Annotated in this window: 50 protein-coding genes and 1 pseudogene (1 of these 51 running past the window's edge); 15 read left to right on the top strand and 36 right to left on the bottom strand. The window is 72.2% G+C overall.

Annotation, left to right across the window (positions count from 1 at the left end; all coding sequences use genetic code 11):
* Both ACWCQK_RS34275 and ACWCQK_RS34270 read right to left on the bottom strand, forming a co-directional pair.
* Positions 1 to 1,317, bottom strand: partial view of an FAD/NAD(P)-binding protein gene (locus ACWCQK_RS34275; protein WP_451161812.1) — the 5' portion only. Its footprint begins 462 nt before the window's first position; the window shows 1,317 of its 1,779 coding nt (coding positions 1-1,317); it begins with the start codon at positions 1,315 to 1,317; the stop codon falls past the left edge of the window.
* Positions 1,314 to 2,171, bottom strand: a complete 858-nt coding sequence (locus ACWCQK_RS34270; protein WP_451161810.1) for an amino acid ABC transporter permease — start codon at positions 2,169 to 2,171, stop codon at positions 1,314 to 1,316. Before ACWCQK_RS34270 ends, ACWCQK_RS34275 begins: the two co-directional genes overlap by 4 nt.
* 417 nt (positions 2,172 to 2,588) lie before the next feature.
* On the opposite strand from ACWCQK_RS34270, the gene ACWCQK_RS34265 reads away from it, so the two are divergent.
* Entirely contained in the window at positions 2,589 to 3,551 is a 963-nt protein-coding gene (locus ACWCQK_RS34265) for an ABC transporter substrate-binding protein (protein ID WP_451161808.1), read from the top strand.
* Positions 3,552 to 3,592: 41 nt separating this feature from the next.
* Here the strand turns inward: ACWCQK_RS34265 and ACWCQK_RS34260 are convergent, their stop codons facing one another.
* Positions 3,593 to 4,879 carry a DUF5685 family protein gene (locus tag ACWCQK_RS34260; protein WP_451161806.1) on the bottom strand — a complete coding sequence of 429 codons (1,287 nt, stop codon included), beginning with the start codon at positions 4,877 to 4,879 and terminating at the stop codon, positions 3,593 to 3,595.
* A gap of 290 nt (positions 4,880 to 5,169) precedes the next feature.
* Between ACWCQK_RS34260 and ACWCQK_RS34255 the strand changes: the two genes are divergently transcribed.
* Entirely contained in the window at positions 5,170 to 5,607 is a 438-nt protein-coding gene (locus tag ACWCQK_RS34255) for a cell division protein SepF (RefSeq protein WP_451161804.1), read from the top strand.
* 35 nt (positions 5,608 to 5,642) lie between these two features.
* Here ACWCQK_RS34255 and ACWCQK_RS34250 read toward each other — a convergent pair whose 3' ends face one another.
* The gene (locus ACWCQK_RS34250; protein ID WP_451161802.1) at positions 5,643 to 6,833 is read right to left on the bottom strand and encodes an acyl-CoA dehydrogenase family protein; all 1,191 of its coding nucleotides are present in this window, start codon (positions 6,831 to 6,833) and stop codon (positions 5,643 to 5,645) included.
* Between the two features lie 139 nt (positions 6,834 to 6,972).
* Positions 6,973 to 8,670: an MFS transporter gene (locus ACWCQK_RS34245; protein ID WP_451161800.1), complete on the bottom strand. Its 1,698-nt coding sequence runs from the start codon at positions 8,668 to 8,670 to the stop codon at positions 6,973 to 6,975.
* Positions 8,671 to 8,936: 266 nt separating this feature from the next.
* On the opposite strand from ACWCQK_RS34245, the gene ACWCQK_RS34240 reads away from it, so the two are divergent.
* Together ACWCQK_RS34240 and ACWCQK_RS34235 are read left to right on the top strand one after the other, a co-directional pair.
* On the top strand, positions 8,937 to 10,124 hold the full coding sequence (locus ACWCQK_RS34240; protein ID WP_451161798.1) for a mannosyltransferase family protein: 1,188 nt from the start codon (positions 8,937 to 8,939) through the stop codon (positions 10,122 to 10,124).
* Between the two features lie 238 nt (positions 10,125 to 10,362).
* Complete coding sequence (locus ACWCQK_RS34235) at positions 10,363 to 11,400, top strand: phosphatase PAP2 family protein (RefSeq protein ID WP_451161796.1); 1,038 nt, start codon at positions 10,363 to 10,365, stop codon at positions 11,398 to 11,400.
* 111 nt (positions 11,401 to 11,511) lie between these two features.
* Here the strand turns inward: ACWCQK_RS34235 and ACWCQK_RS34230 are convergent, their stop codons facing one another.
* A complete protein-coding gene (locus ACWCQK_RS34230; RefSeq protein ID WP_451161794.1) occupies positions 11,512 to 11,727 on the bottom strand; it encodes an I78 family peptidase inhibitor in 216 nt (71 codons plus the stop codon).
* 420 nt (positions 11,728 to 12,147) lie between these two features.
* Here ACWCQK_RS34230 and ctaD point away from each other — a divergent pair.
* Positions 12,148 to 13,719 (top strand): annotated as a pseudogene (gene ctaD / locus ACWCQK_RS34225) (aa3-type cytochrome oxidase subunit I); the annotation flags it as partial.
* Here the strand turns inward: ctaD and ACWCQK_RS34220 are convergent.
* Entirely contained in the window at positions 13,718 to 14,758 is a 1,041-nt protein-coding gene (locus ACWCQK_RS34220; protein WP_451161792.1) for a helix-turn-helix transcriptional regulator, read from the bottom strand. The pseudogene ctaD and the gene ACWCQK_RS34220 overlap by 2 nt on opposite strands.
* Positions 14,759 to 14,889: 131 nt before the next feature.
* Positions 14,890 to 15,555, bottom strand: coding sequence for a LysM peptidoglycan-binding domain-containing protein (locus ACWCQK_RS34215; protein WP_451161790.1), 666 nt, complete (start codon positions 15,553 to 15,555; stop codon positions 14,890 to 14,892).
* A gap of 535 nt (positions 15,556 to 16,090) precedes the next feature.
* Here ACWCQK_RS34215 and ACWCQK_RS34210 point away from each other — a divergent pair.
* Together ACWCQK_RS34210 and ACWCQK_RS34205 are read left to right on the top strand one after the other, a co-directional pair.
* Positions 16,091 to 16,870, top strand: a complete 780-nt coding sequence (locus ACWCQK_RS34210; protein ID WP_451161788.1) for a hypothetical protein — start codon at positions 16,091 to 16,093, stop codon at positions 16,868 to 16,870.
* 82 nt (positions 16,871 to 16,952) lie between these two features.
* Positions 16,953 to 17,417 carry a hypothetical protein gene (locus tag ACWCQK_RS34205; RefSeq protein WP_451161786.1) on the top strand — a complete coding sequence of 155 codons (465 nt, stop codon included), beginning with the start codon at positions 16,953 to 16,955 and terminating at the stop codon, positions 17,415 to 17,417.
* A 71-nt stretch (positions 17,418 to 17,488) separates the two neighbouring features.
* Here the strand turns inward: ACWCQK_RS34205 and der are convergent, their stop codons facing one another.
* From der to ACWCQK_RS34175, 6 genes are all read right to left on the bottom strand, one after another.
* Positions 17,489 to 18,967 (bottom strand): ribosome biogenesis GTPase Der, encoded by a 1,479-nt coding sequence (gene der / locus ACWCQK_RS34200; RefSeq protein WP_451161784.1) that lies wholly within the window; start codon positions 18,965 to 18,967, stop codon positions 17,489 to 17,491.
* Positions 18,968 to 19,039: 72 nt separating this feature from the next.
* Positions 19,040 to 19,627: a lysophospholipid acyltransferase family protein gene (locus tag ACWCQK_RS34195; RefSeq protein ID WP_451161826.1), complete on the bottom strand. Its 588-nt coding sequence runs from the start codon at positions 19,625 to 19,627 to the stop codon at positions 19,040 to 19,042.
* Positions 19,628 to 19,689: 62 nt separating this feature from the next.
* Positions 19,690 to 20,352: a (d)CMP kinase gene (gene cmk / locus ACWCQK_RS34190; protein ID WP_451161782.1), complete on the bottom strand. Its 663-nt coding sequence runs from the start codon at positions 20,350 to 20,352 to the stop codon at positions 19,690 to 19,692.
* A 101-nt stretch (positions 20,353 to 20,453) separates the two neighbouring features.
* Positions 20,454 to 21,539, bottom strand: a complete 1,086-nt coding sequence (locus ACWCQK_RS34185) for a prephenate dehydrogenase (protein WP_451161780.1) — start codon at positions 21,537 to 21,539, stop codon at positions 20,454 to 20,456.
* The gene (gene aroH, locus ACWCQK_RS34180) at positions 21,536 to 21,898 is read right to left on the bottom strand and encodes a chorismate mutase (protein ID WP_451161778.1); all 363 of its coding nucleotides are present in this window, start codon (positions 21,896 to 21,898) and stop codon (positions 21,536 to 21,538) included. Before aroH ends, ACWCQK_RS34185 begins: the two co-directional genes overlap by 4 nt.
* A gap of 121 nt (positions 21,899 to 22,019) precedes the next feature.
* Positions 22,020 to 22,478: a YidB family protein gene (locus ACWCQK_RS34175; RefSeq protein ID WP_451161776.1), complete on the bottom strand. Its 459-nt coding sequence runs from the start codon at positions 22,476 to 22,478 to the stop codon at positions 22,020 to 22,022.
* A 186-nt stretch (positions 22,479 to 22,664) separates the two neighbouring features.
* On the opposite strand from ACWCQK_RS34175, the gene ACWCQK_RS34170 reads away from it, so the two are divergent.
* From ACWCQK_RS34170 to ACWCQK_RS34160, 3 genes are read left to right on the top strand one after another with little or no spacing between them, the layout of a single operon-like run.
* Positions 22,665 to 23,360: a hypothetical protein gene (locus ACWCQK_RS34170; protein ID WP_451161824.1), complete on the top strand. Its 696-nt coding sequence runs from the start codon at positions 22,665 to 22,667 to the stop codon at positions 23,358 to 23,360.
* A gap of 24 nt (positions 23,361 to 23,384) precedes the next feature.
* Positions 23,385 to 23,963 carry a DUF6529 family protein gene (locus ACWCQK_RS34165; protein WP_451161774.1) on the top strand — a complete coding sequence of 193 codons (579 nt, stop codon included), beginning with the start codon at positions 23,385 to 23,387 and terminating at the stop codon, positions 23,961 to 23,963.
* Positions 23,960 to 24,388, top strand: coding sequence for a Rieske (2Fe-2S) protein (locus ACWCQK_RS34160; protein WP_451161772.1), 429 nt, complete (start codon positions 23,960 to 23,962; stop codon positions 24,386 to 24,388). The genes ACWCQK_RS34165 and ACWCQK_RS34160 overlap by 4 nt, the downstream gene beginning before the upstream one ends.
* A gap of 15 nt (positions 24,389 to 24,403) precedes the next feature.
* Here ACWCQK_RS34160 and ACWCQK_RS34155 read toward each other — a convergent pair whose 3' ends face one another.
* The 11 genes from ACWCQK_RS34155 to ACWCQK_RS34105 all read right to left on the bottom strand — a co-directional run bounded on the left by ACWCQK_RS34155 (position 24,404) and on the right by ACWCQK_RS34105 (position 37,450).
* Positions 24,404 to 25,444, bottom strand: a complete 1,041-nt coding sequence (locus ACWCQK_RS34155) for an ADP-ribosylglycohydrolase family protein (RefSeq protein ID WP_451161770.1) — start codon at positions 25,442 to 25,444, stop codon at positions 24,404 to 24,406.
* Entirely contained in the window at positions 25,441 to 26,103 is a 663-nt protein-coding gene (locus ACWCQK_RS34150) for an NUDIX hydrolase (RefSeq protein ID WP_451161822.1), read from the bottom strand. Before ACWCQK_RS34150 ends, ACWCQK_RS34155 begins: the two co-directional genes overlap by 4 nt.
* 215 nt (positions 26,104 to 26,318) lie before the next feature.
* Positions 26,319 to 27,440, bottom strand: a complete 1,122-nt coding sequence (locus ACWCQK_RS34145) for a pseudouridine synthase (RefSeq protein WP_451161768.1) — start codon at positions 27,438 to 27,440, stop codon at positions 26,319 to 26,321.
* Positions 27,440 to 28,009, bottom strand: coding sequence for an SMC-Scp complex subunit ScpB (gene scpB, locus ACWCQK_RS34140; protein WP_451161820.1), 570 nt, complete (start codon positions 28,007 to 28,009; stop codon positions 27,440 to 27,442). Before scpB ends, ACWCQK_RS34145 begins: the two co-directional genes overlap by 1 nt.
* 80 nt (positions 28,010 to 28,089) lie before the next feature.
* Positions 28,090 to 29,259, bottom strand: coding sequence for a segregation/condensation protein A (locus tag ACWCQK_RS34135; protein WP_451161766.1), 1,170 nt, complete (start codon positions 29,257 to 29,259; stop codon positions 28,090 to 28,092).
* Between the two features lie 18 nt (positions 29,260 to 29,277).
* The gene (locus ACWCQK_RS34130; protein ID WP_451161764.1) at positions 29,278 to 29,850 is read right to left on the bottom strand and encodes a hypothetical protein; all 573 of its coding nucleotides are present in this window, start codon (positions 29,848 to 29,850) and stop codon (positions 29,278 to 29,280) included.
* The gene (locus ACWCQK_RS34125; RefSeq protein WP_451161762.1) at positions 29,835 to 30,971 is read right to left on the bottom strand and encodes a ParA family protein; all 1,137 of its coding nucleotides are present in this window, start codon (positions 30,969 to 30,971) and stop codon (positions 29,835 to 29,837) included. The genes ACWCQK_RS34130 and ACWCQK_RS34125 overlap by 16 nt, the downstream gene beginning before the upstream one ends.
* A gap of 386 nt (positions 30,972 to 31,357) precedes the next feature.
* Positions 31,358 to 32,482: an alanine dehydrogenase gene (ald, locus tag ACWCQK_RS34120; protein ID WP_451161760.1), complete on the bottom strand. Its 1,125-nt coding sequence runs from the start codon at positions 32,480 to 32,482 to the stop codon at positions 31,358 to 31,360.
* Between the two features lie 135 nt (positions 32,483 to 32,617).
* Positions 32,618 to 34,684: a tetratricopeptide repeat protein gene (locus ACWCQK_RS34115; RefSeq protein ID WP_451161758.1), complete on the bottom strand. Its 2,067-nt coding sequence runs from the start codon at positions 34,682 to 34,684 to the stop codon at positions 32,618 to 32,620.
* 355 nt (positions 34,685 to 35,039) lie between these two features.
* On the bottom strand, positions 35,040 to 35,666 hold the full coding sequence (locus ACWCQK_RS34110; protein ID WP_451161756.1) for an NUDIX domain-containing protein: 627 nt from the start codon (positions 35,664 to 35,666) through the stop codon (positions 35,040 to 35,042).
* A 119-nt stretch (positions 35,667 to 35,785) separates the two neighbouring features.
* The gene (locus ACWCQK_RS34105) at positions 35,786 to 37,450 is read right to left on the bottom strand and encodes a CTP synthase (protein ID WP_451161754.1); all 1,665 of its coding nucleotides are present in this window, start codon (positions 37,448 to 37,450) and stop codon (positions 35,786 to 35,788) included.
* Positions 37,451 to 37,969: 519 nt separating this feature from the next.
* On the opposite strand from ACWCQK_RS34105, the gene ACWCQK_RS34100 reads away from it, so the two are divergent.
* The 3 genes from ACWCQK_RS34100 to ACWCQK_RS34090 all read left to right on the top strand — a co-directional run bounded on the left by ACWCQK_RS34100 (position 37,970) and on the right by ACWCQK_RS34090 (position 42,934).
* Entirely contained in the window at positions 37,970 to 39,772 is a 1,803-nt protein-coding gene (locus tag ACWCQK_RS34100; RefSeq protein WP_451161818.1) for a glycoside hydrolase family 15 protein, read from the top strand.
* Between the two features lie 68 nt (positions 39,773 to 39,840).
* Entirely contained in the window at positions 39,841 to 41,223 is a 1,383-nt protein-coding gene (locus tag ACWCQK_RS34095) for an FAD-binding protein (protein ID WP_451161752.1), read from the top strand.
* Positions 41,224 to 41,284: 61 nt separating this feature from the next.
* Positions 41,285 to 42,934 (top strand): PucR family transcriptional regulator, encoded by a 1,650-nt coding sequence (locus tag ACWCQK_RS34090; RefSeq protein ID WP_451161750.1) that lies wholly within the window; start codon positions 41,285 to 41,287, stop codon positions 42,932 to 42,934.
* Between the two features lie 7 nt (positions 42,935 to 42,941).
* Here ACWCQK_RS34090 and ACWCQK_RS34085 read toward each other — a convergent pair whose 3' ends face one another.
* The 6 genes from ACWCQK_RS34085 to ACWCQK_RS34060 all read right to left on the bottom strand — a co-directional run bounded on the left by ACWCQK_RS34085 (position 42,942) and on the right by ACWCQK_RS34060 (position 49,137).
* Positions 42,942 to 44,078 (bottom strand): glycosyltransferase family 4 protein, encoded by a 1,137-nt coding sequence (locus ACWCQK_RS34085; RefSeq protein WP_451161748.1) that lies wholly within the window; start codon positions 44,076 to 44,078, stop codon positions 42,942 to 42,944.
* 179 nt (positions 44,079 to 44,257) lie between these two features.
* Positions 44,258 to 45,010, bottom strand: a complete 753-nt coding sequence (locus ACWCQK_RS34080) for a hypothetical protein (protein ID WP_451161746.1) — start codon at positions 45,008 to 45,010, stop codon at positions 44,258 to 44,260.
* Positions 45,011 to 45,113: 103 nt separating this feature from the next.
* Entirely contained in the window at positions 45,114 to 46,865 is a 1,752-nt protein-coding gene (gene recN / locus ACWCQK_RS34075) for a DNA repair protein RecN (protein WP_451161744.1), read from the bottom strand.
* Between the two features lie 208 nt (positions 46,866 to 47,073).
* Complete coding sequence (locus tag ACWCQK_RS34070) at positions 47,074 to 47,979, bottom strand: NAD kinase (protein ID WP_451161742.1); 906 nt, start codon at positions 47,977 to 47,979, stop codon at positions 47,074 to 47,076.
* On the bottom strand, positions 47,976 to 48,791 hold the full coding sequence (locus ACWCQK_RS34065; RefSeq protein WP_451161740.1) for a TlyA family RNA methyltransferase: 816 nt from the start codon (positions 48,789 to 48,791) through the stop codon (positions 47,976 to 47,978). Before ACWCQK_RS34065 ends, ACWCQK_RS34070 begins: the two co-directional genes overlap by 4 nt.
* Before the next feature lie 55 nt (positions 48,792 to 48,846).
* Positions 48,847 to 49,137: a hypothetical protein gene (locus ACWCQK_RS34060; protein WP_451161738.1), complete on the bottom strand. Its 291-nt coding sequence runs from the start codon at positions 49,135 to 49,137 to the stop codon at positions 48,847 to 48,849.
* A 42-nt stretch (positions 49,138 to 49,179) separates the two neighbouring features.
* Here ACWCQK_RS34060 and ACWCQK_RS34055 point away from each other — a divergent pair, with 42 nt between their 5' ends.
* Positions 49,180 to 49,527, top strand: a complete 348-nt coding sequence (locus tag ACWCQK_RS34055; protein WP_451161736.1) for an SCP2 sterol-binding domain-containing protein — start codon at positions 49,180 to 49,182, stop codon at positions 49,525 to 49,527.
* Here ACWCQK_RS34055 and ACWCQK_RS34050 read toward each other — a convergent pair.
* The 4 genes from ACWCQK_RS34050 to ACWCQK_RS34035 form a co-directional block, all read right to left on the bottom strand.
* Positions 49,511 to 50,395, bottom strand: a complete 885-nt coding sequence (locus ACWCQK_RS34050; RefSeq protein WP_451161734.1) for an ABC transporter ATP-binding protein — start codon at positions 50,393 to 50,395, stop codon at positions 49,511 to 49,513. The two genes, ACWCQK_RS34055 and ACWCQK_RS34050, sit on opposite strands and share 17 nt — an antisense overlap.
* A complete protein-coding gene (locus ACWCQK_RS34045; RefSeq protein WP_451161732.1) occupies positions 50,392 to 51,483 on the bottom strand; it encodes a FecCD family ABC transporter permease in 1,092 nt (363 codons plus the stop codon). Before ACWCQK_RS34045 ends, ACWCQK_RS34050 begins: the two co-directional genes overlap by 4 nt.
* Positions 51,480 to 52,523: a FecCD family ABC transporter permease gene (locus ACWCQK_RS34040; RefSeq protein WP_451161730.1), complete on the bottom strand. Its 1,044-nt coding sequence runs from the start codon at positions 52,521 to 52,523 to the stop codon at positions 51,480 to 51,482. The genes ACWCQK_RS34045 and ACWCQK_RS34040 overlap by 4 nt, the downstream gene beginning before the upstream one ends.
* Before the next feature lie 192 nt (positions 52,524 to 52,715).
* Positions 52,716 to 53,744: an HAD-IIA family hydrolase gene (locus tag ACWCQK_RS34035; protein ID WP_451161728.1), complete on the bottom strand. Its 1,029-nt coding sequence runs from the start codon at positions 53,742 to 53,744 to the stop codon at positions 52,716 to 52,718.
* Positions 53,745 to 53,815: 71 nt separating this feature from the next.
* On the opposite strand from ACWCQK_RS34035, the gene ACWCQK_RS34030 reads away from it, so the two are divergent.
* Positions 53,816 to 55,099: a DUF1015 domain-containing protein gene (locus ACWCQK_RS34030; protein WP_451161726.1), complete on the top strand. Its 1,284-nt coding sequence runs from the start codon at positions 53,816 to 53,818 to the stop codon at positions 55,097 to 55,099.
* A gap of 84 nt (positions 55,100 to 55,183) precedes the next feature.
* On the opposite strand, the gene ACWCQK_RS34025 is transcribed toward ACWCQK_RS34030, so the two are convergent.
* Positions 55,184 to 56,110, bottom strand: coding sequence for a hypothetical protein (locus ACWCQK_RS34025; RefSeq protein ID WP_451161816.1), 927 nt, complete (start codon positions 56,108 to 56,110; stop codon positions 55,184 to 55,186).
* Between the last annotated feature and the right edge of the window lie 1,197 nt (positions 56,111 to 57,307).

Here is a 57,307-nt window from a genome sequence, read left to right as displayed (position 1 = left end):
CCCGGAGGCGAGGTAGCTGAAGAAGCCGTGCCACCAGGGGCCGATGTCACCGAGTCGCACCAGCTGCCCGTAGACGGACAGCAGCCCGAGGAAGACGGACAGGTCGGCGCTGTGGGCCGGGTCGTGACGCCGTCCCAGGTCCGCCTCGATGTAGTCGCGCAGCCCTTCCTGGAGTTCCTCGTGCGTCGCGTACCGGGTGCCGGCCAGCGGACGGTCGAGCGCGTCGAGGTCGAGCCGGTCGCGCGGGTCGGGCACGGCGGACGCCACGAGCGCCTCGCGGGCCACGGCGTCGGCGGTCGCGTACTCCTCCTCGAAGTCGCTCCAGGCGACGGCCGTCCGCTCGGGGTGGGCCGTGAACAGCCGGTGGTAGTGCGCGAAGCCCAGCTCCTTGCCGACCAGCGGCCAGACGTCGCGCCGGAAGTCGAAGCGGTCCGGCCGGGCGAGCAGTTCGTCGATCTCGGCGGGCCCCAGGAACCGGGGCAGCGGCGGCCGCGCACCGCCGAGGTCGTAGCCGATCTTCGAGTGGTACGGCACTCCGCGCCGCGATCCGACGTGGAGCACCGGCTCGCGGCCCGACGGCACATACGTGTCCCCCTCGTACCGTCCGCCGCGCCCCTCGGTGAGCAGCACCATCAGGTCGACGAAGGCCAGCCCGAAGCCGCGTACGAGGACGGGCTCGCCGGGGCGGAGCACCGACAGGTCGCTGTCGGCCGTGAAGTCCGGCGGCAGGTGCACGAGTCCGTGCTTCTCGGCGTACGACGCCAACGCGCGCTGTTCGTCGTCGAGTTCGGCGTCGAGGTGGCCCAGGGCGAGGACGACGAGGTCGGCGGTGAGCGGCCGGGTGAGCCCCTCCAGCCACACCCGTTGGCGTCCTTCGCGCGGGCCGCCGACCCGCAGGGCCCGCCGCCTGTGGTGGCGGACGGTGATCTCCGGGGGCAGCGCGGCCACGGCCCGGTCGTGGAACCAGCTCAGGTACGCGCCCTGGAGCCGCCGGTCCGCGAAGGTACGGCCGTCGATGCCGGCCCACTCGTGCAGCGTGGGTCCCTCGCGCACGGGCCCGGCCATGGTCACCGTGTCGTCGGTGTACATGGTGACGTCCTCGGCGTGCGAGTTCATCCACAGCAGCGGCGACTGCGCCTGCCGCCAGATGCGTCCGGCGCCGGGCCGGTGCGGGTCGACGAGATGGATGTCGAGACCCGAACCGGCGTACAGCTCGGCCGCGTTGGCGGCGATCCGTTCGATGAGACCGGTCCCCCGCGGCCCGGCCCCGACGATCACCAGCGAGGGCCTGGACGGCGACACCCCGGACCCGGTCATCGGACGCGCTCCGCACCGCGCGCGTAGTGCCGCTCGACGTAGTACTGGCCGACGCCGAGCACCGAGGTGACCACGGTGTACCAGATCGTGGCCACCATCAGCAGCGGGATGACCTGGTAGGTGCGGTGGTAGACGAGCTGCACCGAGAAGAGCAGGTCCTGTACGGCGATGACGCTGACGATGGAGGTGCCCTTGAGGGTGCCGATCAGCATGTTCCCGGCCGGCGGCACGATGGAGCGCATCGCCTGCGGGAGCACGATCCGCCACCAGCGGCGCCACCGGCTCAGCCCGAGCGCCTGCGCCGCCTCGATCTGGCCCCGGTCGACGGAGAGGATGCCGCCGCGGACGACCTCGGCGGCGTAGGCGGCCTCGTGCAGGGTGAGGCCGATGACGGCGACGGTCACCGGGCCGAGCAGGTCGACGGTGCGCACGCCGAGGATCCGCGGGTACAGCGCCCCGATGTTGAACCACAGCAGCAGCTGCACCAGGATCGGGATCGACCGGAACAGCCAGACATACCCCCAACTGACCGCTCTCAGAACGGGGTTGGCGGACAGCCGGGCCGCGGCGAGCAGGGTGCCCAGCGCGAACCCGAGCGTCATCACGACCGCGGTCAGCCACAGCGTGAGCCACAGCCCGCGCAGTACGGCGGCCGAGGTGAAGTGGTCGGCCACCACGTCCCACTGGAACGCCTCGTTGCGCAGAACGGAGTTGACGGCCGCCCCGAGCAGTCCGAGGACGACGACGGCGGCCGTCCACTGTCCGAGACGGCGCTGCGGGAGGATCCGCGGGGTGTCCGCGTGCTCCGGTGTGCCGGGTGCGGAGGAGGCTTTGGCGAGGGTGTCGGAAGACATGGGGAAGGCTCCGTGACGTAGGGCGAACACGGGTGGATGCCTTCACACAGGAGCGCCCTGCGGCGCGCTACGGCCGAGCCCCTCAGCAGGACCGTTCCTCGAGAGTACGGGAGCGATTCCCTTCACTGTCAAGGTTGTCCACACTGTGAGCCCTGCGTCTCAGGGCAGTTGACGCGAAACCGGGGACCTGTTCCACTTGGCCCATGCATCCGCAGCAGTGGCTGGTCACCCGCTCCCACATCGACTTCGGTCGTGTGTGGTCCTGTTCCTGTTGAGCTGACCCACTGCGCGTCCTGATTACCGTCGGGCGCCTCTCCGCGTTCTCCCGCCTCGCCTTCACACGCGCGCCCTCCCCTCGCCCCGCGCCTCTTTCGCCGCCGCCGTCCGCTTCGGCCTGCCTTCAGGAGACCGCACACCATGCGCCGTGCGTCCACGCGTACCCGTAGAGCCCTCTTCGCTCCTTTCGCCGCCGTCGCCTCCGCGGCCCTGCTCCTGACCGCCTGCGGCTCGGGGGCCGGCCCCGACGGCTCCTCCGGCACGGCCGCGCGGGCCGCGGCGGACTCCGGCGAGGTCCCCACCACGGACGTCGTCTCCGGCGTCCGCAAGGACGCCACGGCCGCCGCGCTGCTGCCGTCCGGCGTGACCGGCCTGACCGTCGCCGTCGCCGTGGGCGGCACCCCGCCCGGCACCACGTACCTGGACGACGGCAGGACCCTGGCCGGCCAGGACATCGACTTCATCCACGCCGTGGCCAAGGTCCTCGGCCTCGACCTCACGACGGAACAGGCCGGTTTCGAGGCGATCCTGCCCGCCCTCGACAGCGGCAAGTACGACTTCGGTGTGAGCAACTTCGGGGTCACCGACGAGCGGCGCGCGTCGATCGACTTCGTCACCTACATCAACGACGGCCAGGGCTTCGCCACTCGGGCGGACAGCGGGCTCGCCGAGGTGACCGATCTCAGGCAGCTGTGTGGCCTGGACATCGCCACCGGCGCCGGCACCACCTTCGAGACCACGCTGGAGAAGAACGCGCATGTCTGCGCCGACGCCGGCAAGAAGGCGTACCACGTGCAGACCTACAGCGATCCCAGCGCGATCTGGTCCTCCGTCCAGCAGGGCCGCAGCGACGTCGTGATGTCCACCATCAACGGCCTCCGCTACGCCGTCGCCCACCAGCCGGGCCTGAAGTTCCTCGACGAGTACCACCGACTGGACGTCGGCTTCGCCTTCAAGAAGGGCACGAAGCTGGCCCCGGCCTTCCAGGCCGCGGTCGACAGGCTCATCGCGGACGGCACCTACGGCAGGATCCTGGAGAAGTGGGGCACGACCGGTTCGGCCATCACCAAGTCCGAGATCTCACCCCCGGAACTGAAGGACTAGACATCCCGCACCCCCGGCCCCAAGGCGTCGCGGCGTCACCGTCAGCAGTCGCAGCACGAGCAGCAATCGCAGCAGTCACAGGCGTCGCAGCAGGAGCAGTCGCAGTTTCCGCAGTCACTGCAGCAGCCTTCGCGCTTCTTCCGCGACCACGGCCCCTCGTAGCTGTCGGCGCAGCACACCTTGCAGGTGCAGCACAGCCCGATCGCGACCGCGCACCCGGCCCAGAAACCCCGCTTCCCGGGCCGCGGCGGCTCACCGCCGAAGGGATCGCCGCCGAAGGGATTCCCCGGCCCCTGCGGCGCGTACGGTCCTTGCGGTGCGTAGGGCCCCTGCGGCGCGTACGGCCCCTGCGGGTGGTGCGGCCCCTGCGGACCGTGCGACCCCCGCGGGTCGTGGGGGCCGTCCTGCCGGGCCGGCCCGAACGCCCCCTCGGGCGCGTGCCCGCAGGACTCCGTCCCGAACGCGCGGTCCACCGAGCGGCGCAACTCGTGCGCGAGCAGCAGATGGGTCAGCCTGCCGTCGGTGAACTCCACCTCGCGCAGGGCGAGCCGGATGCCGTGCAGCGCGTCGTCCGCGAGCCGCCGCGCCTCGGTGAGCGGGGTGCCGGTCGCGGTGAGCGGGTTCCAGGCCCCCGACGCGGCGTCGCTTTCGCGGTCCTCCACGGCGTCCAGCAGATGCGCGAGCCGCCCGAACAGCCGTCCGGCCTCGGCGAGCGGCCCGGCGTTGTCCGGCCGTCCGGCCAGCACCGCGGTGTGCGCGAAGGCCGCCGCGGTGGCCGTCTCGGTGGGTTCGGTGACCGTCAGGATCGGCGTCCCCGGTCCCGCGAGGGTCTCCAGACCGAGCTGCCGGTCCACCGCGTCGAGGAGCACGGCGGTGTCGAACCCGACGGCGGACCCGCCGCGGGCACCCGCCCGTCCCCAGCCGGCGGCGACCCGGCGGGCGGCGAGCGCCACCGGCCGCCGGGCCAGCAGCCCGTCCCCGTCGGCGACGTGGTCGCGCACCTTGGCCGCGGCGAGCACCAGCGAGACGGCGGCCGCGAGCCGGGCCCCCTCGCCGTCGGCGACGGAGGCGGTGCGCATCCCGCGCAGCGGACAGGGGCCCGCCGTACGGCGCCCGATGGCGCTCCCGGCCCGCTCGGACCCCTCGGAGGGCCCGGCCTGAGCCTCCGTCAGAACCGAGATGAGCAGCCCGTCATAGTTCGTCACGATCCGCGCGAACTGACCGTGATCCGAGCGCAGCGCGAGACAGAGCCCGCACAGATGAGCCATCCACTGGGCCCTGAGTCCCTCACCGAGTCGGTGACTGCATGGCCTGACGATTCCGAACACGACAACCCCCCGTGGGTGCGTACGGCGTTGAGCTGCCGCATCGTATCGGCCACTCCGTTCACCCGTACGCACCGACCGTCACCCGTACGCCGTGAAGAATCATATTTCACTCACAGTCAGCAGCCGCATACAGCACGACCCTTGGGGCACCCGGGCTCTCGACGGATCGGCTGTGCACCAGTACCGTCACAAACCCCCCGTGCGGCGTCTATCCACTTGGCGCGACATCCGCATCATGGACGACCATAGAGATGCGGAAGCAAGCAAGACCGCTGTGAGAGGAGGCGTCCATGGGATCGGTGCGCAAAGCGAGTGCCTGGCTTGGCCTCGTCGACGACAACGATGACGAGCGCTACTACGACGACGACTACTCCGAGGGGACCGACTCCGGGGACGCCTGGGTCACCGACCCGCGGGTCAAGGTGGCCACGGACACGGCCGAGGAGAAGGGCCGCCGGATCGGCACGGTCACCCCGGACAGCTTCCGGGACGCCCGCGCCATCGGCGAGATGTTCCGGGAGGGCGTCCCGGTCATCATGAACCTCACGGCCATGGAGGCCGGCGACGCCAAGCGCGTCGTCGACTTCGCGGCCGGTCTGATCTTCGGGCTGCGCGGCTCGATCGAGCGCGTGTCCACCCGGGTGTTCCTGCTGACCCCCGCCGACACGGAGATCGTGAGCGGCGAACCGGCCGCGCGCCGTTCGGACGGCTTCTTCAACCAGAGCTGAGGCAGGGCCGCTCACCGGCCCTGCCCCGGCGGGGTCTACCGGAAGGCGTCGAGCCCGGTGAGCGCCTTGCCCAGTACGAGCTGGTGCATCTCGACGGTTCCCTCGTACGTCAGCACCGACTCGAGATTGGTCGCGTGCCGCATCACGGGGTACTCCAGGGAGATCCCGTTGGCGCCGAGGATCGTCCGCGCCGTACGGCAGATCTCGATGGCCTCCCGTACGTTGTTCAGCTTGCCGAAACTGACCTGCTCGGGACGGAGCCGGCCGGCGTCCATGCGCCGCCCGAGATGGTGGGCGAGCAGAATCCCCTTGTGCAGTTCGACGGCCATGTCGGCGAGCTTGGCCTGGGTGAGCTGGAACCCCCCGATGGGCCGCCCGAACTGCTCCCGGGTCCGCGCGTACTCGACGGCGGACTCGAACGAGGCGCGCGCCGCCCCCATCGCGCCCCAGACGATGCCGTAGCGGGCATGGGAGAGACAGCTGAGGGGTCCGCGCAGCCCGACGACCTCGGGCAGCACGGCGTCGGCCGGGAGGCGTACGTCGTCGAGCACGAGTTCACTGGTGACGGAGGCACGCAGGGACCACTTGTGCTTGATCTCCGGGGCGGAGAACCCGGCGCTGTCGGTGGGCACGACGAACCCGCGGATCCCCTCGTCGGTCTGCGCCCACACGACGGCGACCCCGGCGACCGATCCGTTGGTGATCCACATCTTCCGGCCGTCGAGCACCCAGTCGGTGCCGTCGCGCTTGGCGTACGTGCGCATGCCGGCCGGGTCGGAGCCGTGGTCGGGTTCGGTGAGCCCGAAGCAGCCGATGACGTCGCCGGCGGCCATGGCGGGCAGCCAGCGCTGCTTCTGGTCCTCGCTGCCGAAGCGGTGGATCGCGTACATGGCCAGTGAGCCCTGTACGGAGACGAGGGACCGGATGCCGGAGTCGGCGGCCTCCAGCTCCAGACAGGCGAGCCCGTACTGCACGGCGGTGGCGCCCGCGCAGCCGTACCCGGTGAGGGACATCCCCAGCGCGCCGATGCCGCCGAGCTCCCGGGCGAGCTCCCGGATGCCGGGCAGCTCGCCCCGCTCGTACCACTCGGCGACGTGGGGCAGGACGCGGTCCGCGGCCCAGTCGCGCACGGTGGCCCGGATGGCCAGGTCCTCGGGGTCGAGCAGGTCGTCGATGCCGAGCGGGTCGGCGGGGTCGAACGGGGGCAACTTCGAGGACGCGGACATGGGACACCCTCCGACAACTGAAACTAGCACCGCTAGTCACGACTCGACCGCCGCAGACGTTACGACGCAGTCTCCCCCACGTCCACCCCGCACCTCGCACCCACGCGGTGACGCGTGGCGGGTGGGCGGGCGACGCCGGTCAGGCCGAGACGCGGGACTCCGCGACCTCCCGGGGCGCCGGCACCGCCACCGCCGCCATGTCCATGCCCGCGTCCGGGTGCGTGTCCGTGTGCGTGTCCGTGTCCGTGTCCGGATGCGTGTCCATGTCCGGGGGCGTGCCCGGGGGCGTGTCGTCCTCGCAGTGCATGACCCGCGGCAGCCGCAACGCCATCACCGCCCCCAGCAACAGCAACCCCGCGCTCACGAGCAGCGTCACATGCAGTCCGTGCACGAAGGACTCCCGAGCCGCCCGGCGCAGGGCGGCACCCGCCGGGCCCCCCAACCGCGCGGCCACGTCGTAGGCCTCGCCCAGCGAGTGCCCCGCCGACGCCGACGCGGACGCCGGAACTCCCGGCACGGACGCCAGCCCGGGCGTGTACGCCGCGTTCATCACACTGCCGAGGAGCGCGATCCCGATCCCGGCCCCCAGCTGGTAGGACGTCTCGCCGATCGCCGAGGCCCCGCCCGCCTGCGCCGGCGGCGCCTCGCTCAGCATGGACTCGTACGCCCCGAAGAGCGTCGCCTCCAGGCCGAAGCCGAGCAGCAGGAACCCGACCAGCAGCAGCCCCGTGTTGTCCGATTCACCCATCGCCGTCAGCGCCAGCACCGCGACCGCGGTGAGACAGAACCCGGCGCACACCATGCGTCGCGGCCCGAACCGCCGCAGCAGCCGCGCCCCCGCCAGCCCGGCCGCCATCGCCGCGAACGTCAGCGGCAGCAGCCGCAGTCCCGTCTGCAACGGAGAGAGCCCCAGCACCAGCTGGAGGTACTGCGCGGCGATCAGTTCGAGGCCGACCAGCGCCAGCATGGCCAGCACGATGCAGCCCACCGACGTACTGAACGCGGGCCGCGCGAACATCCGCAGGTCCACCAGGGGATGCTTACGGCGCCGTTGACGCCGTACGAACAGGACGATCAGCGCGGCACCCGCCAGGAGCGGCAGCAGGGTGAACACACTCGCCACCGGCTCCCCGCCGCCGAGCCGCTTCACGCCCAGCACCACACCGAACAGTCCGGCCGCGGCCATCAGCGCGCCCACGACGTCCCAGGGCCCGTGCCGGTCGCCCGTGGACTCGGGCAGCAGCAGCCGCCCGATCGGCAGACTCACCAGCATCAGCGGGATGTTGACCAGGAAGACCGAACCCCACCAGAAGTGCTCCAGCAGGAAGCCGCCGAGCAGCGGCCCGACCGCCGCGCCGACCGCGGCCACCGCGCTCCACACCCCGATCGCCATCGCGCGCTCACGCCGTTCGGGGAAGACCTGGCGGAGGATGGAGAGCGTCGCGGGCATGATCATCGCGCCGCCGACGCCCAGCAGCGCCCGCGCGGCGATCAGCGTCTGCGCGTCCTGGGCCAGCGCCGCGAGCCCCGAGGCGAGGCCGAACAGCGTGTAGCCGAGGAGGAGGATCTTCCGGCGGCCCACCTTGTCGCCGAGCGTGCCGAAGAGGATCAGCAGCGAGGCACAGACGAGGGGGTAGGTGTCGACGATCCAGAGCAGTTCGATACCGCTGGGCCGGAGATCCTCGGTGACGGCGGGCACCGCCACGTGCAGCACGGTCGCGTCGACGGCGACGAGGAGCAGGCTCACGCACAGGACGACGAGAACGACCCAGCGGTTGGCACCGGCCCCGGCCGCCCGACGGCGCAGCGCAGCGGCGGCCGTGGTCGTCCCGGACATGTACGTACCTCCAAGATGATCCCTCGCGGTGCGGCGGGCGCACGGGGTGGGGGACTCCCCCGCGTCTCGGCCGGAGCGGAGCGAGCGGTCTCCGGCCCGCACTGATCGCCCGCGAGTGACTCGTCAGCGTACGCGAGTTCGTTCGCACGCCGAGTGGCGGACCTCTCACACTCGACGCGGAACCCGTGTGGCGTACGCCACTGCCCGCACCTCTTCCCACGTCCGGGCGGGCCGTCCGGTTCCTGGGACCGTCGATAATCGAGCCCGTGATCGATCCAGAGACGCGTGCGGCGCCCCCGCGCTCCGCCGCCCCGCGCCGGGCGGCTCCGGCTCTCCTCGGGTACGCGGCCGTACGCGCCCTGGGCCTGCTCGTGCTGGCCCTGTGGAGCGGGGCGCGCGGCAAGAGCGCGTACACGCTGCTGACCGCCCGGTGGGACTCGCTGTGGTACACGCGGGTCGCCGAGCGGGGCTACGGCTACGAGGTACGCCTGCCGAACGGGGACGTCCACTCCAACCTCGCCTTCTTCCCGTTGCTGCCCTGGCTGGAGCGGTTGCTGCACGCGGCCACCCCGCTGTCGTACGCGGGCGCCGGCTTCGCCGTCGGCCTGCTCGCCTCGCTGGCCGCGGCCTGGGGGATCTTCGCGGTGGCGGACTTCGTGTACGGGCGCCGGGCCGGGGTGTGCGCCGTACTGCTGTGGGCCGTGCTGCCGGTGGGGATCGTGCAGTCGATGGCGTACAGCGAGTCGCTGTTCACCGCGCTCGCCGCCTGGTCGCTGTACGCGGTGCTGACCGGCCGCTGGCTCACCGCCGGATCGCTGGCCGCGCTGGCCGGGCTGACCCGGCCGGTCGGGCTGGCCGTGGTCGCCGCGGTGTGGACGGCGGGGATCGCCTCGTTCGTGCGAACGCGGAGCGACGCGTCCGCGCACGGCGCATATAAAGAGGAGTGCGCCCCCTCTTTCACGCGTCGCGCGCTCGCGATGTTCCTCGCGCCCCTCGGCGCCGCCGGCTACGTCCTGTGGGTCGGCCATCGCACCGGCAAGGGACCGCTCGGCTACCTCGACGTCCAGGCGGGCTGGCGCAACGGCTTCGACGGCGGCTGGGCCTTCGCGCGCTTCGTCGCCGACAAGTTCACGTCGTTCCCGGCGGCCCTGGCCGGTGTCGGGCTGATCGTCGGGGTGGGCCTGGTGATCTGGCTGTACGTCATCGGCGTACGGCAGCGGCAGCCGCTTCCCCTGCTGGTGTACACGGGTGTCGTCACCGCGCTCGCCCTGTGCGCGTCGAGCTACTTCGGCTCGAAACCGCGGCTGCTGCTGCCCGCCTTCCCGCTGCTGCTGCCGCTCGCCGTGGCCCTGGCGCGGCTGCGTACGTCGAGATCGGCGCTGGTGGTGGGCGGGGTCGCGGTGCTGTCGGCCGTGTACGGGGCGTTCTGGCTGAACGGCTCCGGTCCGCCCTGACCGGCACCTGACGGTCGGTGAGCACCGGGAGAATTCCACACAAGGATTCGGTGAACGAATTCATAAGTGACATAAAACTGCCCCCCGGAATGATCAAAGGAATTGCAGGGGGCGCTTGTTCGACATTGAGGAATCCCAGGAAATAAACATCTCCCTGAGAGGAATCCCACATCACATCGTCATCACAAACACGCTGAATCGACCGGGGACAGAGCTCACTCGCTGTAACGTCGATTGGGTGCGTACCGAACGAAACCTCACCCGTCTGGACCGGGTGTTCACCAGGCTGGACCGTGAGCCGGAACGACCGGCCCACATCGATGTGCCGAAAATGAGTCGGCACCGGGTCGTGCTGTTCGCCGCGACCCTGGCCTTCTACCTGGCGATCGTGTGGGCCGTGGTCATCACCTCGTGGCTGGTCCGGCTCGACTGGCAGGTCATGTTCTTCCGCCCCTACCAGCAATGGCCGGAGATCCACGCCTTCCTCGACTACTACGTCGTCCTCGGCCAGCGCGGCCCGACGGCCGTGATGGTCGCCTCCTGGCTGGGCTGGCGCTCCTGGCGGCAGCACACGCTGCGTCCGCTGCTGACCCTGGGCACCTCGCTGCTGCTGCTGAACATCACGGTCGGCGCGGCCAAGTTGGGCATGGGCCGCCTCGGACCGCACTACGCCACCACCATCGGCTCGAACGAGATGGGCCTGGGCGGCGATATATTTCCCAGCGGTCACACCGCCAACGCCGTGGTGACCTGGGGCATTCTGGCGTATCTGGCCTCCACTCCACGAGCGCGCCGCTGGCTGTCCGCCCTCTCCGCGGTCACCTCGCTCGGTGTCGGCCTCACCACGGTGTACCTCGGCACGCACTGGCTGAGCGACGTGGTCCTGGGCTGGGCCGCGGGTCTGCTGATCCTGCTGGCGCTGCCGTGGTTCGAGCCGCTGATCGCCGCGGCCGAGACCGCGCTGTTCGACCTGCGCGACCGCTTGCGTGCCCGTCGCGCCACCACGACGACCGTGCCGGTGCCCGCTCCGGCCGCCCCGATCGGCGCTCCGGTGCTGATCAAGCCGCGTACGCCCGCGCAGGACGACGTCGCGGCGGCCCGCGAGCCGGCCGCGCCCCGCCCGCCGCGAGCCCCCCTGCACCTGGCTCCCGGACCGCACACCGCCCGTTCCGAGCGCACTCCGGTCGCCCCGGTGGGCAGCCGCCGTCCGCCGCCGCACCCGGACCGGCTGCCGCGCGGCACGGCCGCCTCGGCGGCCCGCCCGACGGGCGGCTGATCACGACGCACGGCGGGGCCGCCGGTACGCACGACCCGGCCCCGCGCGGAGTATGACGAAGGCCCCGGCTCCTGTGGTCCAGGAGCCGGGGCCTTCGTCACGGCGCGTGCCTCAGCCCTTCCAGGCCCGCGTCACCCGGTCGTCCTCGACCTCGAAGTTCAGCCGCCCCACGCGGTATTCCATGGTGATGATCGATCCCGGCGGCAGCGAGCGCACCGTCGTCCATCCGCGCTCGCGGGCGAGCCGCTCGGCCCGGCCGGCCGCGAGGCCGACGTACCCGTCCGGACTGTCCTGGGGCTCCGCTGGCGGAGTGGGAATCGGTGACATACCGCCACGCTAGGCCGTGGACGGCGCTCCTGGAAGCCGGACCGGTGGCGTGAATCGCTCCGGTCACACTTCTGTCACAGGATCACGACATGCGTTTCGGTCGAACTGCATCACACGAAAGAGCGGTTGCGTACGCCTTCTGCGGGTATTCGAACGTAATTTCCGCGTGTCGGTCGGAGTCGGTGAATAGGACAGCGAAAAGTACCGGGAGAACCGTCCCTGGAGTGAAGTTCTCCCGCGATTCCGCACGGGCCGCGACAGCTGACGCCACATAAGTAATGCACGGCTTCACCACAGAACCCCCTTAGGCCCTCTGTCGGGCCGGCGGCCGCGCGAGCATCATGGCGTGGGCCCGTGGACACCTGTGCGGTACGGGCTTCGGCGGACCCGGGGAGCGACGAGCGAAGGGGCGAGCGAGCGATGGGGACCGAGATCGTCCAGGCGGGGGCACGGCCCGCGCGGGCCGACCGGCGGGGCCGGCTGATCGTCGACTGGCTGACCACCACCGACCACAAGAAGATCGGCCACCTGTACCTGATCACCTCGTTCGGGTTCTTCCTGGTCGGCGGGGTCATGGCGCTGCTGATGCGGGCCGAACTGGCCCGGCCGGGACTCCAGATCGTCGACAACGACCAGTACAACCAGCTGTTCACCCTGCACGGCACGATCATGCTGCTGCTCTTCGCGACACCGAGTTTCGCGGGCTTCGCCAACGAGCTGATGCCGTTGCAGATCGGCGCCCCCGACGTCGCCTTCCCCCGGCTGAACATGCTGTCGTACTGGCTGTTCCTGTTCGGCGGTCTGATCGTGCTCGGCTCGCTGCTGCTGCCCGAGGGGCCGGCCGCGTTCGGCTGGTTCGCCTACGCGCCGCTCAACAGCGCGGAGCACTCACCCGGGCTCGGCCCCGACTTGTGGATCATGGGCCTGGCGCTGGCCGGCTTCGGGACGATCCTCGGCGCGGTCAACTTCATCACCACCATCATCGGGATGCGCGCCCCCGGGATGACCATGTTCCGGATGCCGATCTTCACCTGGAACACGCTGTTCACGTCGATCCTGATCCTGATGGCGTTCCCGGTGCTGGCGGCGGCGCTGCTGGTGCTGGAGGCGGACCGCCGGTTCGGGGCGCAGGTGTTCGACGCGGCCAACGGCGGCGCGCTGCTGTGGCAGCACCTGTTCTGGTTCTTCGGGCATCCCGAGGTGTACATCATCGCGCTGCCGTTCTTCGGGATCATCACGGAGATCCTCCCGGTCTTCAGCCGGAAGCCGGTGTTCGGCTATCTGACGCTGGTCGGCGCGACGATGGCGATCACCGGCCTGTCGGTGGTGGTGTGGGCGCACCACATGTTCGCGACCGGCGCGGTGCTGCTGCCGTTCTTCTCCTTCATGTCGTTCCTGATCGCGGTGCCGACGGGCGTGAAGTTCTTCAACTGGACCGGGACCATGCTCAAGGGCTCGGTGTCCTTCGAGACGCCGATGCTCTGGGCGGTGGGCTTCCTGGTCACCTTCCTGTTCGGCGGTCTGACCGGGGTGATCCTGGCCTCGCCGCCGATGGACTTCCACGTCACGGACTCGTACTTCGTCGTCGCGCACTTCCACTACGTCGTCTTCGGCACCGTCGTCTTCGCGATCTTCGCCGGATTCTCGTTCTGGTGGCCCAAGTTCACCGGGAAGATGCTCGACGAACGGCTCGGGAAGATCCACTTCTGGACGCTGTTCGTGGGCTTCCACACCACGTTCCTGGTGCAGCACTGGCTGGGCGCGGAGGGAATGCCCCGCCGGTACGCCGACTACCTCGCCGCCGACGGCTTCACCGCCCTGAACACCGTCTCGACCATCGGCGCCTTCCTCCTCGGCCTGTCCACACTGCCGTTCCTCTACAACGTCTGGAAGACCGCCAGGTACAGCGAGAAGGTCGAGGTCGACGACCCCTGGGGGTTCGGCCGCTCGCTGGAGTGGGCGACCTCCTGTCCCCCGCCCCGGCACAACTTCACGACGCTGCCCCGGATCCGTTCGGAGTCCCCGGCGTTCGACCTGCACCACCCCGAATACGCGGACCCGGGCCCGCGGCCCGCGCCAGAGCCGCGTCCAGCCGGTCCCGGGCCGTCCTGATCGCCTCGACGAGTTCGACGGGCTCCAGCACCTCGAACGCGAAGCCCATCATCATGACGTGAACGACCATCACGTCGAGGCTCGCGGCCCCGGTCCGCAGGACACAGGCGTCGTCGCCGTCCGGCTCCAGCGTTCCGGCGGAGGGCGAGACCCGCTCGGCGGCCACGCCCAGCGGCACCAGCAGCCGGACGACGGCGTGCGAGGCGTACGCGCCCGTGGAGACCCCCCGGGAGACATAGGCCGCGAGGTCCGGCGCCGGCGGCTCACGGGGCGGGAAGCGCGGTCCGTGCGGGGGCCTGGGCGTGAGACGGTCGACGCGGAACGTACGCCAGTCCTCGCGGTCGAGGTCCCAGGCGACCAGGTACCAGCGGCGCTCGGTGCACACCAGACGGTGCGGTTCGACGCTGCGGCGGGTGGCCGAGCCGTCGTGCCCGCGGTAGTCGAAGCGCAGCCGCTCGGCGTCCCGGCAGAGGTGGGCCAGCTCGGTCAGCACGGCCGGGTCCACGGCGGAGGGCTGCGGGCCGCGCAGCATGGGCACCGTGAAGTCGTTGAGGGCGGCCACCCGGCGGCGCAGCCGGTGCGGCAGGACCTGCTCCAGTTTGGCGAGGGCGCGTACGGAGGTCTCACCGATGCCCTCGATGCCCTGCCCTGCGGCCGTGCGCAGCCCCACGGCGACGGCCACCGCCTCGTCGTCGTCGAGCAGCAGCGGCGGCAGTTCGGCGCCCACGCCCAACTGGTAGCCGCCGCCGGTGCCGCGGCCGGCGTTGACCGGGTAGCCGAGTTCGCGCAGCCGGTCGACGTCGCGCCGCACCGTGCGCGCGGTGACACCGAGCCGGTCGGCCAGCTCGGCCCCGGACCACTCGCGGTGGGCCTGGAGGAGCGAGAGCAGGCGCAGCAGTCGTGCGGAGGTCTCCAGCATGGTCGCAGTGTGTCGCACGGGGCGGGCGGCAGCCGGGCGGGGACCGCGGCGCGGCGGGGCCATGACGGCGGCGGGACCCCGCCCGGTCGGTGGTGGACCGGGCGGGGCCGTGAGCCGGGGCGGGCGGTCGCTCAGAGGTCGAGACGCTGCCCGGGCACGATCAGGTCGGGATCACCGCCGATGACGGCCTTGTTGGCGGCGTAGATCCGCTGCCAGGTGGTCCCGTGCCGGGCGGCGACGCCGCTGAGCGTGTCGCCCTCGCGGACGGTGTAGTCGCCCCGGGAGGCGCCGCGGGTCGGGTGCTGCGTCGCACGGGCCGGCTTCTTCGACGTCCCGGGCGACGCGGTGGGCGTCGACGACTTCGGCCTGGCCGGCGCCGACTTGGTGGTGGCGGAGCCGCTCGCGGGGGCCGCGGGGGCGCTCCCGGCCGCTCCGGCGCGCGCCGAACAGGTGGGCCAGGCGCCCCAGCCCTGGGCGCTCTGGACCTTCGTGGCCACGGCGATCTGCTGCGACCTGGAGGCCCCGTCGGCGGTCGGCGCGTAGGCACCGCCGCCGTAGGCGCGCCAGGTGCCGGCGGAGAACTGGAGTCCCCCGTAGTAGCCGTTGCCGGTGTTGATGTGCCAGTTGCCGCCGCTCTCGCACTGGGCGATGCGGTCCCACACCCCGCCGTCCGCCGCCGAGGCGTGACCGGTCGCGGCGAGCAGTCCGAGCGGGGCGAGCAGCGCCGCCCCGGCGAGGACCGCCGTCGTACGGGTCTTACGGGTGATGTCGCGGGTGGTATAGGCACATTCGGACATGTGGATCCCTCTCGAACAACCCGGGTTCCCCCTGGGCCGGTTCGCGACGCCGCGTACGGACGCGGTCGTCGCGCTCCGCCCGTCCGCCGGACGGTGGTGCTGCGCCCTGGCTTGGCGCGGCCGGCGGACTTCCCGAGCGGTGCTCTGTGCACACGGCGGAGGAATGTAGAGAGCGGACCGAGCCGGTATCAACCAACTGCCTTTCGTCCCAGGCCAGTTCATCGTTACCGTCGGTATCGGCGAAATCAGGCCACCCATTTAATTCCGCGATTTCCGTATTTGTCGACCAGTGTCCGGGACGATCTGTGACTCACTTCACCGAACGAACTCCCTTGCGTTTCACCACTCTTGACGTTGAGTGTCCGATTCCGCACCGGACGTGACCCTGTGCGGTGGATGGTTCGATTCCGTTCGCCCGACAGCGTGACCCCCGCCACAGATCTCCCGTTGTCTTCTGCATGAGCCCGGGACCCACCCGGACCACGGGCCGGGAGCCACCCGGTCCCGCCACGCACCGCATCCCGAGGGAGCCACCGTGCCGCGCATGCTCGACGTCAGCGACGAGGTACGCGCCGAGATCGGCGACGAAGAAGCCGACCGGCTGCTCGCCGGAGAGAACGCCCCGGGCAGTTACGACTGCACGTCCTGCCGCACCCCGGGCGACTCCGAGCACGAGCGCACCAGCACCGTCCTGTTCATCGGGGACGAGACCGCCGTACTCGCCTTCGCCCACTCCGGCTGCCTGCCCTCGCAGGTCGTCCAGGTCACGGAGGAGCAGTTGCAGGGCGCGGTCCGCTCCATCGGCGGCACCGCCGGCGGCGACCCGCACCAGGCCATGCCCGAGCAGGCGGTGCTCGGTGTGACCAGCGGACTCGTGCTGATCGCCGGGGAGTTGCACCCCGCGCTCGTCGTGGAGCCGACCGCGCCCATCGTGCGGCCCGGCTCCACCGACATCGGCGACGACTTCCTGCCGCTGCTCATCGAGCAGGGCTTCATGCCGCTCAGCGAGATCTCCGAGGTACCGCCCGTGCTGCACGGCTGGTCGGTGCTGCTCGCCGCGGGCCAGCTGCACGCCGTGCTGCAACCGGGCACCGGCGGCGGCGGGCCGGTCGCCTGGTGGCAGGCGCACCAGCCGCTCCAGGTCACGGACAGCTGGCGGGCGGCGGCGAACAAGCACCAGCAGGTGCTCATGTTCGCCGCGCCGGTCGGTTCGATCGGGCGCCAGCCGCGGGAGGACCTGCTGCGGGGCGCGCTCGACAAGGCGGCCGCCAACGGCAAGCTGGTCGCGTCCGCGCTGCCCCTCGCGGGGACCTGAGCACCCTTGCTCCAGGGACAGTTGACCTGCTGAATCAGCAGCTCAGCCGCATCCCCTGGGCGGCGGGGTCGTTTGGACATACGTGCACGCATACGACGTTCCCCGCCGCCAGGCCTTCCAGTCGGTCCCTCCCTCAGGTTCTCCGCTCCGTCCGGGCAGGGAGGTGCCCCCGCCGCGACCGGCTCAGGAACCTCATGGCGGTCCCTCGGCCACGCCGATCTACGACGCGCTCTACGCCGAGTACGTCAAGTCCTTCCGCACGCTGCCCGGGGACCGCACCGGCGAGGACGAACTGGGCTTCACCGCCTTCGGGAACATCCCGCACAGCACGGGCTCCTTCGGCGGCCACCGCTCGGGGACGTTCAGCAGTTCCTACAGCGCCTACAGCGCGGGAGCGAACATCGCGCGGCACAGTGGCGGCCAGCAGCCCTCGTGGCAGCGCGTCGGACACCTCGGCCAGCTCGGGCAGATCGGCCAGCAGCATCACGGCACGGAGATGCAGCACGTCCCGGCGGCCCTGCCGCCCGGCCCGCGCAGAGGCCTCTGAGCGGACGCGGAAGGACCACACGCGTGAAGGGCGGCCCCGGGGAACCGGGGCCGCCCTTCACGTCGTATGTGCTACTTCCGCTTCGCGCCGCGCTTCTCGCGCACTCGCACGGAGATGTGGATCGGCGTGCCCTCGAAGCCGAACTCCTCGCGCAGCCGGCGCTCGATGAAGCGCCGGTAACCCGCCTCGATGAAGCCGGAGGCGAAGAGCACGAACCGCGGCGGCTTGGTGCCCGCCTGGGTGCCGAAGAGGATGCGGGGCTGCTTGCCGCCCCGGACCGGGTGCGGGTGGGCGGCGACCAGCTCGCCGAGGAAGGCGTTCAGACGGCCCGTGGGAACCCGGGTCTCCCAGCCCGCCAGCGCCGTCTCGATCCCCGGGACCAGCTTCTCCATGTGCCGGCCGGTGCGCGCGGAGACGTTGACCCGCGGCGCCCAGGCGACCTGCGCGAGCTCGGTCTCGATCTCCCGCTCCAGGTAGTAGCGGCGCTCCTCGTCGAGCGTGTCCCACTTGTTGAAGGCCAGGACGATCGCGCGGCCCGCATCGACGGCCATCGTGACGATCCGCTGGTCCTGGACGGAGATGTTCTCCGACGCGTCGATCAGGATGACGGCGACCTCGGCCTTCTCCACGGCGGCCGCCGTGCGCAGCGAGGCGTAGTAGTCGGCGCCCTGCTGGAGGTGGACGCGCTTGCGGATGCCCGCCGTGTCCACGAACTTCCAGACGACACCGCCGAGTTCGATGAGCTCGTCGACCGGGTCACGGGTGGTGCCCGCGATCTCGTTCACCACCACGCGCTCCTCGCCCGCCACCTTGTTCAGCAGCGAGGACTTGCCGACGTTCGGGCGGCCGATGAGGGCGATGCGGCGCGGGCCGCCGACGGCGCCCCCGAAGGTCTGCGCGGGCGCCTCGGGCAACGCCTCCAGGACGGCGTCCAGCATGTCGCCGGTGCCCCGGCCGTGCAGCGCGGAGACGGGGTGCGGCTCGCCGAGCCCCAGGGACCACAGGTACGAGGCGTCGGCCTCACCGCTCTGCCCGTCCACCTTGTTGGCGCACAGCACCACGGGCTTGCCGGCCTTGCGCAGCAGTCGTACGACCGCCTCGTCCGTGTCGGTCGCGCCGACCTTGGCGTCCACCACGAACACGACGGCGTCGGCCGCCTCGATCGCGTACTCGGCCTGGGCGGCGACGGAGGCGTCGATCCCGAGGACGTCCTGCTCCCAGCCGCCGGTGTCGACGACCTTGAAGCGGCGGCCCGCCCACTCGGCCTCGTAGGTGACCCGGTCACGGGTGACGCCGGGCTTGTCCTCGACGACGGCCTCACGGCGGCCGATGATGCGGTTCACCAGCGTCGACTTGCCGACGTTGGGGCGGCCGACGACGGCGAGCACGGGCAGCGGGCCGTGCCCCGCCTCCTCGATGGCTCCCTCGACATCCTCGGGGTCGAAGCCCTCGACCGCGGCGAGCTCCATGAACTCCGCGTACTCCGCGTCGCCAAGTGCTCCGTGGTCGTGCTCCTCGCCCGAGCCCTCGGAGTGGATCTGGTCGTTCATGAAGTCCGTACCTCGTTCATCGTGGTGATCGGTGGACCGCCCGTACCGGGTGATCCACTACTCAAGTGTCTCTCAGCGCCCGGTCAGGCGCCTGGCGTTGTCCAGGTGCGCGGCGAGCTGCTTCTGGATGCGCTCGGTCGCCTCGTCCAGCGCCGTGCGGGTGCGCCGCCCGCTGCCGTCGCCCGCCTCGAAGGGGTCGCCGAAGACGACGTCGACGCGGGTGCGCAGCGGAGGCAGCGCCTTGGTCAGCCGGCTGCTCCTGCCGGAGCTTCCCAGGACCGCGACCGGGACGATCGGCGCCCCGCTGCGTACGGCGAAGTACGCGAGCCCGGCGCGCAGCGAGGCGAAGTCGCCCTCGCCTCGGGTGCCCTCGGGGAAGATACCGAGAACACCGCCGTGGTCGAGGATGTCCAGCGCCTGGGTGATCGCCGTGCGGTCGGCGCTCTGGCGGTCGACCTTCACCTGCCCGATGCCGAGCAGGAACGGGTCGAGCGGGCCGATGAACGCCTCCTTCTTGATCAGGAAGTGCGTCGGCCGGGGCGCCACGCCCATGACCATCGGTCCGTCGATGTTGTGCGAGTGGTTGACCGCGAAGATCACCGGGCCGGCGGCGGGCACCTTCCAGGCGCCCAGGACGCGCGGCTTCCACAGCCCGTACATCAGGCCGACGCCGATGCGCCGGCCGACCTCGGCGCCCCTGACGGAGGGGATGGAACGGTCGCTCACTTCGCGGCCCGCTTCTCCTCGACGAGGGTGACGACACACTCGATGACCTGCTCGAGCGTGAGGTCGGAGGTGTCCACCTCGACCGCGTCGTCCGCCTTGGCGAGCGGGGAGGTCTTGCGGCTGGAGTCGGCCGCGTCCCGCTTCAGCAGGGCCTCGCGGGTGGCCTGCACGTCGGCGCTCTGGAGCTCACCGCTGCGGCGGGCGGCGCGGGCCTCCGGGGAGGCGGTGAGGAAGATCTTCAGGTCGGCGTCGGGCAGCACGGTCGTACCGATGTCGCGGCCCTCGACGACGATGCCGTGCGCCGCCGAGGCGGCCAGGGAGCGCTGGAGTCCGGTGATCCGGGCCCGCACCTCGGGCACCGCGCTGACCGCGCTGACCTTGGAGGTGACCTCCTGGGTGCGGATCGGGCCGGCCACGTCGGTGCCGTCGACCGTGATCGTCGGGTTCGCCGGGTCGGTGCCGGAGACGATCTCCGCCTTGCCGGCCGCGTCGGCGATCGCGGCGGGGTCGGTGACGTCGATCCCGTTGCTCACCATCCACCAGGTGATCGCCCGGTACTGGGCGCCGGTGTCCAGGTAGCTCAGACCGAGCTGGGCGGCCACGGCCTTGGACGTGCTCGACTTGCCCGTGCCGGAGGGGCCGTCGATGGCGACAATCACTGCCGGGACGCTTTCCACAGTGGGGGACCTTCCTGGACCGGGGTGGTGGGGCGGGGCGCGACCGCGCCCCGCACAAGGTTACTGGCTCCCCGGACGCCGTCTTACTGCCGGATGGCCCAGCCCCGCTCGCGCAGCGCCGCCGTCAGAACCGGTGCCGACCTCGGCTCCACCATCAGCTGCACCAGACCGGCCTGCTGCCCGGTGGCGTGCTCTATGCGTACGTCCTCGACGTTGATCCCGGCCTGTCCCGCGTCGGCGAAGATGCGGGCCAGCTGGCCGGGCTGGTCGTCGATGAGGACCGCCACCGTCTCGTACGTCCGCGGCGCCGACCCGTGCTTGCCGGGGACGCGGACCTGGCCGGCGTTGCCGCGGCGCAGGACGTCCTCGATGCCGGTGGTGCCCTCGCGGCGCTTGTCCTCGTCGGAGGACTGCAGGGCGCGCAGCGACCGGACGGTCTCGTCGAGGTCGGCGGAGACGTCCGCGAGGAGGTCGGCGACCGGCCCCGGGTTCGCGGAGAGGATGTCGATCCACATCCGGGGGTCGGACGCGGCGATCCGGGTCACGTCGCGGATGCCTCCGCCGCACAGCCGTACGGCCGCCTCCTCGGCGTTCTCCAGACGCGCGGCGACCATGCTGGACACCAGGTGGGGCATGTGGGAGACGAGGGCCACGGCGCGGTCGTGCGCGTCGGCGTCCATCACCACCGGCACCGCGTGGCAGTGCGAGACCAGCTCCAGGGCGAGGTTCAGCACCTCGGTGTCGGTGTCCCGGGTCGGGGTGAGCACCCAGGGGCGCCCCTCGAAGAGGTCGGCGGTCGCGGCCAGCGGGCCTGACTTCTCCCGGCCCGACATCGGGTGGCTGCCGATGTACGTCGACAGGTCGAGGCCGAGCGCCTCAAGCTCGCGGCGCGGGCCGCCCTTGACGCTGGCCACGTCCAGGTAGCCGCGGGCCACGCCCCGGCGCATGGTGTCCGCCAGCACGGCGGCCACGTGGGCCGGCGGGGCCGCGACGATCGCGAGGTCGACGCGCCCTTCGGGCGTCTCGTCCGTGCCGGCCCCGAGCGCCGCGGCCGTCCGGGCCTGCTCCGGGTCGTGGTCGGCGAGGTGGACGACGACCCCGCGCCGGACGAGGGCGAGGGCGGCGGACGTACCGATGAGTCCGGTACCGATGACGAGCGCGGTCCTCACTGGGCGATGTCCTTGCGCAGGGCGGCGGCGGCACCGAGGTAGACGTGCGCGATGTCGGTCCGGGGCCGGTCGGACTCGACGTGCGCGAGGAGGCGGACCACGCGGGGCATGGCGCCCGCGATGTCGAGCTCCTGGGCGCAGATCAGCGGCACGTCGACGATGCCGAGCTTGCGGGCGGCGGCCGCCGGGAAGTCGCTGTGCAGGTCGGGTGTGGCCGTGAACCAGATGCTGATCAGGTCGTCCGCGTCCAGGCCGTTGCGCTCCAGCACGGCGGTCAGCAGGGCACCGACCTGCTCGCTCATGTGGCCGGCTTCGTCCCGCTCCAGTTGGACGGCCCCCCGGACCGCTCGTACCGCCACGGCGCTGCTCCTCGCTGATGTGCTGATGTACGGATCGCTCTCTCGTCCATCCAGCCTAGTCAGACCGGGCGCGAGCGGGGTGCGACGCCCGCCCGGTGAGACGGCGGGCGCCGCGCCGCGGTCAGTGCTGCATCTGCTGCCTGATGAGCTCCTCCAGGGAGGCGGCCTGGGGCACCTTGCCGCCGGGGGTGAGCCGGTCGACGGCCTTGGGCAGCGCCTTGGCCAGCTCGTCCGCGGCCTGGTCGGGCGTGGTGCCCGTCTGCTGGGCGACGTGCTGGAGGGTCTCGTCGGGCAGCGCCTGCTGTATCTCCGGGCCGGTGACGGGCTGGTTCTGGCCGGTGCCGACCCAGGAGTCCATCTGGCCGGCCAGGCCGGACTTGGTGAGCATGTCCATCAGGCCGCCGAGCGGGCTGCCGGAGGAACCGCCCTGACCGGCGGCGGCGCCGGCCTGACCGGCGCCGGCCTGACCGCCGCCGCCGAGGGCCGAGATCAGCGCCCCCAGGATGTTGCCGCCGGAGGAACCGCTCTGACCACCGCCGAGGAGGCCGCCGAGCAGACTGCCGAGATCGTTACCCGCCATGATGAGGCCTTTCTGAGGTACCGCCGTGCCCAGGTCACAGGGCCCGGCTCGGACCATGCCAATGTCACCCGAATCGCCCAGTTCCGCTACTTGGGGTGAGAACGCCCCCGTGCGCCCCTTTACGCCGGGGCGCGGGTCCGCTCTGATGGCAGGACACCTGCCTCGGGGGAGGCCGCCATGAAGCGCCTGAACCGCCCTGGACCGCTGTTCACCCTTCTCGCGGGGCTGCTGCTCGGCCTGTTCCTCCTGTCGCTCAACGCGACGACCGGGGCGAGGAACGCACCCTCGGCGAACCAGCGGGAGGCCCCGGCCCCGGCCGCCGCGGAGTCCGGCCTGCCGCCATCACCGTCCCCGTCACAGCCCCCGTCCCCGTCCCCGTCGCAGTCCCCGTCCCCCTCGGCCTCGCGCACGCCCGTGCCCGACGCCTCCTACGCGGGCCGCACCGACGACGACACGGCGGCCGTCGCCGTGACCGTGCGCGACGGCGAGGCGATCGCGTACTTCTGCGACGGACACGACAAGGAGTCCTGGCTGAAGGGCGACGTCCAGGACGACGGCACCCTGCGGCTCACCGGGAAACACGGCGCGCGGCTGGACGGCACGCTCGTGGCGAACCGGCGGATCCGCGGCACCGTCGACATCGGCGGCGGGCACCACGCCTTCACCGCCGACCGGGCGAAGAAGCCGTCCGGGCTGTACCGGGCGACCGCCACGGTCCGCGGCGCGAAGGTCGACGGCGGCTGGATCGTGCTGCCGGACGGCCGTCAGGTGGGTGTCCTCACCCGCGACGGCACCCCCGGGGCGGCACCCGCGATCGACCCGGAGACCGGCGCGGTGACGGTCGACGGAGAGCGGCTCACCGCCGGTCCAGCCATCCCCTGACCCCCTTCGAGCAGGGAGCCGATCATGACCGTGGACCCGAACGCCGCCACGCAGAACTTCCCCGCCCACGCCCACCGCCGTCCGCGTCCGGCCCGCTATCTCGTCCCGGCCCTGGTCGCGGGCTGCGTCGCGGTCGGGCTCGGGGTCTACGGCCGGCTCCACGACCCGGCGGGCACGGCCTTCAACCTCGCCGGATTCAGCAGCACCGGCGCGGTGAAGTCGTGGCTGGCGACGACGGCCGTCTTCTTCGCGGTGGTCCAGCTCGTCTCGGCGCTGATGGTGTACGGCAGGCTGCCGGGCCCCGGCTGGGCGCCGGCGCTGCACCGGTGGTCGGGCCGGGTGGCGTTCCTGGTGGCGGTGCCGGTCGCGGTGCACTGTTTGTACGCATTGGGCTATCAGACGTACGAAACACGCGTTTTGTGGCACTCCGCCCTGGGATGCTTCTTCTTCGGTGCTTTCAGTGCCAAGATGCTGCTGCTCCGCTCGGAGCGGCTTCCCGGCTGGCTACTGCCGATCGTCGGCGGACTCGTGTTCGTCGTCCTCACGGTCGTCTGGCTGACCTCCGCCTTCTGGTTCTTCGACACCTTCGGAGTGACGACATGATCGATGGCCCGACGCGGCGCACGGTACTCGCGACGGGCGCCGTCGCGTTCGTCGCCGGCTGCAGCAACTACGGTGACGAATCCGGCTCCGCGGACGCCGCCTCGACCGTCTCCGCCTCCGCCGCCGCCGACACCGCCGCCAAGACGCTGACGAAGACCGGCGACATCCCGGTCGGCGGCGGCAAGATCTTCGCGGACGACGAGGTCGTCGTCACGCAGCCGAAGGAGGGCGAGTTCAAGGCCTTCACGAACATCTGCACCCACCGGCAGTGCCCGGTCGCCAGCGTCTCCGACGGCACGATCAACTGCACCTGCCACGGCAGCAAGTTCCACATCGCCGACGGCTCGGTGGCCCACCCCCCGGCCACGCGGCCGCTGGCCGAGAAGAAGATCACGGTCAGCGGCGACACGATCAGCCTGGCCTGACCGCCGGCCGCCCGCTCAGGCGTCCCAGAGCGCGCCGAGCGTGACCAGTTCGCCCTGATACTCGATGCGGTCCGCCCACTCGGCGGGCCAGGCGCCGGCCCCCAGATACGCGCCCGCGAAGGCACCGGTCAGGCACGCTATCGAGTCGGAGTCGCCGGAACTGCACGCGGCGCGGCGCAGCGCCGTCAGCGGTTCGTCGACGAAGAGCAGGAAGCACAACAGCCCGGTCGCCAGGGCTTCTTCGGCGATCCAGCCCTCTCCCGTCGCCAGACACGGGTCCGTCTCGCGGGACCCGGCGCGCACGGCCTCCTGGAGGCGGTCCAAGGCCACCAGGCACTCGTCCCAGCCGCGCGCGACGAAGTGCTCGGGGCTGGGGTCCTGACTGCGCGTCCACAGGTCGCCGAGCCACCGCTCGTGGTAGCGGGTGCGGTGGTCGAGGGCGTACGAGCGCAGCAGCCCGACGAGCCCGGTCGGCTCCGCGCCCTGGGCGAGCAGCCGTACGGCGTGCGCGGTGAGGTCGGACGCGGCGAGCGCCGTCGGATGTCCGTGGGTGAGGGCGGACTGCAACTGGGCCGCGCCGGAGCGCTGTTCGTCGCTCAGCCCGGGGACCAGCCCGACGGGGGCGACCCGCATGTTGGCGCCGCAGCCCTTGGAGCCGATCTGGCTGGCGTCCTGCCAGGGCAGGCCCGGGGTCTTCAGCAGATCGCAGGCGACCAGGCAGGTCCGGCCCGGGGCCCGGTTGTTCTCCGGTGACTGGTACCAGTCCACGAACTCCTCGCGCACCGGCCGCTCCAGCCGCTTCGGGCCGAGCAGCCCCCGGTCCATCGCCGTGCGCAGGCCGCGTCCGAGCGCCAGGGTCATCTGCGTGTCGTCACTGACGATCGCGGGCTTGATCAGCGGCATCTCGCGCCAGGGGCCGAACTTCGCGAGGATCGACGGTACGTCGTTGAACTCGGTCGGGAAGCCCAGCGCGTCGCCGAGGGCGAGGCCCAGCAGGGCTCCGGTGGCGGCGCGTTTGTGGGCGGTGGCCGGGTGGGCCGTGGTCGAGGTGGTCATGCGGGACGTCCTTCCCGAGGCGCGCGAAGCAGCGGCGGATGGAGGGCGGCGGCGGTGCCGGACCGGTACAGCGCGGCCGGTTTGCCACGGCCGCCGGTCAGCCGGGCCGCACCCGGTACGGGCTCGACGAAGCCGGGCGTGGCGAGCACCTTGCGCCGGAAGTTGGGCCGGTCGAGAGCCGTGCCCCACACCGTCTCGTAGACCTGCTGCAACTCGCCGAGGGTGAACTCCGGCGGGCAGAAGGCGGTGGCGAGGCTGGTGTACTCCAGCTTGGCGCCGACGCGGTCGTGGGCGTCGGCGAGGATCCGGTCGTGGTCGAAGGCGAGCGGCGCGGCGGACTCGTACGGCAGCCAGCGGGCCTGCGCCGCGTCCCCGCCGCCGTGCGGTTCGGGGGCGTCCGGGAGCAGCGCGGCGAAAGCGACCGACACGACCCGCATCCGGGGGTCGCGGCCGGGCTCGCTGTAGGTGCGCAGTTGTTCCAGGTGGAGTCCGGAGACGTCCGACAGGCCGGTCTCCTCGGCGAGTTCGCGCCGGGCCGCCGTCTCCGCGGACTCCTGGGGCAGCACGAACCCGCCGGGCAGCGCCCAGTGTCCGGCGTACGGCTCCTGTCCGCGCTCCACGAGCAGCACGTGCAGGGCGCCGTCGAGGACGGTGAGCACGGCGAGATCGACGGTGACGGCAAAAGGTTCGAAGGCGTACTTGTCGTACCCCGCGGGGTCTACGGTCCCCCCGGATCCCGCGGTCCGCCCAGGTCCCGTCGGCCGCGCGGCGCCACGGCTGCCCGGTGCCGGCACGACGACCACCCCCTCTTAATAGTCATGACGACTATAAAAGGGGGTGGCGGTCCGTGACAAGGGCCTGTCGCCCGGCCGACCTAGAGGTCGACCTCCTGCATCAGCATGCCGACCTCGGTGTTGGACAGCCGACGCAGCCAGCCCGACTTCTGGTCGCCGAGCGTGATCGGACCGAAGGCGACACGCACCAGCTTGTCGACGGGGAAGCCGGCCTCGGCGAGCATGCGGCGCACGATGTGCTTGCGGCCCTCGTGCAGGGTGACCTCGACGAGGTAGTTCTTGCCGGTCTGCTCGACGACCCGGAAGTGGTCCGCGCGCGCGTACCCGTCCTCCAGCTGGATGCCGTCCTTGAGCTGCTTGCCCAGGTCGCGCGGGATCGGGCCCACGATGTGCGCGAGGTAGACCTTCTTCACGCCGTACTTGGGGTGGGTCAGCCGGTGGGCCAGCTCGCCGTGGTTGGTGAGCAGGATCACGCCCTCGGTCTCGGTGTCGAGCCGCCCCACGTGGAAGAGCCGCGTCTCGCGGTTGGTCACGTAGTCACCGAGGCACTGCCGGCCCTCGTTGTCCTCCATGGTGGAGACGACACCGGCGGGCTTGTTCAGCGAGAAGAACTGGTACGACTGGGTCGCGACCGTCAGGCCGTCGACCCTGACCTCGTCATGCTCCGGGTCGACCCGCTTGCCCTGCTCCAGCACGATCTCGCCGTTGACCTCGACCCGCGCCTGCTCGATCAGCTCCTCGCAGGCCCGCCGGGATCCGTAGCCCGCGCGCGCGAGGATCTTCTGCAGACGCTCGCCCTCCTGCTCGGCGCCCGGGAAGGTCTTCGGCGGCTTGACATCCTTCTTGCCCGCGTACCGCTCGCGGTTGCGCTCCTCGGCGCGGGCGTCGTACTCCCGGGAGGTGGCGGGCGCCCAGCGTCCCCGCCCGGTGCCCGGAGACTGCTTCGGGCCGCCCTTGGCCCCTCCGCGCGCGGAAGCGCCACGTCCGGACTTCGGACCCTCCGGGGAGGCGCCGGGACCCACGTCGTAGCGGCGCTCCTCGGGGCGGGGCTTGCTCGGCCGCCCGCCCGGGTTGTCGTCGCGGTTCTTGCCGGCGCCACGGGGGTTACCGCGGCCACCGCTGCTCCCGCCGCGGCCGCTGCTGTTGCCACCACGGCTCCCGCCGTTGTTTCCGCTGCTGTTCCTGCCGCTGCTGCTTCGCATCAAAGTTCCGTCTTGTCGTCTGCGTCCTCGGAATCCGGAGCGTCCGGATCGAACGACGGGACCGCTTCCAGCGTCTCGGCCTCGATCGCCGCCGCCTCCGGGAGGAAGGGCGCGAGTTCCGGGAGCTCGTCCAGGCCGCGCAGGCCCATCCGCTCCAGGAAGTAGTTCGTCGTCACGTACAGGATCGCACCTGTTTCGGGTTCCGCGCCCGCCTCCTCCACAAGACCGCGTTGCAGCAGGGTGCGCATGACCCCGTCGCAGTTGACTCCGCGGACCGCGGAGACCCTGCTGCGGCTGACCGGCTGGCGGTACGCGACCACCGCCAGGGTCTCCAGCGCGGCCTGGGTGAGCCGGGCCTGCTGGCCGTCCAGGACGAAGCCCTCCACGGCCGCCGCGTACTCGGGCCGGGTGTAGTAGCGCCAGCCGCCCGCGATGAGCCGCAGCTCGAAGCCGCGCCGCTGCACGGTGTACTCGTCGGCCAGCTCGCGCAGGGCGTCCGCGATCTGCCGCTTCGGCCGCTGGAGTATCTTCGCGAGGTGCTCCTCGGTCGCGGGCTCGTCCACGACCATGAGGACGGCCTCCAGGGCCGGCTTGAGGTCGAGGTCGGCGACGGCGCCCGGCCCGGCCGGGTGGTCGGTGCTCTGCTCGCTCACGCCTTCTTCTCCTCCTTGGGCACCTCGGGCGGCCGGTCGAACTCGTCGGTGACCGTCGGGGAGTCTCCCCCGTCCCCGCCGGTCCAGCGGACCAGGAGGTCCCCAAGGGCGTCCTCCTGGTCCAGGGCGACGGCCTTCTCCCGGTACAGCTCCAGCAGCGCCAGGAACCGCGCCACGACGGTGAGGGTGTCGTCGGTGTCCTCGACGAGCACGCGGAAGCTGGCCTCGCCGAGCTCCCGCAGCCGCGCGACCACGATCCCGGCCTGCTCCTGCACGCTCACCAGCGGGGCGTGGATGTGGTCGACGTACACCTGCGGCTTGGGCCGGGGCTGCATCGCCTTGACCGCGAGCCGGGCGAAGCCCTCCGGGCCGATGCTGATGACGACCTCGGGCAGCAGCTCGGCGTGGTGGGGTTCGAGGCCGACGGTACGGGGGTAGCGGCGGGCTTCCTGGAGCAGCCGGTGGTTGAAGATGTCGGCGATCTGCTTGTAGGCCCGGTACTGCAGCAACCGCGCGAAGAGCAGGTCGCGGGCCTCCAGCAGGGCCAGGTCGGCCTCGTCCTCCACCTCGGCGGCGGGCAGCAGCCGGGCCGCCTTCAGGTCGAGCAGGGTGGCGGCCACGACCAGGAACTCGGTCGTCTGGTCGAGGTCCCAGTCCGGGCCCATCGCCCGGATGTGCGCCATGAACTCGTCGGTCACCTTCGACAGGGCCACTTCGGTGACGTCGAGCTTGTGCTTGGAGATCAGCTGGAGGAGCAGATCGAAAGGGCCCTCGAAGTTCGCGAGCCGGACCTTGAAGACACCGTCCACGGGCTCGGGCACAGCCGCGGGCCCGGGCTCATACGCGGACTCCGGTTCCGGCTCCGGTACGACGGCCTCGGGGTCCGGGGTCGGTACGACGGTCTCGGGGTCCGCGGTCGGTACGTCGGCCTTGGGTTCCGGGGTCGGTACGTCGGCCTCGGGTTCCGGCTCCGGCCGCTCAGGTACGGCTGTCCCGGGCTCCGGGGCCGGTACGACGGCCTCGGGGTCCGGCTCGGGCTCGGATACGGCCGTCCCGGGTTCCGGGGCCGTCACGGGCGCCTGGGCGGCAGTCGCGCCCGGACCTCGTCCCAGCGCACGCCGACGGCCGGCGGGAGCGCCGGGCACGGGGGCGTCGTTCGAGGTCATGGCCCCCGCAGGCTACCGCTACCGCCCGCGCAGTCGTCGTACGAGGATGCTCGCGTCCCCGCGGGACTCCAGGTCGGCGAGGACCACGGCGACCGCCTCGCGGACGATCCGCCCGCGGTCGACGGCCAGTCCGTGCTCACCGCGGAGCACGAGACGCGCGTGCTCCAGGTCCATGAGCTCCTCGGCGGACACGTACACCGTGATCTTCTCGTCGTGGCGCTCGCGTCCGCTGGGCCGCCGGGCGGGCGACCGCCCCCGCTTGCGCGGCTGCGCGTCGGCAGAACCTTCCTGCGCCGCCCCACGCCGCGCGGTGCGCTCCGCGGCGGCGGCCCGGATCCGGGACTCCCCCGCGTCGACCGAGTCGGCGTCGACGGCCACGTGCTCGGCGCCCTCGCCGTCGCCGCCCTGGGCGGGCACCGACTGCGGCGCGTCCTCCGCCGGGGCGGCGGCCGTCTGGTCGCTCTCCCCCGCCGGAGCCGGCACCCGGGCCTCGCCGTTGGCCGGGCGCCGTGGAGTGGACGGCTGGAGTGCCATTCCCCCTGTCGTACGGAACAGTTCGTCGGCCCCCGGCAGACTCACTCGGCGTGACACCGGGCGAGCACCTCCCTGGCGAGCTGGCGATAGGCGGCGGCGCCGACGGAGTTGGAGGCGTACGTCGTGATCGGCTCACCGGCGACCGTGGTCTCCGGGAAGCGGACCGTGCGCCCGATGACCGTGTGGTAGACGTGATCGTCGAAGGCCTCGACGACACGCGCGAGCACCTCACGGCTGTGCACGGTGCGCGAGTCGTACATCGTGGCGAGGATGCCGTCGAGCTCCAGTTCCGGGTTGAGCCGTTCCTGGACCTTCTCGATGGTCTCCGTCAGCAGCGCGACACCGCGCAGGGCGAAGAACTCGCACTCGAGCGGCACGATCACCTTGTGCGCGGCCGTCAGGGCGTTGACCGTGAGCAGGCCGAGCGAGGGCTGACAGTCGATCACGATGTAGTCGTAGTCGGGCAGCAGCGGCTTCAGCGCCCGCTGGAGCGTCGACTCGCGCGCGACCTCGCTCACGAGCTGGACCTCGGCGGCCGACAGGTCGATGTTGCTGGGCAGCAGGTCCATGTTCGGGACCGCCGTCTTCAGGAGTACCTCGTCCGCCGACATGCCCCGCTCCATGAGCAGGTTGTAGACGGTGAGGTCGAGCTCCATCGGGTTGACGCCGAGACCGACCGACAGCGCGCCCTGCGGGTCGAAGTCCACGAGCAGCACCCGACGGCCGTACTCCGCGAGGGCGGCACCCAGGTTGATGGTCGACGTCGTCTTGCCCACGCCGCCCTTCTGGTTGCACATCGCGATGATCGTCGCGGGACCGTGGTCGGTCAGCGGGCCCGGGATCGGGAAGTAGGGCAGCGGCCGCCCGGTCGGGCCGACGCGCTCGCGGCGCTGACGGGCAGCGTCGGGCGCGAGCGTGGCCGCGTACTCGGGATCGGGCTCGTACTCGGCGTCGGGATCGTAGAAGTGCCCTTGGGGCAGTTCGTCGTAGTCGGCGAAGTGGTTGTGGGGCGCGCCACTTCCGTCGCCGGCCATGGCGTTCACGTGATGGCCATCCATGCTCTGGGGTGCTGGCTGAGTCACCCTCGGGGGCTGGTGACTCTGGTGGGCTGCGAAGGTGCGCACAGCAACAGAGCCGACAGCCTCGAACCCCGCGGGGCCTCGGCCCCGGACAGGCATTCCTGGTTGACCACCCCCGGGAGAAAATGTCGACTCATTCACAAGTCGTCTTACCTCCTTGGTGACCAGGAAACTTCTAGACAGGTCAGCGTGGCACCATGCCGACGGTTGGCGACTCTATGGCGTGTCGGGCGTCGGCAGCAACACAATCCGCCGGACCCGGCAGGATGTGTCGGCAATGAAACATCCCTCTGTCAAGGGCGTACGGCCGTCGCACAGCAGGTTTCACCGGTGTACGAATCGGTTCAAGGGTTACGTTCGAGGCGAGTTGGCCGAGAGCCGCAAAGTGACCATACACACACCCGGCCGGACCTCGTCGACAAGGTCCGGCCGGGTGTGCTGCGTTGACGATCCGTGTTGACGTATCGCCATTACCGTTTGGCGACTTAGCCGAGCAGGGCGTCGAGCTCGACGTGCGCCAGACCGTGCGCTTCGGCGACCTCGCGGTAAACGACCTGGCCCTCATGGGTGTTGAGACCCCTGGCGAGCGCGGCGTCGCGGCGCAGCGCCTCGACCCAGCCGTTGTCGGCGAGGGACACGATGTAGGGCAGCGTGGCGTTGGTGAGGGCGTTGGTGGAGGTGCTGGGCACCGCGCCCGGCATGTTGGCCACGCAGTAGAAGACCGAGTTGTGGACCTGGAAGGTCGGCTCGGCGTGCGTGGTGGGACGCGAGTCCTCGAAGCAGCCGCCCTGGTCGATCGCGATGTCGACAAGAACACTTCCCGGCTTCATGCGGGAGACCAGCTCGTTGGTGACGAGCTTCGGGGCCTTGGCACCCGGGATCAGCACCGCGCCGATCACGAGGTCCGCGTCGAGGACGGCCTTCTCCAGCTCGAAGGCGTTGGACATGATGGCCTTGACCTTGGTGCCGAAGATCTTGTCGGCCTCGCGCAGCTTGTTGATGTCGCGGTCCAGCAGGGTCACGTCGAAGCCCATGCCGACGGCGATCTGGACGGCGTTCCAGCCGGAGACGCCACCGCCGATGACGACGGCCTTGGCCGGGGTCACCCCCGGGACACCGCCCGGCAGCACACCGCGGCCGCCGTTGGCGCGCATCAGGTGGTAGGCGCCGACCTGCGGGGCCAGCCGGCCCGCGACCTCGGACATCGGGGCGAGCAGCGGCAGACCGCGGCCCGGCAGCTCGACGGTCTCGTACGCGATCGCCGTGGTGCCGGACTCCAGCAGGGCGTCGGTGCACTCCTTCGAAGCGGCCAGGTGCAGGTAGGTGAAGAGCGTCTGGTCCTTGCGGAGGCGGTGGTACTCCTCGGCGATGGGCTCCTTGACCTTCAACAGCAGGTCGGCGTCGGCCCACACCTCGTCGGCCGTCTCCAGGATCCGGGCACCGGCGGCGACGTACTCGTCGTCCGTGATCGACGAGCCGACGCCTGCGTTGCGCTCGATGACCACCTGGTGGCCATGGCGCACCAGCTCGTGCACGCCGGCGGGGGTGATGGCCACCCGGAACTCGTTGTTCTTGACCTCGCGGGGGATGCCGACCTTCACGTCGATCACGGTCCTTGGCTCAGAGGGTGTGGGGCAATGCAACACATACCCGTACGCATGAGGGCGCACAGGGATGCACCGCAGGAGAACGTGCGGCAGAGCCAGTTTAATGAAGGTGTTCCCGCTGTCTAGCCTTTCATTGCATCAACCTTCAGCGGATGCGCTGCGGATTTCGCAGGCGTTGGCGTCGTTTCCCGATGGCTCCGGCTCTCCGAGGCTCTCCGGGAGCTCATCACCCAGCATGCGCTCGGCCGTCCCCCGGTGCAGTCGGGCGGCCGCGGGGTCGCCGAGATGCTCCAGGGTGTCGGCCAGCCGCAGCTGGAGCGCGGCCTGGAGACGTACGTCCTCGGCCCGGCGCGCCCACTCCACCGCCTCCTGGCAGGTGCGCAGGGACTCCTCCGGCCGGCCCGCGTACTCCTGGACGCGCGCCAGCTCGCTCAACGCCCGCGCCTGGGCGGCCACATCACCGTTCTTGCGGTGTCCGGAGACCGCCGCCCGCCAGTGCCGCAGCGCCTCGCCGTAGCGGCCCGCGTAGGTGTGCGCGGTGGCGATACGCCCGTACAGCCGGGCGGCGTCGATGCGTTCGTCCCGGGCCAGGCGCTGGGCCAGGGCCCGGCCGAACCAGTCGGCGGCCCGGTCGAAGTCCGCGAGCTCCAGATGCGCGCCGCCTACGGATTCCATCGCGCGGCCGGTCGCGTACGGGTCGTTCGCCTCGCGCCCGGCGTCCAGCGCCGCCCGGTAGCGCACCAGCGCCTCCGCCGTACGTCCGGTCTGCGCGTCCACGTCGGCGAGGTTCAGCAGGGCGGCGGCCCTCTCGCGGGGCAGGTCGCGGCGCTCGGCCACGTCGAGCACGAGACGGTGGATGCCGTACAGGTCGGCGGCGGCCGCCTGGGTGCCGAAGTGCGCGACCATGGCCCTGACCAACTGGGACATCAGACGGCGGGCCAGTGTGTCCAGCTCGCCGTCGGCGACCGCGAGCCGGGCCGAGGCCAGCAGGGCGGATCGGCGCAAGGTCAGCCAGTCGGCGGCGGCGCGGGGGCTCGGGAAGCGCAGCGCCCGGGGCATGCCCTGGAGCTTCTCGCGCGCCTCGGGGTTGTCCGTCTCCGTGATCGCCCGGCAGGACTGCAGCAGCCGGACCGTCCGCTCCAGCATCCGGGCACGGGCGAGCTGGAGCTCGGCGGGGCGGTCCTGAGCCTCGCTGGCGGCCAGCAGGAGCGGTTGCAGGCAGCCGGGGACCTCGTACTGAGGCAGCGGCGACTCCACGACCCGCAGCAGGCCCAGGGCGACGAAGTCGTCGAGCGTGGTGTGGGCGCCGCTCACCGAGCAGCCGGCCAGCGCGGAGGCGGTGTGCGGGTCGACGAGACCGGCCGGGGCGAGGGAGAGCAGTCGCAGTATCCGGGCCGCGGGGGCGGGCAGGGAGGCGTGCACGAGCCGGAAGACACGGCTGAGGGGCGTGCTGTCGGTGCCGTCCGTGTGCAGTTGCTTGGCGAGGTCGGCGACGGCCGCCTTGGGGCGGGCCGCGAGCCAGCCGCCGGCCAGCCGCAGCGCGGCCGGCTGCGCCCGGCACTCCTCGACCAGACCCTCGGCGGCCCGCGGGTCGACGGTGATGCGGACCGAGCCGGTGTGCCGGGTCAGCAGCTCCAGGGCCGACTTCGTGTCGAGTCCGCCGATGGTGCACGGGCGGACGTCCGAGATCCCGGTCAGCGGGCCCCCGGCGACGGCGACGACCAGGCACTCGGGGGTGTCCGGGAGCAGCGCGTCGACCTGCTCGGCGCCGGCCGCGTCGTCCAGCAGCAGCAGCGCCCTGCGGTCGGCGAGGGCGGCCCGCAGGGCCTCGCTGAGGTCGTCCTCGGCGGCGCCCGGCGGGGCAGGCACGTCCAGCGCGGCGAGCAGTTCGCGCGCGGTGCGCTCGACCGGTACGGGCGTGCCGTCCGGCTCGCTGAGCCGGGCGCGCAGCACACCGCCGTCGTAACGGTCCGCAATCTCCCGCACGAGCTCCTCGGCGAGCGCCGTGCGTCCCGATCCGGGCCTGCCCGCGATGAGGAGCACCCTCGCGCGCGGCGCCTTCCTCCCGGCGAGGGTGTCGAGGCCCGTGCGCTCGATGTCCGCGCGCAGGTCCTTCAACTCCCTTGTACGGCCCAGGAAATGGCTGTCCACCGACGTGCGTCCCGACAGCTGCACGCCGTCTGTGTCCACCGCCTGATCCGTCACGGGCCACACTCCCGTCCCACCACACGCGCAAGCCCGCCGGGTCTCCGGATCGGGCGTTTCCAGAGCCTAGTTCACGCTCTGCGACGATCCTGGCGGAGCACGGCGGAGGGGTCCCCCGATCGGATCAGGCGATCGTCACACTGGAAGGGGGAGCCGCTGACGTGGAGGGACTCCGGACGGGGCACGAGGAGGACCCGGAGAGGCCGCGGGCAAGGCCTGGGAGGCCGCGGGCACGCCCCGGCGGGGGGCCCGTAGCGGGAACCTCGCACCGGGGCAGGAGAGGCCCCGGGCGGGGCTGAGGCGGGGCCCCAGGCGCGCCCTCAGTCGCGGTCTCAGTCGCGGTCTCAGTCGCGGCTCAGGCGTCGAAGGGGCGCGCCGGCCAGCGCGACTCGGCGGGGCGCAGGGCGTCGAGGCCGTCCCCGGCCCGCGCGGCGACCAGCGAGAGAACGCCGACCACGAGGCAGTTGTTGTGCAGCTCGCCCGCGAGCACCCCACGGACGAGTTCCTCGACCGGCACCCGCGCGTGCTCCATGTCGGCCTCCTCGTCCTCCACCTCGAACCGCTGCCCCTCGGCCTCGGACAGGTCCTGGGCGAGGAAGATGCGTACGGCCTCGTCGCAGCCGCCGGGCGTGGTGTAGACGTCGGTGAGGACCCGCCAGTCCTCGGCCTTGACGTGCGCCTCCTCGTACAGCTCCCGCTGGGCGGCGTGCAGCGGGTTCTCGCCGGGCACGTCCAGCAGCCCGGCCGGGATCTCCCACAGCTTCTGGCGCACGGGGTGGCGGTACTGCCGGATGACCAGGACCCGGCCCTCCTCGTCGAGGGCGAGGACGGCGACCGAGCCGGGGTGGACCTGGTAGTCGCGGTGGGCCACCGAGCCGTCGGGCATGACCACGGCGTCGGTACGGACGGAGGTCTTGTTGCCCACGAAGGGGGTCTCCGTCGCCCGGATCTCCCACTGCTCGGGGGTGTCCTTGATCGTCATGCCCTGTCCTTCCACACGTGCCGGAGCGACCGGCACACCACTGGAGGGACCGGCCCCGCGAAAAAACCGGGGTGCCCGCCTTTGAAGGTTTGCACCCCGGCCACCGTACAACCGGTGTGTTACTCGGAATTCTCCCGCGCCGCGACCTGGCGCTGCACGGCCGCCTTCACCAGGCCCGCGAACAGCGGGTGCGGACGGGTCGGCCGCGAGCGCAGCTCCGGGTGCGCCTGCGTGGCGACCAGGTAGGGGTGGACGTCCCGCGGGTACTCGACGTACTCGACGAGCTTGCCGTCCGGCGAGGTGCCCGAGAAGAGGATGCCCGCCTTCTTCTCCAGCTCCGCGCGGTAGGCGTTGTTCACCTCGTAGCGGTGACGGTGCCGCTCCTCGACGTACTCCTTGCCGTCGTACACCTCGCGCACGATGGAGCCCTCGGCCAGCTTGGCGGGGTACATGCCCAGCCGCATCGTGCCGCCCATGTCACCCTCACCGGCCACGATGTCGAGCTGCTCGGCCATGGTGGAGATGACCGGGTGGCCGGTGCCGGAGTCGAACTCGGTGGAGTTCGCGTCGGGGATGTCGGCGAGGTTGCGGGCCGCCTCGATCACGATGCACTGCAGGCCCAGGCAGAGGCCGAGCAGCGGGATCCGGTTCTCGCGGGCGTAGCGGATGGCGCCGACCTTGCCGAGCACGCCTCGGTCGCCGAAGCCGCCGGGGATGCAGATGCCGTCGACGTCGCCGAGCTGCTGCGCCGCGCCGGCCGGGGTCTTGCAGTCGTCGGACGTGACCCACTTGATCTTGACGCGGGCCTTGTTCGCGAAACCGCCCGCGCGCAGCGCCTCGGTGACCGAGAGGTAGGCGTCGGGCAGGTCGATGTACTTGCCGACCAGGGCCAGGGTGATCTCGTGGTCGGGGTTGTGGACGCGGTCGAGCAGGTCGTCCCAGGTCGTCCAGTCCACGTCACGGAACGGCAGGTCCAGCTTGCGGACGACGTAGGCGTCCAGGCCCTCGCCGTGCACGGTCTTCGGGATGTCGTAGATGGAGCGCGCGTCGGGGCACGCGACGACCGCGTCCTCGTCGACGTCGCACATCAGCGAGATCTTGCGCTTGATCGCGGTGGGCACCTCGCGGTCGCAGCGCAGGACGATCGCGTCCGGCTGGATACCGATGTTGCGCAGCGCCGCGACCGAGTGCTGGGTCGGCTTGGTCTTCAGCTCGCCGGAGGGGCCGATGTAGGGCAGGAGCGAGATGTGCACGACGAAGACGTTGTCCCGGCCGACCTCGTGCCGGACCTGGCGGACCGTCTCCAGGAACGGCAGCGACTCGATGTCGCCGACCGTGCCGCCGACCTCGGTGATCACGACGTCGACCGCGTCGGTCGCCATACGGCGGATCCGGTGCTTGATCTCGTTGGTGATGTGCGGGATGACCTGCACCGTGTCGCCCAGGTACTCGCCGCGCCGCTCCTTGGCGATGACCGTCGAGTACACCTGGCCCGTCGTGACGTTGGCGGAGCCGTCCAGGTCACGGTCGAGGAAGCGCTCGTAGTGTCCGATGTCCAGGTCGGTCTCGGCGCCGTCGTTGGTGACGAACACCTCACCGTGCTGGAAGGGGTTCATCGTGCCCGGGTCGACGTTCAGGTACGGGTCGAGCTTCTGCATCACGACGCGCAGGCCCCGCGCCTTCAGCAGCATGCCGAGGCTGGAGGCCGTCAGGCCCTTGCCGAGCGAGGAGGCGACACCCCCGGTGACGAAGATGTGCTTGGTCGTCGTGGATTTGGGCGTCATGGCCAAGAGGGGGCTCCCGTGGTCGCGGTCTGGGGGTGCGGTGCGGCGGTCCGGGCCGGAGATTTCCGGTTTTCGCGGAGGCGCCGTCGCTGCGGTTCGGGGGTTTCATGCCCACCGGTCCACGGGCTACCAGGGTATCAGCGCCTGAGAGGGATGGCTTCCGGCCACGCTCTGCGCCCGTGCCGACACGGACGCGCGTCCGTCACGTGGTTCTCACCGGTTACTCACCCGTTCAGCCCAGGCGCGTTACCCGGAGCGGCACGCAGATCATCTACGTGCGTCGTATCCTGCTCGGACACTCGCTGCCGAGCCCGGCCGGACAACACGGCACCACCCCCGTCCGTCATCACCGGAACAACGAGAGCTCGTCAGTTCGTTGACCAACAATCGGCGTTTTGCCTCAAGGCTGAGCGGCTGCTTTGCTTCATCGCTCAGCGACGCATGACCAACCACCCCTTGACCGCACCAGCGACAGCCCCATTTGTGTGGGGTGACGTGGCCGTTCGACTGGAGTTGCACGTGGCCGGGCGCATCGAAGACTACGCACTCATCGGAGACATGCAGACAGCGGCGCTGGTCTGCCGGGACGGCACGGTCGACTGGCTGTGCCTGCCCCGCTTCGACTCGCATGCCATCTTCGCCGGTCTGCTCGGCACCGAGGAACACGGGTTCTGGCGGCTGGGCCCCGCCCACGCCGCCGACGCCCAGCCGCCCACGGCGGCCCGCCGCAGCTACCGCGGCGACTCGCTGATCCTGGAATCCGAGTGGGACACCCCGCGCGGCACGGTCCGGGTCATCGATTTCATGCCCCCGCGCGACGGCGCCCCGCAGCTGATCCGGATCGTGGAGGGTGTCTCGGGCCGCGTCCCGATGCGCTCGGCGCTGCGGATGCGTTTCTCCTACGGCCGCGTCGTGCCGTGGGTGCACAAGCACGAGGGGCGCACGGTCGCCGTGGCGGGCCCGGACTCGGTGTGGTTCGACACCAGCGCCGAGACCTACGGCAAGGCGCTGACGACGTACGCGGACTTCACCGTGGCGCCGGGCGACCGGATCGCGTTCACCATCTCGTGGCAGCCCTCGCACAAGGAGCCGCCGGCGCTGCCGGAGCCGGAACAGTCGCTGGAGGCGACGGAGGAGTTCTGGCGCGAGTGGGTGGAGCACTGTACGTACCACGGGCCCTACCGGGAGGCCGTGGTCCGCTCCCTGATCACGCTCAAGGCCCTCACCTACGCCCCGACCGGCGGTATCGTCGCCGCGCCCACCACCTCCCTCCCGGAGGACATCGGCGGGGTGCGCAACTGGGACTACCGCTACACCTGGCTGCGGGACGCGGCCATCACGCTCTCCTCGCTGCTGCGCACCGGCTACCGCGAGGAGGCCCGCGCCTGGCGCGAGTGGCTGCTGCGGGCCGTGGCCGGCGACCCGGAGAACCTCCAGATCATGTACGGCATCGCGGGCGAGCGCGAGCTCGGCGAGGCCGAGCTGGACTGGCTGCCGGGCTACGAGCGGTCGGCGCCGGTCCGGGTCGGCAACGGCGCCGCGCACCAGCTCCAGCTGGACGTGTACGGCGAGGTCACCGAGGCCCTGCACCTGGCCCACATGACGGGCCTGGCCCGCAACGACTACGCCTCCGTGCTGCAGCTGAAGCTGATCCGCTATCTGGAGGACCACTGGGACGAGCCGGACGAGGGCATCTGGGAGGTGCGCGGCCCGCGCCGCCACTTCGTGCACTCCAAGGTGATGGCCTGGGTCGCCGTCGACCGCACGATCAAGCTCATCGAGTCCGGTGACGCGGACGGCCCGCTGGAGAAGTGGCGCGAACTGCGCGACGACATCCACCGCGACGTGTGCGAGCGGGGCTACGACAAGGAGCGCAACACCTTCACGCAGTCGTACGGCTCGAAGGAGCTGGACGCCTCGCTGCTGCTGATTCCGCAGATGGGCTTCCTGCCCCCGGACGACAAGCGCGTGATCGGCACGATCGAGGCGATCCAGCGGGAGCTGTCCACCTCGGACGGCTTCATCCTGCGCTACCCGACGGACGGCAGCAAGGAAGGCGTCGACGGGCTCCCCGGCGACGAGGGCGCCTTCCTGGCCTGTTCGTTCTGGATGGCGGACGACCTCGCGATGATCGGCCGGGTGGACGAGGCCCGCAAACTGTTCGAACGGCTGCTGGCGCTCCGCAACGACCTGGGCCTGCTCGCGGAGGAGTGGGATCCGCGCCTTCAGCGCCAGGTCGGCAACTTCCCGCAGGCCTTCAGCCACGTCCCGCTGATCGACACCGCGCTGCGACTGACGGCGTCCGGGGCCTACGGAGGCTGAACAGGACCGGCCGGCCGCTCCCTCCTACGCTGGAAGCGACGGATGTCCCTTCCGGGAAGGGGGCGGCCATGGCTCCCCTGTCGAAGGCGGGTGCGGCACTCGCGGCACTGCGCGAGGACCTGGCCGGCGAGGTGTTCGCCCCGGACGACGAGGGCTACGACGAGGCCCGGGCCGTGTACAACTCCATGATCGACCGGCGGCCGGCCGTGATCGCGCGGTGCGTGGACGAGGCCGACGTCGTCCGGGCGGTGCGCTTCGCGCGGGACCTGGACCTGCGGGTCGCGGTGCGCGGCGGCGGACACAGCGTGGCGGGCATGGCCCTCGGTGACGGCGCCCTCGTCGTCGATCTGCGCCGGATGCACGAGGTGACCGTCCATCCCGCGGCCGAGGCGGTACGCGTCGGGGGCGGGGCCACGATGAGCCACCTGGACCGCGCCACCCAGCCCTACGACCTGGCCACGACCGGCGGCCGGGTCTCCAGCACCGGTGTCGGCGGCTTCGTGCTCGGCGGCGGCACGGGCTGGCTGGACCGCTGGTGCGGGCTGGCCGTCGACAATCTGCTGGGCGTCGAACTGGTCACCGCCGACGGCGCCCGGATCCACGCGAACGCCGACGACCACCCGGACCTGTTCTGGGCCCTGCACGGCGGCGGCGGCAACTTCGGCGTCGCCACCGCGCTCACGCTGGAGCTGCACGAACTGCCGCGGTTCTCCGTCGCGCTGCTGACGCATCTGCCCGAGTTCGGCCCCGAGGTCGTCCGCACCTACCGCGAGCTCATCGGGTCCGGCCCGCAGGAGGCGGGCGGCGCCGTGCTGTACCTCACCGGGCCGCCCGCGGAGTTCGTGCCCGCGCGGCTGGTCGGGCGGCTGCTGTGCGTCTCGCTGCTGACCTACGCGGGTCCCGAGGAGGACATGCGCAAGCTCGCCCAGCCGCTGCTGGCGCTGCCGCACGAGTCGGAGGTCGTCACCGCGCTGCCGTACGCCGACTTCCAGTGCATGCTCGACACACCGCCGGGCCGGCGGAACCACTGGTCGGCGGAGTTCCTGGCGGGGCTGCCCGACGAGGCCGTGGACGTCTTCTGCGCCCTCGCCGACACCGAGCCGGTGCCCACCGGCACGCAGCACGCGCTGTTCCCGCAGGGCGGCGCGGTCGCCGCTGGTCCCGCGGAGTTCCCGGTCCCCTTCCGCGACGCGCCGTGGGTGGTGCACCCGTTCGGGGTCTGGACGGACCCGGCGGACGACGAGCGAGCCGTGCGGTGGGTACGGAGCGTCCGCGCGGGCGTCCGGCCGTGGAGCACCGGCGCGGCCTACCTCAACTTCATCGGCGACGAGGGCGCGGAGCGGGTCGAGGCCGGCCTCGGCGCCGCGAACACCCGGCGGCTGGCCGAGGTGAAGCGGCGGTACGACCCGGACAACGTCTTCCGGTTCAACCACAACATCAAGCCGTCCTGAGCGGCGGGCGCCGACCGGGCGGACATGTCGCCGCAACGTCCGCGCGGGTAGCGTCCGTCGCATGGACAGCCGCGCGGACCAGGACCACCGATTCGACAGCCAGGACACCGGGATCACCGTGCGGCGGGCGCTGGAACTGCCGGGGCTGCGCGGCGGGCTGCCGGAGGTCCTCGCGGGCGCCGACCGGCTGCACCGGACCGTGCGCTGGGTGCACGCCGGCGAGGTGCCGAACATCGCCTCCCTGCTCAAGGGCGGTGAGCTGCTGCTCACCACGGGATACGGGCTCGGCACCCGCCCCGCCGACCAGCGGGCGTTCGTGCGCACCCTGGCCGAACGCGGCATCGCGGCCCTGGTCGTCGAGCTCGGCCCGCGCTTCACCCGGCTGCCCGCCACGCTGGTCGAGACCGCGCGGGCGGCCGGGCTTCCGCTGGTCCAGCTGCACCGCGAGGTGCCGTTCGTGGCGGTGACCGAGGAGATCCACACCGAGATCGTCAACGGGCACTACGCGCTGGTGCGGCGGGCGGAGGAGGTGCACCGCCGGTGCACCGAGGCCCTGCTGTGCGGCGGCGGGATCCCCCAGGTCCTGGGCATCCTGGCCGGCTTCAGCGGCAACCCGGTCTTCCTCGAGACGGCGGACGGCCAACTGCTGTACGCCGCCGGGGCGGGACCCGAGGGCACGGATCCGCTCCAGGTGTGGGAGGGACTGCGCGGGCAGCACAAGGACGCGCCGCCGTCGTCGGGCTCGGTGCTCGTCGACGTGCCGGGCGGAGGGCCGGGCACGGGCGCGGTGCGGGCCCGGCTGGTGCTGCTGCCCGTCCTCGGCCCGCTCGCCCCCGTGCACCGCATCGCCGCCGAACGGGCCGCGGGCATCCTGGCCGTGGTGCTGATGCAGGCCCGCCAGGAGGAGGAGCTCGCGGCACGCGGCCGCGGCGACTTCCTGACCGACCTCGCCGAGGGCCGTGTCGCCGCGGTGGACGCCCCCGCGCAGGCCCGGGTGCTGGGCTTCAGGCCGGGCGACGGCCCGCTGCTGCCGATGGTCATGCGGCTGGGTGACGCGCTCTCCCCGGGCGGGGGGTGGGCGGTGCTGGCGCGCGCGGTCGGCGAGGAGCTGGCGTCCGTGGGAGTCCCGGCGCTGCTGGGCGTACGCCCGGTCGAGGGGCGTGTGCCGCTCCTGCTGGGCCTGCGCTCGGAGTCGGATCGCTCGGCGGTGGCCGACCGGGTCGCGGCGGCGCTGCGGGCCGGTGTCGAGCGGGCGGGGATCCAGCGGCCGGGGGCCCGGCCGCCGGTCGTGGTCGTCGGGGTGGCCGGCGGCTGGGCGGCCGCGTCGGCCGGGCTGCGGCACGCGGCGGAGACGGCGACCGCCGCGCAGGGGCTGTCCGACCTTCCCTGGTACGACGCCCGCCGCCTCGACATCGACCTGCTGCTGTGGCGGCTGCGTGACCATCCCGACCTGGCGGCCTTCGTGGACCGCGCGATCGGCCCGCTGCGCGAGCACGACCACCGTTCGAAGCCGCCACTGCTGCCGACCCTGGAGACGTATCTGGCGCACGCCGGCCGCAAGGCGGAGACGGCCCGCGAGCTCCATCTCAACCGTCAGACGCTGTACAACCGGCTCGCCCGTATCGGCGAGTTGCTCGGCACCGACCTGGACGACCCGCAGACGGTCCTGGCGTTGAGCCTGGCCCTGCGGGCGCGCCGGCACGCCCCCTAGACACCCCTCAGATCAGCGGCGTGGGCTGCGTCAACTCGTCGTAGACACACAGCACCTGGGCGACCGTCTCGTCCTCGGTCGGCCAGGTGGCCGTCTGCCGGGTGCCCTTCTCGGCCAGCAGCGCCCGGCGCCCGGGGTCGCCGAGCAGTCCGACGACGGCGTCGGCGAGGGCGCCCGCGTCGCGGTACGGCACGAGTTCGGCGGCGTCGCCGACGAGTTCGGGGATGCCGCCGGCCCGGGCCGCGACGAGCGGCACGCGCGCGTGCAGGGCCTCCTGGGCGAGCACGGAACGCGATTCCGCCCGGCCCGGCAGCAGCGCGAGATCCGCGGCGGCGATCAGGTCGCCCACGTCGTCGCGCCGCCCGACGAGCCGCACCGGCAGCCCCTCGTCCTCGATCCGGCGCTGGAGCACCGCCCGCAGCGGGCCCTCGCCCGCCACGACCACCAGCGGCACGGGGTCCAGCCCGCGCCACGCGCGCGCGGCGTCCAGCAGCACCTCGTACCCGCGGTGCGGGTCGAGGGAGCCGACGGCCATCAGCAACGGCCGGCCGATGGCGCCGAGCTCGGCCCGGATCTTGGGGTGGCGCCGGTCGGGATCGTCGGCCTCGGCCGGGCCGGCCGGCGCGGGCAGGGCCACGGCGGCGAGCCGCGCGTCCCGGGCGCCGGTGTGCCGGGCCCGGTCCACGAGGGCCGAGGTGGTGCCGAGCACCACGGTGGCGGCCCTCACCACCCGGCGCTCCAGCAGTCGCACGAGATGGGCGCGCGCGCCCTCGGCGTACGCGCGGTCGTGCCAGGTGACGACCAGCGGGGTGCTGCGCCCGCTGAGCGCGAGCACGGCCCGGAAGGAGGCGTGCAGCCCGTGCGCGTGCACCAGGTCGGCGTCCGCGCAGGCCGCCCGGAGCGCGGCGACCGAACCCGGGTCGCTGCTGCGCGGCACGTGCACGTGCTCGGCGCCGGCGCCCGTGAAGTCGTAGAGGTGATCGGCCTCGACGGGAGCGCACACGGTGACCCGCACGCCCCGGGCGGCGAGCCCCGCGGTCAGGGAGCGCACGTGCGCGCTGCTGCCGGCGTTGCCTCCGCCCAGCACCTGCACGGTGCGCAGCGGCGACTGGCCGTGCGGCGAGGGGCTGCTGACGGGGCTCACGTGGCCGGGGGCTCCTGGTTCGGCGTCGGAAGGTCACGACGAAACGTACAGAAGGAACGGGCACGGAGGGGGTACCGCGCGGGATCCCCCCCATGTCCTACGTCAAGGATGCCAGCACGTACGGGTGTTCCGGGAACCGGAGGCGGCCGGGCCCCTCCCGACACGACCGCGCGGGTCACTCACACGAGTGAACGCGCCGCCTCGCTGACCCGGTCGCCGCAGACCGCGGCGGCCACGACGGCGACGGCGTGGGCGATCAGCCCGGCCCGGCCGTTCGCGGCGACGACGGCGGTCCCGAGAACGGCGCCCAGCGCGTGCGCCCCGCAGTCCCCGATCATCGCGCGTTCCCCGAGATCGTCGGGCAGCACGGCCGCGGCGGCGCCCACCGCGACGGCGGCCAGGTCCGCCCCGGGACCCCGGCGCAGCAGTCCGGGCGCGGCGAGGAGCAGCACCGCGCCGGCGGCCCTCCCCGGCCGGACGTCCACGAGGTTGACGAAGTGCGCGGCACCGGCGATCACGATCCCCGCGAGCACCTTGTCCGCCGGCCGCTCTTCGAACAGCGCGCCGGCGACGAGCCCGGCGCCCGCGATGCCGCACAACTTGACCGTGCCGCTGGTGACTTCGCCGTCCCGCAGCGCCCGCAGATGCGCCCGGAAACCACGACGGTCGTCCCCGGCCACGTCGTCGTACGCCCCGCAGAGACCGGCGGCCGCCACGGCGAGTCCGGCGGCCGGCCGGACGCGCGCGGCCCCGACGGCGGCCGCCAGGGCGCTCGCGGGCCCGGCGTACAACTCCACGGTCCGCCCGGCGTGGTTCGTCCGCTCCCAGCGGACCCGCCCGCCCGGTGCCCGGGAGCGCAGCGCTGTCGCCGCGGCCCGGGTGAGCGCGGCGGCGAGGGCGAACGAGCTGGTCCTGCGCATGCCGTCGGTCATCCCGTCACTCTGAGGACCCGCCCCGCGCCCTTCGCGGGCGCGGGGGACCACACGACCGGCCGCGGCCGGTCCGCGCGGCGGCCGGGCTCGTCCGGCACGGCTCTCAGCCGTCCGCCCGGGCCGTCGCCAGCAGCTCCTCGGCATGGGCCCGCGCCGTCTCCGAGTCCTCCTGGCCGGCCAGCATCCGGGACAGCTCCCGGATCCGGTCCTCGCCTTCGAGCACCTTCACACCGGAGCGGGTCACCGACCCGTCGTTGGTCTTCTCGACCAGCAACTGCCGGTCGGCGAAGGCCGCCACCTGCGGCAGATGGGTCACGACCACGACCTGCGCGCTCTTCGCGAGCCGCGCCAGCCGCCGCCCGATCTCCACCGCCGCCTTGCCGCCGACACCGGCGTCGACCTCGTCGAAGAGGTACGTCGGCACGGGATCCGTCCCGGCGAACACCACCTCGACCGCCAGCATCACGCGCGAGAGCTCACCCCCGGACGCGCCCTTGGCGATGGGCCGCGGCGGGGCGCCCGGGTGCGGGGCCAGCAGCAGTTCCACCTCGTCGACACCGGACGGCCCGTAGGCGACGGCGCGGCCGCCGACCTCGACGCCCTCCGGGTCCTCCGTCTGCCGGAGCTCGAACGACACGCGCGCGTGGGGCATGGCCAGCGAGGCCAGCTCGGCGGTCACGGCGGCCGCGAACCGCTCGGCCGCCTCCGCCCGCGCGTCCGTCAACGCCTGCGCGAGTCCGCCCAGTTCGACCCGCAGAGCGTCCCGCTCGGCGGTCAGCTCGCCGATCCGGTCGTCGTCGCCGTCCAGCTCGATCAGCCGTGCGGCGCCCTGCTCGGCCCACGCGATCACGGACGCCGTGTCCTGGCCGTCGCGGCCGTACTTCCGGGTCAGCGCGGTGAGCGCCGCCCGGCGCTCCTCCACGGCCGACAGCCGCAGCGGATCGGCGTCCAGATCGTCCGCGTACCCCGCCAGTTCCCCGGCCACGTCGCCCAGCAGGATCCCGATCTCCCCGATCCGGTCGGCGAGCGCCGCCAGCGCCGGATCGTGCGACCGTACGGCCTCCAGGGCCCGCTGCGCGCCCGCCACGAGCGTCGCGGCGTCGATGCCCTCCGGGTCCTCCGGGTTGCCCGCGAGAGCGGCGTGGGCGGCCGTGGCGGCCGACGACAGCGCCTCCGCGTGCCCGAGCCGCTCCGCCTCCTCCGCCAGCTCCACGTCCTCACCGGCGCGCGGCTCGACGCCGGCGACCTCGTCGAGGCCGTAGCGCAGCATGTCGGCCTCCTGGGCCCGCTCGCGCGCACGGGTGACGATCTCGTCGAGCTCCACGGCCACCGCCCGCAGCCGCCGGTAGGCCTCCGTGTACTTGGCGAGCGGCCCCGCGACCGCGTCGCCCGCGTACCGGTCGAGCGCCTGCCGCTGCCGCGAGAGCTTCAGCAGCCCCTGCTGGTCGGTCTGCCCGTGCACCGCCACCAGCTCGTCGGCGAGCTCCGCGAGCACCCCGACGGGCACGCTGCGTCCGCCCAGATGGGCCCGTGACCGGCCCTCGGCGGAAACGGTACGGCTGATCAGCAGGGCCCCGTCGTCGAGCTCGGCCCCCGCCTCCTCCGCCCGGAGCATCGCGGCCCCGTGCTCGGGGACGGTGATCCGTCCCTCCACGACCGCGTTCTTCGCCCCGATCCGCACGAGCGCCGGGTCCGCGCGCCCGCCGAGCAGCAGTCCCAGACTGGTGACCACCATCGTCTTGCCCGCGCCCGTCTCACCGGTGACCGCGGTGAACCCGGGCGACAGCTCGACGACAGCGTCGTCGATGACTCCGAGCGACCGTATCCGCATCTCCTCCAACACGGACACGACCATACGAGGTCCGGGGGACGGTGTGCGACGGCACCCGCCCCCGTTGTGCGAAGCCGCAGGTGGAGGCGAGCGGATCGTGCGCTTTTGTCACCCGGCCGAGTGCACCGGCCCCGGGGCCGCGGGGAACCGGGCGGCGGGCCGCGGGGGACCCGGCGGCGCGCCGCCACACCCGCGCGGCCGCCGCCGGTACCCCGTCACCCTGCGCGAACCGCTACGGCCGGGCCCCGCGCCACCCGGAGACGGGCAGCGCGAACTTGGCCACCAGCCGGTCCGTGAACGAGGCGTGATGCAGCCGGGCCAGCCGCACCGGCACCGACCCGCGCCGCACCTCCACCCGCGCGCCCGGCGGCAGCTCCACGGTCCGCCGTCCGTCGCACCACAGCACGCCGGGCGGGACGTGCGGCAGCATCTCGACCGCCAGCACGGAGTCCGGCGAGGTCACCAACGGCTTCGCGAACAGCGCGTGCGCGCTGATCGGCACCATCAGCAGCGCCTCCACCTCCGGCCACACCACGGGGCCGCCCGCCGAGAAGGCGTACGCCGTCGACCCGGTCGGCGTCGACAGGACGATCCCGTCGCAGCCGAACCCGGTCACCGGCCGCCCGTCGATCTCCAGCACGACCTCGAGCAGTTTCTCGGCGGACACCTTCTGCACGGCGGCCTCGTTCAGGGCCCAGTCCGTGTGCACGATGTCGCCGTTGCGGTGCACGACGACGTCGACGGTCATCCGCTCCTCGACCTCGTACGCCTTGGTCACCACCCGGTCGACGACCTTGTCGAGGTCGTCGCGCTCGGCCTCCGCGAGGAAGCCGACGCTGCCGAGGTTCACGCCGAGCATCGGCACCCCGGACGCCCGCGCGAACTCGGCGCCGCGCAGCAGCGTGCCGTCACCGCCGAGGACGATGAGCAGTTCACACCCCTCCAGGCACTGCGGGGTGGCCTCCTTGACGAGCTCCACCTCCGCCGGCAGCGGCAGGTCGCGCGCCTCGGCCTCCAGGACGCGCACGCCGATACCTGACTGCAACAGCCCCTTGACCACGAGTTCGGCACTGCGGATGGCCGCGGGCCGCCCGGTGTGGGCGAGCAGGAAAACAGTACGCGCTCGGTTCTGTGTCAACGCGGCCCCTCCGCCACTGCACGGTCAACGTCGGCCGGGTCCAGTTCGGGAGCTCCGGCCCGCAGCCACAGAAAGTACTCGACGTTGCCCGAGGGCCCGGGCAGCGGGCTCGCGGTGACCCCCCGCACCCCGAGTCCGAGCTCCCACGCCTTCCCGGCCACGCCCCGCACGGCGTCCGCCCGCAGCTGCGGACTCCGTACGACACCCCCGCTCCCCAGCCGTTCCTTCCCCACCTCGAACTGCGGCTTGACCATCATCACCAGGTCGGCGTCCGGCTTCACGCACCGCGCCAGGGCCGGCAGCACCAGCCCCAGCGGGATGAAGGACAGATCGCCCACGACTAGATCCACAGGTTCCCCATCGATCGCTTCAAGCGTCAACTCGCGTACGTTCGTACGGTCCTTGACGGTGACGCGTTCATCACTCTGTAGAGACCACGCGAGTTGGCCGTACCCGACGTCGACGGCGACGACGTGCGCGGCTCCCGCCCGCAGCAGCACGTCGGTGAAGCCGCCCGTGGACGCGCCGGCGTCCAGCGCCCGCCGCCCCTCGACGGCCAGGCCCTGCGGCACGAAGGCGGCGAACGCCCCGGCGAGCTTGTGGCCGCCGCGCGAGACGTACTCGGGGTCGCCGTCGTCGGTCGCGACGACGATCGCCGCCGCGGTCTCCACCTGCGTGGCGGACTTGGTCGCGACGGTCTTGTCGACGGTCACCCGGCCCGCGGCGATCAGCTGGCTCGCGTGCTCGCGCGAGCGCGCCAGCTTCCTGCGGACCAGCTCCGCGTCCAGCCGGCGGCGTGCGACTCCTGCCACGTTCGGTTCAGCTCCTCGTCCCGTACGTCGATTGAAAGGTGCGACCCGAAGGATCTCATTGCGGGGCGGTCGGGCGGGGGGCGGGAGCCGGGGCTCCGGGGCGGGCGTCGAGCGCGGTGAGCGCGTCGCGCAACCCCCGGTGCACCTCCTCGTACACCTCGACATGTCCGTCGGTGGTGAGGTGATCGGCGTCACCGAGGCGCTCCAGCAGGGCGTCGACCTCGGGGTGGCCGGTGGCGGTGCGGGACACGTCCAGCGGAGCGGGAGCGGCGGGGTCGTACGCGGGCCCGTCCTGCGGAACCGTCGCTTCCGTCCGGGGTCCGGCCTCGGGCACTGAGTCGCTCATGCCCCGACGCTACCCCGAACCGCTGCGGTACCGTCGATCACCATGGCGACCATCGAGGAGTGCCGCACCGCGCTCGAGAAGCTCTCCGACAACATGGGAGGCGCCGAGGGCGACGTCCGCGCGGCCGTCGCCCTGGACCGTTCCGTGAGCTGCCGTATCACCGACCTGGACGTCACCTTCGCCGGCCGGCTCACCGACGGCCGGATCGAGGTGCTCGACACCTTTCCCGGCCCACCGCGCGAGAAGGCCGAGATCCGGCTGGCCATGACCGGCGACGACCTGGTGGCACTGGTCGCCGGCCGGCTGAACTTCGCCAAGGCGTGGGGCTCGGGCCGGGTGAAGCTGGAGGCGGGTCTGGTCGACCTGTTCCGGCTCAGGAAGCTGTTGTAGCCGAAGCCGCCCCGGAGACGGCGGCCTTCGCCCCGTTACGCGCCCTGCGGGCCGCCGGCACCACCAGCGGCGTCCCCGTCTCCGGATCGTCGATGACCTGGCAGCGCAGCCCGAAGACCTCCTCGACCAGCTCGGCCGTGACGACCTCGCCGGGCGCGCCCTGGGCGACGACCCGCCCGCCGCGCAGCGCGATGAGATGGGTGGCGTACCGGGCCGCGTGGTTGAGGTCGTGCAGCACGGCGACCAGCGTGCGCCCCTGCTCCTCGTGGAGTTCGGCGCACAGGTCGAGGACGTCGATCTGGTGCTGGATGTCCAGGTACGTCGTCGGCTCGTCGAGCAGCAGCAGCGGCGTCTGCTGGGCGAGGGCCATCGCGATCCACACGCGCTGGCGCTGGCCGCCGGACAGCTCGTCGACGTAGCGGTCGGCGAGTTCGGCGACGCCGGTGCGCGCCATGGACTCCTGTACGACCCGCTCGTCCTCGGTGGACCACTGGCGCAGGATGCCCTGGTGCGGGTAACGGCCGCGGCCGACCAGGTCGGCGACGGTGATCCCGTCCGGCGCGATCGACGACTGCGGCAGCAGGCCCAGGGTGCGGGCCACCTTCTTCGCGGGCATCGACTGGATCACCTGCCCGTCGAGCAGCACCCGGCCCTCGCTCGGCTTCAGCATCCGCGACAGCGCCCGCAGGAGCGTCGACTTGCCGCACGCGTTCGGGCCGACGATCACCGTGAAGGAGTTGTCGGGGATCTCCACCGACAGCTGTTCGGCGATGACACGCTGGTCGTAGGCGAGGGTGACGTTCTGTGCGGACAGGCGGTTCACGGTGCTCCTCGGGTTGTTCAGTCCGCTGACGGGGTGGGGGCTCATATCCGGCCCGCTCTGCGCTCGGTGACCAGCAGCCACAGCAGGTAGACACCGCCGAGCACACCGGTGACCACGCCCACGGGCAGTTGTTCGGCGCCGAAGGCCCGCTGCGAGGCCAGGTCGGCGGTGACCAGGAGGGCGGCGCCCATGCACAGGGACGGCACCAGGTTCGGGCCGGGCGAGCGGGTCAGCCGCCGGGCGAGCTGCGGCGCGGTGAGCGCCACGAAACTGACGGGGCCCGCCGCGGCGGTCGCGGTCGCGGTGAGCAGGACGGCGGCCACCATCAGCAGCAGCCGTACGCGCTCCACGCGCACGCCGAGGGCGTGGGAGACGTCGTCGCCCATCTCCGTCATCCGCAGTCCGCGGGCGTTGGCGAGGACGAGCGGGACGAGCACCGCGCACAGCGCGAGCAGCGGCCAGACCTGCTCCCAGTCACGGCCGTCGAGGGACCCGGTCATCCAGACGACGGCGCGGGCCGCGTCCACGATGTCGGACTTCGTGAGCAGATAGCCGTTGACCGCGGTCACCACGGCGGACACGCCGATGCCGACCAGCACCAGCCGGTAACCGTGGACGCCCTGCTTCCAGGACAGCAGGTAGATGGCCAGACCGGTCACCAGACCGCCCACGAGGGCGCCGACGGTGACCTGGGTGGCACTCCCGGACATCAGCACGATCACGACGAGCGCGCCGGCCGTCGCGCCCTGGCCGAGGCCGAGCACGTCCGGGCTGCCCAGCGGATTGCGGGAGATGGACTGGAACAGGGCACCGCCGAGCCCGAGCGAGGCGCCCACCAGGAGTCCGACCAGGACCCGGGGCAGCCGTAGCTCGTTGACGATGAACTCCTGCCCGGCGGTGCCGTCGCCCATCAGCGTCCTGAGCACGTCGCCGGCCGGGATGGGGAAGTCGCCGGTGCCGATCAGCACGACGCTCGCGGCGAGCGCGACCGCCAGCAGCAGCACGACGACGACACACGCGCGGACGTCCAGCCGGAGGGAGAACCCGCCCGCGGTACGCAGCGCACGGGTGGCCCGCTTCCCCCCGGGGGCCGTCGTCCTGTCGGCCTTGGTGGTCTTCGGTGCGGTTCTCACAGCTGCGCCGTCCTCCGCCGTCGTACGAGAAAGATGAAGACCGGCCCGCCGATGAGCGCGGTGACGATGCCGACCTGGAGCTCCGAGGGCCGCACGACGACCCGGCCGACGACATCCGCGCCGAGCAGCAGCACGGGCGAGAGGATCGTGGCGTACGGCATGATCCAGCGCATGTCGGGCCCGGTGAAGGACCGCACCACGTGCGGGACCATCAGTCCGACGAACACGATGGGGCCGCAGGCGGCGGTCGCCGCGCCGCACAGCACGGTGGCGGCCAGCATGGACAGCGCCCGGGTGCGGTTGAGATGGGCGCCCAGCGCCTTGGCGGTGTCGTCGCCCATGGCCATGGCGTTGAGCGGCCGGGCGAGCGCGAGAGCGAGGACCGTGCCGGCCGCGAAGAACGGCAGGACCTGGGTGATGGTCGAGTCGGTCGCCGACGACAGCGATCCGACCGTCCAGAACCGCATCCTGCCCAGCGCCGCGTCATCCATGATCATCACGGCCTGGACATAGCCGTAGAGCGCGGCGCTGATCGCGGTGCCGGCGAGCGCGAGCCGCACCGGCGTGGCGCCCCGGCTGCCGCCGAGGAACCAGACCAGCACGCCGACGGCGGCGGCGCCGCAGAAGGCGAACCACACATAGCCGCTGAGGCTGGTGACACCGAAGTAGGTGATGGCGGTGACGACCGCGGCGGACGCGCCCGCGTTGATGCCGAGCAGCCCGGGGTCGGCGAGCGGGTTGCGGGTGAGCGCCTGGAGGACGGCCCCCGACAGGCCGAGCCCCGCACCGGCGAGCAGCCCGAGGAGCGTCCGCGAGAGCCGCTCGTCGACCACGACGTCGCCGTACGTGCCCGTGTTCGCGAACAGGCCGTGCCAGACCTGCGCCAAGGAGAGCTCTTTCGCCCCGATCGCGATACTCGCCGACGCGACGAGCACCAGGACCGCCACGGAGACGGGGAGCCCGAGGCTGCGTATCGCCCGGCGGTTGGGGGGCGCGGGGGCGGTCTCCGCGCGCTGTTCAGGAGGACTGTCGACCAACACCTGGTTAGGTTAGCCTACCCTCGCATTCGCCAGGGAGGCTGGTCACGGCCCCCACCTGGGCCGTCGGCACCAGGCATGTCGAAACCGGGGTTGTCGGAAGGATCCCCGGCACCGGGGAAGCGTGTCACCCCGTCACCCGGAAGGCGCGACACGCCTCTTCTTCCCCACCGCGACGCGCGGCCCCGCCCCGGCTCACAACCCCAGCCGCGCCAGCGCCTTCCCGCCGTCCAGCCCGCACGAACCCTCACCGGCCGCCGTCCAGGCCGCCGCGCACAGCGCGCGCAGCCCGTCCAGGGCCACTCCGTCGCCCGTCAGTTCCAGCCGCTCCGGGCCGGCCGTGGCCGTCCAGCCGCCGCACCGGAACCCCTCACCCGCCTCGGCGACCTCCGGCTGCCCGGCCAGCAGCCCCCGCAGATCCGCGTCCACATACGTCGGCCGGTGCCGCGGCGGCGCGGCGAGCAACTGCGCGCCGTCCGTCACGCCGGTCAGTACGAGCAGCGAGTCGACGTCCCCGTTGAACGCGCCCTCGATGTCGGTGTCGAGCCGGTCCCCCACCACCAGCGGCCGCTCGGCGCCGGTCCGCAGGACCGTCTCCCGGTGCATCGGCGGCAGCGGCTTGCCCGCCACCTGCGGCTCGGCGCCCGTCGCGATCCGGACGACCTCGACCGCCGCCCCGTTGCCCGGCGCGATCCCCCGCGCGCTGGGAATCGTCAGATCGGTGTTGGACGCGAACCAGGGCACCCCGCGCGCGATGGCGTACGACGCCTCCGCGAACCGCGCCCACGCCAATTCAGGCCCGCCGTACCCCTGCACCACGGCCACCGGATCGTCGTCGGCGGACTCCACGGGCTCCAGCCCGCGCTCGCGCAGCGCGACCCGCAGCCCCTCCCCGCCGATGACCAGCACCCGGGAACCCTCGGGCACCTGCTCACTGATCAGCCGCGCCACCGCCTGCGCCGAGGTGATGACGTCGTCCGCGCCGGTCGGGATCCCCAGCGCGGTCAGATGTGCGGCGACCGCCTGCGGCGTGCGCAACGCGTTGTTCGTGACGTACGCCAGATGCATGCCGCCCGCTCGGGTGGTGGCGAGCGACTCGACCGCGTGCGCGATCGCGTTCCCGCCCGCGTACACCACCCCGTCCAAGTCCAGCAGCGCCGTGTCGTACGCCTCGCTCAGGGCCTGCCCACAGCCCTCGGGCCTCGTCCTGACGCTCCGGCTCATTCCGCATCGCTCCTCGTTCGGTCCCTTTCCCCGATCATCCCTCATGCCACCGACACACGTACGATGCCTGGATGAACACTGCAGGTCACTCGGAAGCAATGGCGCCCCGAGGCCTGGAACTCACCCCGTTCCGAGGTCTGCGCTACGACCCCGCCCGAGTCGGCAGCCTGGCCGCCGTGACGTCACCCCCGTACGACGTCGTCGTACGGCCCGACGGCGTGTACCACCTCCAGTCGGCCGACCCCCACAACATCGTCCGGCTGATCCTCCCGCAGGACACCACCCCCAGCGCCCGCAACGAACGGGCGGCCGACACCCTGCGCAGCTGGCTGGACGAGGGCATCCTGGCCGCGGACCCCGAACCCGGCCTGTACGTCTACGAACAGCGCGACGGCGGCGATCTGCTCCAGCGCGGCCTCATCGGCGCCCTGCGCCTGACCGAGCCGTCGGAGGGCGTGGTCCTGCCGCACGAGGACGTCATGCCGCACATCGTCGAGGACCGCGCCGCCCTGATGCGCGCCACCTCCGCGAACCTCGAACCCCTGCTGCTCACCTATCACGGCAACGGCGCCACGGCCGAGGTCATCGAACGCACCGCCGAAAAGCCCGCGCTCCTGTCGACGACCACGGAGGACGGCCTCCGCCACCGGCTCTGGGCGATCACCGACCCCACCGACCTGGCGTGCGTCCAGACCGACATGTCCAAGCACCAGGCCCTGATCGCCGACGGTCACCATCGCTGGGCGACGTATCTGCGTCTACGCGCGGAGCACCCCTCCCCCGGCCCCTGGGACTACGGCCTGGTCCTCCTCGTCGACACGCTCCGTTACCCCCTGCGCGTCCGCGCGATCCACCGCCTCCTGCACACCCTGCCGGTCGCCGAGGCCCTGACCGCGCTCGACGGCCGCTTCCGGGTCCGCCGCCTGCACGTCCCGCTGCCGGACGCCCTCAAGCGGCTCGCGGACGCGTCGTGCGAGGGCAACGCCTTCCTGCTGGCCGGCGACGGCGCCTTCCACCTCATCGACCGCCCTGATCCGGAACTCCTGGCCCGTACGGTTCCGGCCGACTTCCCGGCGGCCTGGCGCACCCTGGACGGCACCGTCCTGCACGCCACGCTCCTCGACCACGTGTGGCACATCCCCGAGGACTCCCCCGCCCACATCGCCTACATCCACGACACGGCCGCCACGGTCGAGAAGGCGGAACGCGACGGCGGTACGGCCGTCCTCATGCACCCGGTCCGCGAGGAGGTCGTCCGCGACCTCGCCCGCCAGGGCGTCACCATGCCCCGCAAGTCGACGTCGTTCGGCCCGAAGCCGGCGTCGGGCCTGGTGCTGCGCACGCTGGACTTCTGACCCGGACAGCGGACAGCGGACAAAGCGAAGGGCGGGACCCCGTCACCGGGGTCCCGCCCTCACTCACTCACTCACTCGCGTGGCTCAGTCCTTGTCGTCGGACTTCGCGTCATCGGACTTCGCGTCGCCGGACTTCGCGTCGCCGGACTTCGCGTCGCCGGACTTCGCGTCGCCGGACTTCGGGTCATCAGACTTCGCGTCCTCGAACTCCTCGTCGTCCTGCTCACCGTCGTAGTCGTCGTCATAGCCGCCGTCCTCGTCGAGGTCGTCCTCGTCGAGATCATCGTCGTCAACGCCATCGACGTCATCGCCATCGACGGCGGTGTCCGCCGCGGCGACGTCCCCCGTCGCGTCATCGCGCTCGTCACCGTCGCCGTCAGCGTCGTCGCCATCGCCGAGGACGTCGACGAACTCGACCCCGTCCAGCTCGGCGAGCCGGTCGGAGGCGTCCGTGCTCCCGTCCCGGTCGGCCTCGACGGCCTTCGCGAACCACTCACGTGCCTCGCTCCGCCGGTCCGCCTCGAGCAGCGCGTCGGCGTACGCGTACCGCAGCCGCGCGGTCCACGGCTGTACGGAATTGGCTGCGAGCTCGGGGCTCTGCAACGTCACGATGGCCGCGTCGAGCTGACCCATGTCACGCCGAGCCCCGGCCGCGACGAGCCGCATCTCGACCTGACCGGCCTTGTCGAGCTTGTGCACCTCGGAGGCGCCGGCCATGTCGAGAGCCTTCTCCGGCCGCCCGAGCCCACGCTCGCAGTCGGCCATGACGGGCCACAGCTCGACGGAACCGGTCATCCGACGCGCGGCGCGGAACTCGGCGAGCGCCTCGCTGTACTTCTGGTTCGCGTACGCGGCGAACCCGGCCGCCTCACGCACGGCGGCGACACGGGACGCGAGCCGCAGAGCGATCTTGGAGTAGGCGTAGGCGCCCTCCGGGTCCTCGTCGATCAGCCGCGCGACCATCACCAGGTTCTTGGCGACATCCTCCGCGAGCGTCTTCGGCAGACTCAGCAGCTCCTGGCGTACGTCCGCGTCGATCTCGTCACCGGTGACGTCCTCGGCGATCGGCAGCCGCTTGATCGGCTCCCGGTCCCTGTCCCGCTCGTCACGGAAGCGTCCGCCGCCGGGGCCGGCGCCGCGCCGGTCGTCGCGTCGGTCGTCGCGGCCACGGAAGCCACCGGGACGACCGGAACGGTCGTCATCACGGCGGGGACCACGGCTGCCGCTGTCGTCCCGGCCGCGGAAACCACCGCGATCACTCCGGCTGTCGTCACGACGGCCGTAGCCACCACGGTCGTCACGGCGCTCGTCACGACGGAAGTCACCACGATCGCCACGGTTGTCGTCACGCCGGAAGTCACCACGATCGCCACGGTTGTCGTCACGACGGAAGGCGGGACGGTCGCCTCGGTCATCGCGCCGGAAGGGAGGCCGCTCACCACGGTCGTCACGACGGAAGGGAGGACGGTCACCGCCGTCACGACGGTCATCGCGCCGGTCGTCACGCCGGTCGTCGCGCTGGAAAGCGGGACGGTCACCACGGTCATCACGACGGTCGTCGCGCCGGTCATCACGACGGAAGGCGGGACGGTCACCGCGGTCGTCGCGGCGGTCATCACGGCGCTCGTCACGACGGAAGTCACCACGATCGCCACGGTTGTCGTCACGCCGGAAGGCGGGACGCTCACCGCGGTCATCGCGCCGGAAGGCGGGACGGTCGCCTCGGTCATCGCGCCGGAAGGGAGGCCGCTCACCACGGTCGTCACGACGGAAGGGGGGACGATCGCCGCCGTCACGGCGGTCATCGCGCCGGTCGTCACGACGGAAGGTCGGGCGGTCGCCACGGTCATCCCGACGCGGCGCACCGGAACGGTCGTCGCGTCGGCCGTAACCACCACCACGGTTGTCGTCACGACGGCCGTAACCGCCGCCGCGCTCTCCGCCGCGGTCGTCACGACGGAAGGGGGGACGGTCGCCGCGGTCGTCGCGGCGCGGCCCGCCGGAACGGTCGTCACGCTGGAACGCCGGCCGCGCACCCCGGTCACCGTCACGACGGTCATCACGCCGGTCGTCACGACGGAAGGGAGGACGGTCACCGCGGTCGTCACGACGCGGCCCGCCGGAACGGTCGTCACGCTGGAACGCCGGCCGCGCACCCCGGTCACCGTCACGACGGTCATCACGCCGGTCGTCACGACGGAAGGGAGG

Source organism: Streptomyces sp. NPDC002306 (assembly GCF_053593435.1).
Note: the sequence above shows the minus strand (reverse complement) of the source record. Positions and strands in the feature narration are given on the sequence as shown.

Coding starts and splice junctions, on each gene's coding strand:
- ACWCQK_RS34135 (WP_451161766.1), bottom strand. CDS start 29,259: ATGACCTCGAACGACGCCCCCGTGCCCGGCGCTCCCGCCGGCCGTCGG.
- ACWCQK_RS34245 (WP_451161800.1), bottom strand. CDS start 8,670: ATGTCCGGGACGACCACGGCCGCCGCTGCGCTGCGCCGTCGGGCGGCC.
- ACWCQK_RS34230 (WP_451161794.1), bottom strand. CDS start 11,727: ATGTCACCGATTCCCACTCCGCCAGCGGAGCCCCAGGACAGTCCGGAC.
- ACWCQK_RS34105 (WP_451161754.1), bottom strand. CDS start 37,450: ATGACGCCCAAATCCACGACGACCAAGCACATCTTCGTCACCGGGGGT.
- scpB (WP_451161820.1), bottom strand. CDS start 28,009: ATGGTCGTGGACGAGCCCGCGACCGAGGAGCACCTCGCGAAGATACTC.
- ACWCQK_RS34270 (WP_451161810.1), bottom strand. CDS start 2,171: ATGTCTTCCGACACCCTCGCCAAAGCCTCCTCCGCACCCGGCACACCG.
- ACWCQK_RS34035 (WP_451161728.1), bottom strand. CDS start 53,744: ATGAGCCGGAGCGTCAGGACGAGGCCCGAGGGCTGTGGGCAGGCCCTG.
- ACWCQK_RS34090 (WP_451161750.1), top strand. CDS start 41,285: ATGGACAGCCGCGCGGACCAGGACCACCGATTCGACAGCCAGGACACC.
- ACWCQK_RS34165 (WP_451161774.1), top strand. CDS start 23,385: ATGACCGTGGACCCGAACGCCGCCACGCAGAACTTCCCCGCCCACGCC.
- ACWCQK_RS34060 (WP_451161738.1), bottom strand. CDS start 49,137: ATGAGCGACTCAGTGCCCGAGGCCGGACCCCGGACGGAAGCGACGGTT.
- der (WP_451161784.1), bottom strand. CDS start 18,967: ATGAACGACCAGATCCACTCCGAGGGCTCGGGCGAGGAGCACGACCAC.
- ACWCQK_RS34215 (WP_451161790.1), bottom strand. CDS start 15,555: ATGTCCGAATGTGCCTATACCACCCGCGACATCACCCGTAAGACCCGT.
- ACWCQK_RS34175 (WP_451161776.1), bottom strand. CDS start 22,478: ATGGCGGGTAACGATCTCGGCAGTCTGCTCGGCGGCCTCCTCGGCGGT.
- ACWCQK_RS34110 (WP_451161756.1), bottom strand. CDS start 35,666: ATGACGATCAAGGACACCCCCGAGCAGTGGGAGATCCGGGCGACGGAG.
- ACWCQK_RS34220 (WP_451161792.1), bottom strand. CDS start 14,758: ATGCTGGAGACCTCCGCACGACTGCTGCGCCTGCTCTCGCTCCTCCAG.
- ACWCQK_RS34160 (WP_451161772.1), top strand. CDS start 23,960: ATGATCGATGGCCCGACGCGGCGCACGGTACTCGCGACGGGCGCCGTC.
- ACWCQK_RS34030 (WP_451161726.1), top strand. CDS start 53,816: ATGAACACTGCAGGTCACTCGGAAGCAATGGCGCCCCGAGGCCTGGAA.
- ACWCQK_RS34125 (WP_451161762.1), bottom strand. CDS start 30,971: ATGCCTGTCCGGGGCCGAGGCCCCGCGGGGTTCGAGGCTGTCGGCTCT.
- ACWCQK_RS34055 (WP_451161736.1), top strand. CDS start 49,180: ATGGCGACCATCGAGGAGTGCCGCACCGCGCTCGAGAAGCTCTCCGAC.
- ACWCQK_RS34080 (WP_451161746.1), bottom strand. CDS start 45,010: ATGACCGACGGCATGCGCAGGACCAGCTCGTTCGCCCTCGCCGCCGCG.
- ACWCQK_RS34095 (WP_451161752.1), top strand. CDS start 39,841: ATGGCTCCCCTGTCGAAGGCGGGTGCGGCACTCGCGGCACTGCGCGAG.
- ACWCQK_RS34265 (WP_451161808.1), top strand. CDS start 2,589: ATGCGCCGTGCGTCCACGCGTACCCGTAGAGCCCTCTTCGCTCCTTTC.
- ACWCQK_RS34250 (WP_451161802.1), bottom strand. CDS start 6,833: ATGTCCGCGTCCTCGAAGTTGCCCCCGTTCGACCCCGCCGACCCGCTC.
- ACWCQK_RS34195 (WP_451161826.1), bottom strand. CDS start 19,627: ATGTACGGGCTGTGGAAGCCGCGCGTCCTGGGCGCCTGGAAGGTGCCC.
- ACWCQK_RS34155 (WP_451161770.1), bottom strand. CDS start 25,444: ATGACCACCTCGACCACGGCCCACCCGGCCACCGCCCACAAACGCGCC.
- recN (WP_451161744.1), bottom strand. CDS start 46,865: ATGGTCGTGTCCGTGTTGGAGGAGATGCGGATACGGTCGCTCGGAGTC.
- ACWCQK_RS34050 (WP_451161734.1), bottom strand. CDS start 50,395: ATGAGCCCCCACCCCGTCAGCGGACTGAACAACCCGAGGAGCACCGTG.
- ACWCQK_RS34255 (WP_451161804.1), top strand. CDS start 5,170: ATGGGATCGGTGCGCAAAGCGAGTGCCTGGCTTGGCCTCGTCGACGAC.
- ACWCQK_RS34145 (WP_451161768.1), bottom strand. CDS start 27,440: ATGCGAAGCAGCAGCGGCAGGAACAGCAGCGGAAACAACGGCGGGAGC.